The sequence below is a fragment of the Kocuria sp. genome (assembly GCF_030530945.1).
Lineage (GTDB): Bacteria > Actinomycetota > Actinomycetes > Actinomycetales > Micrococcaceae > Kocuria.
This window is the reverse complement of the sequence record NZ_JAUMTZ010000002.1, coordinates 80153-121661: the sequence shown is the minus strand read 5'-3', so window position 1 is coordinate 121661 and position 41509 is coordinate 80153. Positions and strand designations below refer to the sequence as shown.

General features: G+C 72.3%; 33 protein-coding genes and 3 tRNA genes. 18 read left to right on the top strand and 18 right to left on the bottom strand.

Features of this window, described 5'->3' with window-relative positions:
- Nucleotides 1–115: 115 nt before the first annotated feature.
- The 5 genes from Q4A22_RS02980 to aceE form a co-directional block, all read right to left on the bottom strand.
- The gene (locus Q4A22_RS02980) at nucleotides 116–361 is read right to left on the bottom strand and encodes an acyl carrier protein (protein ID WP_303177106.1); all 246 of its coding nucleotides are present in this window, start codon (nucleotides 359–361) and stop codon (nucleotides 116–118) included.
- 148 nt (nucleotides 362–509) lie between these two features.
- Nucleotides 510–1577 carry a beta-ketoacyl-ACP synthase III gene (locus tag Q4A22_RS02975; protein ID WP_303177104.1) on the bottom strand — a complete coding sequence of 356 codons (1068 nt, stop codon included), beginning with the start codon at nucleotides 1575–1577 and terminating at the stop codon, nucleotides 510–512.
- A gap of 59 nt (nucleotides 1578–1636) precedes the next feature.
- On the bottom strand, nucleotides 1637–2548 hold the full coding sequence (locus Q4A22_RS02970) for an ACP S-malonyltransferase (RefSeq protein WP_303177103.1): 912 nt from the start codon (nucleotides 2546–2548) through the stop codon (nucleotides 1637–1639).
- A 92-nt stretch (nucleotides 2549–2640) separates the two neighbouring features.
- Entirely contained in the window at nucleotides 2641–3876 is a 1236-nt protein-coding gene (locus Q4A22_RS02965; RefSeq protein WP_303177101.1) for a CdaR family transcriptional regulator, read from the bottom strand.
- 312 nt (nucleotides 3877–4188) lie between these two features.
- Nucleotides 4189–6927 (bottom strand): pyruvate dehydrogenase (acetyl-transferring), homodimeric type, encoded by a 2739-nt coding sequence (gene aceE / locus Q4A22_RS02960; RefSeq protein ID WP_303177099.1) that lies wholly within the window; start codon nucleotides 6925–6927, stop codon nucleotides 4189–4191.
- A gap of 350 nt (nucleotides 6928–7277) precedes the next feature.
- On the opposite strand from aceE, the gene Q4A22_RS02955 reads away from it, so the two are divergent.
- From Q4A22_RS02955 to Q4A22_RS02945, 3 genes are read left to right on the top strand one after another with little or no spacing between them, the layout of a single operon-like run.
- Nucleotides 7278–7694, top strand: a complete 417-nt coding sequence (locus Q4A22_RS02955; RefSeq protein ID WP_303177097.1) for a DUF3052 domain-containing protein — start codon at nucleotides 7278–7280, stop codon at nucleotides 7692–7694.
- Nucleotides 7695–7732: 38 nt separating this feature from the next.
- Nucleotides 7733–8194: a redoxin domain-containing protein gene (locus Q4A22_RS02950; RefSeq protein WP_303177096.1), complete on the top strand. Its 462-nt coding sequence runs from the start codon at nucleotides 7733–7735 to the stop codon at nucleotides 8192–8194.
- A 1-nt stretch (nucleotide 8195) separates the two neighbouring features.
- Nucleotides 8196–9107, top strand: a complete 912-nt coding sequence (locus Q4A22_RS02945; RefSeq protein ID WP_303177095.1) for a Sir2 family NAD-dependent protein deacetylase — start codon at nucleotides 8196–8198, stop codon at nucleotides 9105–9107.
- A gap of 258 nt (nucleotides 9108–9365) precedes the next feature.
- On the opposite strand, the gene ppgK is transcribed toward Q4A22_RS02945, so the two are convergent.
- Both ppgK and map read right to left on the bottom strand, forming a co-directional pair.
- Complete coding sequence (ppgK, locus tag Q4A22_RS02940) at nucleotides 9366–10199, bottom strand: polyphosphate--glucose phosphotransferase (RefSeq protein ID WP_303177094.1); 834 nt, start codon at nucleotides 10197–10199, stop codon at nucleotides 9366–9368.
- Between the two features lie 95 nt (nucleotides 10200–10294).
- Entirely contained in the window at nucleotides 10295–11191 is an 897-nt protein-coding gene (gene map / locus Q4A22_RS02935; protein WP_303177093.1) for a type I methionyl aminopeptidase, read from the bottom strand.
- 182 nt (nucleotides 11192–11373) lie between these two features.
- On the opposite strand from map, the gene Q4A22_RS02930 reads away from it, so the two are divergent.
- Nucleotides 11374–11550 (top strand): SPOR domain-containing protein, encoded by a 177-nt coding sequence (locus Q4A22_RS02930; RefSeq protein WP_303177091.1) that lies wholly within the window; start codon nucleotides 11374–11376, stop codon nucleotides 11548–11550.
- 27 nt (nucleotides 11551–11577) lie between these two features.
- Here Q4A22_RS02930 and panB read toward each other — a convergent pair whose 3' ends face one another.
- A complete protein-coding gene (gene panB, locus Q4A22_RS02925) occupies nucleotides 11578–12432 on the bottom strand; it encodes a 3-methyl-2-oxobutanoate hydroxymethyltransferase (protein ID WP_303177089.1) in 855 nt (284 codons plus the stop codon).
- Nucleotides 12433–12620: 188 nt separating this feature from the next.
- On the opposite strand from panB, the gene Q4A22_RS02920 reads away from it, so the two are divergent.
- Both Q4A22_RS02920 and Q4A22_RS02915 read left to right on the top strand, forming a co-directional pair.
- Complete coding sequence (locus Q4A22_RS02920) at nucleotides 12621–13964, top strand: glutamine synthetase family protein (protein ID WP_303177088.1); 1344 nt, start codon at nucleotides 12621–12623, stop codon at nucleotides 13962–13964.
- An 8-nt stretch (nucleotides 13965–13972) separates the two neighbouring features.
- A complete protein-coding gene (locus Q4A22_RS02915; RefSeq protein WP_303177087.1) occupies nucleotides 13973–17044 on the top strand; it encodes a bifunctional [glutamine synthetase] adenylyltransferase/[glutamine synthetase]-adenylyl-L-tyrosine phosphorylase in 3072 nt (1023 codons plus the stop codon).
- Nucleotides 17045–17071: 27 nt separating this feature from the next.
- Here Q4A22_RS02915 and Q4A22_RS02910 read toward each other — a convergent pair whose 3' ends face one another.
- On the bottom strand, nucleotides 17072–17293 hold the full coding sequence (locus Q4A22_RS02910) for a hypothetical protein (protein ID WP_303177085.1): 222 nt from the start codon (nucleotides 17291–17293) through the stop codon (nucleotides 17072–17074).
- Between the two features lie 192 nt (nucleotides 17294–17485).
- A tRNA-Arg gene (locus Q4A22_RS02905) sits at nucleotides 17486–17561 on the bottom strand.
- A 270-nt stretch (nucleotides 17562–17831) separates the two neighbouring features.
- Between Q4A22_RS02905 and Q4A22_RS02900 the strand changes: the two genes are divergently transcribed.
- Both Q4A22_RS02900 and ettA read left to right on the top strand, forming a co-directional pair.
- Nucleotides 17832–18527 (top strand): single-stranded DNA-binding protein, encoded by a 696-nt coding sequence (locus Q4A22_RS02900; RefSeq protein ID WP_303177083.1) that lies wholly within the window; start codon nucleotides 17832–17834, stop codon nucleotides 18525–18527.
- Nucleotides 18528–18685: 158 nt separating this feature from the next.
- Nucleotides 18686–20368: an energy-dependent translational throttle protein EttA gene (gene ettA / locus Q4A22_RS02895; RefSeq protein WP_303177082.1), complete on the top strand. Its 1683-nt coding sequence runs from the start codon at nucleotides 18686–18688 to the stop codon at nucleotides 20366–20368.
- Between the two features lie 87 nt (nucleotides 20369–20455).
- On the opposite strand, the gene Q4A22_RS02890 is transcribed toward ettA, so the two are convergent.
- The 4 genes from Q4A22_RS02890 to Q4A22_RS02875 are packed head-to-tail and all read right to left on the bottom strand — an operon-like array spanning nucleotide 20456 to nucleotide 28585.
- On the bottom strand, nucleotides 20456–23302 hold the full coding sequence (locus Q4A22_RS02890) for a GNAT family N-acetyltransferase (protein WP_303177080.1): 2847 nt from the start codon (nucleotides 23300–23302) through the stop codon (nucleotides 20456–20458).
- Entirely contained in the window at nucleotides 23299–25152 is a 1854-nt protein-coding gene (locus tag Q4A22_RS02885; RefSeq protein WP_303177078.1) for an IucA/IucC family siderophore biosynthesis protein, read from the bottom strand. The genes Q4A22_RS02890 and Q4A22_RS02885 overlap by 4 nt, the downstream gene beginning before the upstream one ends.
- Nucleotides 25149–27110 carry a GNAT family N-acetyltransferase gene (locus tag Q4A22_RS02880; protein ID WP_303177076.1) on the bottom strand — a complete coding sequence of 654 codons (1962 nt, stop codon included), beginning with the start codon at nucleotides 27108–27110 and terminating at the stop codon, nucleotides 25149–25151. The genes Q4A22_RS02885 and Q4A22_RS02880 overlap by 4 nt, the downstream gene beginning before the upstream one ends.
- On the bottom strand, nucleotides 27107–28585 hold the full coding sequence (locus Q4A22_RS02875) for a pyridoxal-dependent decarboxylase (RefSeq protein ID WP_303177074.1): 1479 nt from the start codon (nucleotides 28583–28585) through the stop codon (nucleotides 27107–27109). Before Q4A22_RS02875 ends, Q4A22_RS02880 begins: the two co-directional genes overlap by 4 nt.
- A 171-nt stretch (nucleotides 28586–28756) precedes the next feature.
- Here Q4A22_RS02875 and Q4A22_RS02870 point away from each other — a divergent pair, with 171 nt between their 5' ends.
- On the top strand, nucleotides 28757–29527 hold the full coding sequence (locus Q4A22_RS02870) for a siderophore-interacting protein (RefSeq protein WP_303177072.1): 771 nt from the start codon (nucleotides 28757–28759) through the stop codon (nucleotides 29525–29527).
- Complete coding sequence (locus tag Q4A22_RS02865) at nucleotides 29524–30783, top strand: MFS transporter (RefSeq protein ID WP_303177070.1); 1260 nt, start codon at nucleotides 29524–29526, stop codon at nucleotides 30781–30783. Before Q4A22_RS02870 ends, Q4A22_RS02865 begins: the two co-directional genes overlap by 4 nt.
- Before the next feature lie 94 nt (nucleotides 30784–30877).
- Here the strand turns inward: Q4A22_RS02865 and Q4A22_RS02860 are convergent, their stop codons facing one another.
- A complete protein-coding gene (locus tag Q4A22_RS02860; RefSeq protein WP_303177068.1) occupies nucleotides 30878–31768 on the bottom strand; it encodes an acyl-CoA thioesterase II in 891 nt (296 codons plus the stop codon).
- Nucleotides 31769–31811: 43 nt separating this feature from the next.
- Between Q4A22_RS02860 and Q4A22_RS02855 the strand changes: the two genes are divergently transcribed.
- Complete coding sequence (locus tag Q4A22_RS02855) at nucleotides 31812–32279, top strand: thioesterase family protein (RefSeq protein WP_303177066.1); 468 nt, start codon at nucleotides 31812–31814, stop codon at nucleotides 32277–32279.
- The gene (locus Q4A22_RS02850) at nucleotides 32276–32980 is read left to right on the top strand and encodes a hypothetical protein (RefSeq protein ID WP_303177063.1); all 705 of its coding nucleotides are present in this window, start codon (nucleotides 32276–32278) and stop codon (nucleotides 32978–32980) included. The genes Q4A22_RS02855 and Q4A22_RS02850 overlap by 4 nt, the downstream gene beginning before the upstream one ends.
- A gap of 107 nt (nucleotides 32981–33087) precedes the next feature.
- On the opposite strand, the gene Q4A22_RS02845 is transcribed toward Q4A22_RS02850, so the two are convergent.
- Nucleotides 33088–33477, bottom strand: coding sequence for a globin (locus Q4A22_RS02845; protein WP_368410543.1), 390 nt, complete (start codon nucleotides 33475–33477; stop codon nucleotides 33088–33090).
- Nucleotides 33478–33716: 239 nt separating this feature from the next.
- Nucleotides 33717–36305 carry an aminopeptidase N gene (gene pepN / locus Q4A22_RS02840; protein WP_303177061.1) on the bottom strand — a complete coding sequence of 863 codons (2589 nt, stop codon included), beginning with the start codon at nucleotides 36303–36305 and terminating at the stop codon, nucleotides 33717–33719.
- 244 nt (nucleotides 36306–36549) lie between these two features.
- On the opposite strand from pepN, the gene Q4A22_RS02835 reads away from it, so the two are divergent.
- Both Q4A22_RS02835 and Q4A22_RS02830 read left to right on the top strand, forming a co-directional pair.
- Nucleotides 36550–37062 carry a ribose-5-phosphate isomerase gene (locus Q4A22_RS02835; protein ID WP_303177060.1) on the top strand — a complete coding sequence of 171 codons (513 nt, stop codon included), beginning with the start codon at nucleotides 36550–36552 and terminating at the stop codon, nucleotides 37060–37062.
- Nucleotides 37063–37072: 10 nt separating this feature from the next.
- Nucleotides 37073–37993 (top strand): Fpg/Nei family DNA glycosylase, encoded by a 921-nt coding sequence (locus Q4A22_RS02830; protein ID WP_303177059.1) that lies wholly within the window; start codon nucleotides 37073–37075, stop codon nucleotides 37991–37993.
- Between the two features lie 167 nt (nucleotides 37994–38160).
- On the opposite strand, the gene Q4A22_RS02825 is transcribed toward Q4A22_RS02830, so the two are convergent.
- Nucleotides 38161–38231, bottom strand: a tRNA-Gly gene (locus tag Q4A22_RS02825).
- Between the two features lie 186 nt (nucleotides 38232–38417).
- Here Q4A22_RS02825 and Q4A22_RS02820 point away from each other — a divergent pair.
- The 4 genes from Q4A22_RS02820 to Q4A22_RS02805 all read left to right on the top strand — a co-directional run bounded on the left by Q4A22_RS02820 (nucleotide 38418) and on the right by Q4A22_RS02805 (nucleotide 41488).
- Nucleotides 38418–38490, top strand: a tRNA-Pro gene (locus tag Q4A22_RS02820).
- A 102-nt stretch (nucleotides 38491–38592) separates the two neighbouring features.
- Entirely contained in the window at nucleotides 38593–39936 is a 1344-nt protein-coding gene (gene tig / locus Q4A22_RS02815) for a trigger factor (protein WP_303177058.1), read from the top strand.
- Nucleotides 39937–40172: 236 nt separating this feature from the next.
- Nucleotides 40173–40775, top strand: coding sequence for an ATP-dependent Clp protease proteolytic subunit (locus Q4A22_RS02810; protein WP_303177389.1), 603 nt, complete (start codon nucleotides 40173–40175; stop codon nucleotides 40773–40775).
- Nucleotides 40776–40825: 50 nt separating this feature from the next.
- Complete coding sequence (locus Q4A22_RS02805) at nucleotides 40826–41488, top strand: ATP-dependent Clp protease proteolytic subunit (RefSeq protein ID WP_303177056.1); 663 nt, start codon at nucleotides 40826–40828, stop codon at nucleotides 41486–41488.
- Nucleotides 41489–41509: the final 21 nt, after the last annotated feature.

Sequence of the window (41509 nt, the reverse complement as noted above, 5' to 3'; positions counted from 1 at the left end):
CAGGGCGTGGGGGCCTAACGCGCCGGTGCGCCGCGGGCCGGGGCGGCGCGCCGGGCGGGTGTGGGGGGGGGGGCCCACCCCCCGGGGGTATGGGGCGCCACCGCGCGCCCGGGCATCAGGCCTGGGCGTTGTCGATGAAGTTGACGGCGTCCTCGACGGTCTTGAGGTTCTTGACCTCTTCGTCGGGAATGGTGACGTCGAACTTCTCCTCGGCGTTGACCACGATGGTCATCATGGAGATCGAGTCGATGTCCAGGTCCTCGGTGAAGGACTTCTCGAGCTGCACGGCTTCGGTCTCGAGGCCGGTCTCCTCGTTCACGATCTCGGCCAGGCCGGTCAGGATCTCGTCTTTGCTCGCCATGTCGGCTTCCTTTCGTTGAGGTCGCAGTGAGCGACCGTACTCGGTGACCACGGTCCCCGGAGGGTTGCCGTGCGGGGCGCCCAGCGGTGCGGACGGTCCCGTGGACAGGAGGTGTGCGGTCTAACCCTACGACACCACGGTGAGGGGATCAGGGCAGGAGCACCACTTGGGCGCCGTACACCAGCCCGGCCCCGAAGCCGATTTGCAGGGACGGCCTGCCGGACAGCTCCGGGTGCTCCGCGAGCAGCCGGTGCGTGGCCAGCGGGATGGAGGCCGCGGACGTGTTGCCCGCGTCCGCGATGTCCCGGGCGATGACCACGGACTCGGGCAGCTTGAGCACCTTGGCCATCTGGTCGATGATCCGCATGTTGGCCTGGTGGGGCACGAAGGCCGCCAGGTCCTCGGCCTGCAGGCCCGCGGCGTCGAGGGCTTCCTGCGCCACGCGGGCACCCTCCCAGGACGCCCAGCGGAAGACCGTGGGCCCGTCCTGGCGCAGGGTGGGCCACAGGGTGGCGTCGGGGCGCATCTCGCCGGTCTCGGGGTCAACGAGGTCCTTCGCGAAGGTGCGCTCCCCGCCGTTCTCCACCGTGCGGATGTCCGTGAGGGGGTGGGTCATCCGGATGGCGTCCCACTTGGAGCCGTCCGAGCCCCACACGGAGGGGCCGATCCCGGGGACGTCGGACGGGCCGATCACCACGGCCCCGGCGCCGTCGCCGAGCAGGAAGGAGATGGAGCGCTCGGAGTTGTCGATGACGTCCGAGAGCTTCTCCACGCCGATGACCAGCACGTTGGTGGAGTCGCCGGCGCGGACCAGGGAGTCCGCCTGGGCCACGCCGTAGCAGTACCCGGCGCACGCGGCGGAGATGTCGTACGCCGCCGCCGGGGTGGCACCCAGCCGGTCCGCGAGGCACGAGGCCAGCGAGGGGGTCAGGTACGGGAAGGACACCGTGGAGACGATGATGGTGCTCAGCTGCTCACCGGTGATCCCGGCGTCCGCCATGGCCTCCCGGGCGGCATGCTCCGCCATGTCCAGCGCGGAGACGTCCGCGGGGGCCCGGTGGCGGGTGTGGATGCCCGTGCGCTTGACGATCCACTCGTCAGAGGACTCAATCCACTGGCAGATGTCGTCGTTGGTCACGATCTCGGACGGGCGGTAGGCACCGATGCCCAGGATGCGCGTGTGGGCGTTGGGAATGTTCTGTTTGATGGTCGCCACGAGAGGCCGACTCCTTACCTGGTGCGGTTCACAGCGGGAGATGCGGGTGGGTCACCCTCTCAGCTCAGGGTACTCTGCAGCGTCTCGAGGTCCTCCGGGGTGTTGACGGCCATGGCGGGGACTCCCTTGAGACCGCGCTTCGCCAGGCCCACGAGGGTGCCGGCGGGCGGCAGCTCCACGATCTGCTGGACGTCCAGCTCCGCCAGGGTCTCCATGCAGGCGTCCCAGCGCACGGGGCGGCACACCTGCTCCACGAGGGACTCCAGGGCGGCGGCGCCGCTGGTCACGCGGGCACCGTCGCGGTTGCTGAGCAGCGGGTGCTCGGGGTCCCGCGGGGACAGCTGCGGGACGAGGTCCCGCAGGGGCTGCAGGGCCGGTGCCATGTGCTCGGTGTGGAACGCGCCGGCCACCTTCAGGCGCACCACCTTAGCGCGGGCGGGCGGGTTCTGCGCCAGGGAGTCGAGCTGCTCGACGGTGCCCGCGGCCACCACCTGGCCGCCGCCGTTCGCGTTCGCCGCGGTGGCGCCGGCGGCGGAGAGTGCGGCGGCGACGTCGTCGGGCTTGCCCCCCAGGACCGCGGCCATGCCCGTGGGGGTCGCCGCGGCGGCGCGGGCCATCTCCGTGGCGCGCACGCGCACGAACCGCATGGCGTCCTCCTCGCTCAGCACGCCCGAGAGGGCGGCGGCGGTGATCTCACCCACCGAGTGACCGGCGAGCACCACGTCCTCGCGCCCCTGGAGCTGGGGAGCCAGCAACCGACCCGCGACCAGTCCGGCGGCGACGATCAGCGGCTGGGCCACCGCGGTGTCCTTGATGGCCTCCTCGTCCGCCTCGGTGCCGTAGTGCACGAGGTCCAGCCCGGCGGCGTCGGAGAGCCGCGCGAGGTGCTCGGCGACACCCGGGACGGACAGCCACTCGGTGAGGAATCCTGGCTTCTGTGACCCCTGACCGGGGCAGACGACTGCAATCACCCGTTCATTCCACCAAGTGGGAGCGGGGTTGCGGAGCGGGCACCCGCACCAAGCTGGGAGCCGGGTTTTGTCGCCTTTCTACAAGGGGACGGTCACTCGTCCCGGTGCAGCCTGCCCGCGAGCACCGCGCAGTGCAGGACGAAGGCGTCCCGCGGCAGCAGCGGGTCCCAGCCGGTGATGTCGCTGACGCGCCGCAGCCGGTAGCGGACGGTGTTGGCGTGGACGTACAGCTCGCGGGCGGTGGCCTCGAGCGAGTGCCCCACGCTGAGGTAGGTGGACAGGGTGTCCACCAGGCCGGTGGAGGACGCCGCGAGCGGCTCCCACACGGCATCGACCATGGCCTGCAGCGCCAGGGGGTCGCCGCTGATGGCCCGTTCCGGCCAGAGGTCCTCGGAGTGGACGGGCCGCGGTGCCTGCGGCCAGGCCGCGGCGGCGCGCAGCCCGGCGTTGGCGCGGTCCGCGGAGTGCTTGGCCTCGAAGACCGTGGGGACCGGCGGGCCGTGGACCACGGGGCCCTCGCCGAACACGGCCGCCAGCCTGGTGAGGGAGCGCAGGTGGTCCTTGGGCCCGCCCAGGATCAACACGAGCCGGTCGGTCTGGATGGCCACGAGGCACTCTGCCGCGTGCCGGGCCACAGTGCGGCGGATCCGCTCCACGCCCGCCGGGCCCGTGGTCGACGGGGCACGCCCCACCATCACGGTGACGTCCCCCCGGTCCGTCCACCCCAGCGCGGAGACCCGTGAGCGCAGCGAGTCGGAACGGTCCCCGCGCAGGATGCTGTCCACCACGAGGGACTCCATGCGGGCGTCCCACGAGCCGCGGTTCTCTGCGGCCTTGGCGTAGACGTCCGCGGCGGCGAAGGCCACCTCCCGCGAGAAGCGCAGGACGGCCTCCCGCAGGGCCACCTCGTCGTGGTGCTGGGCCAGCTCGGGGACCTTCTCCTCCACCACGTCCACCACGATGCGCAGCACCTGCAGCGCGTTCTGCAGCGTGATGGACCGGGTGAGGTCCGTGGGCGCCTGCTTGAAGACCTCGGTGAGCACCCACAGCGGTTCGCGGGGGTTCTCGTACCAGCTGACGAAGGAGGCGATGCCCCGCTGCGCGAGCAGCCCCAGCTCGGAGCGCTCGTCCGCGCGCAGCTCGGCGAACCACGGCAGGGACGTGCTCAGCCGCTGCACCGCCACGGTGGAGACCTGCCCCAGGTTCGCCCGCAGGTTCTCCAGGGTCCGCGGGTGCGGGGTGCCCTGCTGCCGGCTGCGCAGGGACCGCGCGGCCCGGCGCGAGACGCGTGGCTTGCGGGCGGCGGAGCCGGAGGCGTCGGAAGGCATGAGACGAGGGTAGTCGATCCCCTCGCGCCCGGGCCTCGGACGGGGGCGTTGCGGGAGAGCGGGCCCGGGCGGACGACGTCGCCCGCGCGCCACCCGTGCCCAGCGCACCGCGGCGGACGGGAGCCTGCGGCGCGTGCTGCGGGCTGGCCCGGCGCGGCGGTGACTCTGGTACAGGGGGCCTGCCAGGTGGCCCGGGAAGGTCGCGCGTGCGCGGACAGCGCGGCGCCCCCGCCGCCGGAGAGTTCCGGGGACGGGGGCGCTGCGGGTGGGGACGCCGTCAGGTGACGGTGCCCCGGGGCGGGGTGCGGTGCCTCAGGCCTCGCCCCCGGCGTTGCCGGAGGTGCCGGCGGCGGGGTCCGCGAGGTCGTAGCGGGTCAGCGCCTCGGCGGGAGCCGACCAGTCGATCTCACCGCGCTTGGCGAGCATCTCCAGGGTGCGCACCACCATGGAGTGGGCGTCGATGGTGAAGAAGCGGCGGGCGCCGGCGCGGGTGTCCGCGAAGCCGAAGCCGTCCGCGCCCAGCGAGGCCCAGTCGTTCGGCACGTACTGGCGCACGGAGTCCGGCAGCTGCGCGGCGTAGTCGCTCGTGGCGACCACCGGGCCGGTGGCCCCGGCCAGGGCCTGGGTGATGTACGGGGTGCGGGCCCCGGACTCCGGGTCCATGAAGGCGTCCTGCTCGGCGGCCATCGCGTCCCGGCGCAGGTTGTTCCACGAGGTCACGGACCACACGTCCGCGGACACGCCCCACTCCTCGGCCAGGATCTTCTGCGCCTCGAGCGCCCAGGGGACGCCCACGCCGGAGGCCAGCAGCTGGGCCCGCGGGCCCTCGGTCTCGGCGGGCTTGAGCAGGTAGATGCCGTTGAGGATCCCGTCCACATCCACGTTCTCCGGCTCGGCCGGCTGGTGGATGGGCTCGTTGTACACCGTGAGGTAGTACATGACGTCGTGGTCCTCGTCCCCGGTGCCGTACATGTGCTCCAGGCCGCGCTTGACGATGTGCGCGATCTCGTAGCCGTAGGCCGGGTCGTAGTGGATCACCGCGGGGTTGGTCGCGGCCAGCAGCGGGGAGTGCCCGTCCGCGTGCTGCAACCCCTCACCGGTCAGGGTGGTGCGTCCGGCGGTGGCCCCGATCACGAAGCCGCGCGCCATCTGGTCCGCAGCGGCCCAGAACTCGTCGCCGGTGCGCTGGAAGCCGAACATCGAGTAGAAGATGTAGACCGGGATCATGGCCTCGCCGTGCGTGGCGTAGGAGGTCCCCGCCGCGGTGAACGCCGAGGTGGCACCGGCCTCGTTGATCCCCGGGTGCAGGATCACGCCCTGGGCGGACTCCTTGTAGGCGAGCATCAGCTCGCGGTCCACGGAGAGGTAGTTCTGCCCGTTGGGGTTGTAGATCTTCGAGGTGGGGAAGAACGCGTCCATGCCGAAGGTGCGGGCCTCGTCCGGGACGATGGGCACGATCCGGTGGCCGAAGTCCTTCTCGCGCATCAGGTCCTTGAGGATGCGCACGAAGGCCATGGTGGTGGCGGCCAGCTGCTTGCCGGAGCCCTTCTTGCCGGAGGCGAAGGCCTTGTCCGAGGGCAGGGTGATCTCCTGCTGCGCGTGGGGGCGGTCCGGCACGAACCCGCCGAGCTCCCTGCGCCGCTCGAGCATGTACTTGATCTCGGGGGAGTCCGCGCCCGGGTGGTAGTACGGGGCGTTGTAGAGGTCCGACTCCAGCTGCTCGTCGGAGATCGGGATGCGCAGGTGGTCCCGGAAGGCCTTCAGGTCCTCGAGGGTCAGCTTCTTCATCTGGTGCGTGGCGTTGCGGGCCTCGAAGTGCGGGCCCAGGCCGTAGCCCTTGATGCCCTGCGCCAGGATCACGGTGGGCTGGCCCTTGTGCTCCAGGGCGGCCTTGTACGCCGCGTAGACCTTGCGGTAGTCGTGGGCGCCGCGCTTGAGGTTCCAGATCTGCTCGTCCGTGTAGTCGGCCACGAGCTCCTTGGTGGCCGCCGAGCGCCCGAAGAAGTGGTCCCGCACGAACCCGCCGGACTCCGCCTTGAAGGTCTGGTAGTCGCCGTCCAGGGTCTCGTTCATGATTCGCACGAGCTCGCCGGTCTTGTCCGCCTCGAGCAGGGCGTCCCACTCGCGGCCCCACACGACCTTGATGACGTTCCAGCCCGCACCGCGGAAGAACGCCTCCAGCTCCTGGATGATCTTGCCGTTGCCGCGCACCGGCCCGTCCAGGCGCTGGAGGTTGCAGTTGACCACGAACGTGAGGTTGTCCAGCTTGTCGTTGGCCGCGAGCTGCAGCGCGCCGCGCGACTCCGGCTCGTCCATCTCGCCGTCGCCCAGGAACGCCCACACGTGCTGCTCGGAGGTGTCCTTGATGCCGCGGTTGTGCAGGTAGCGGTTGAACTGCGCCTGGTAGATCGCGTTCATGGGCCCGATGCCCATGGAGACCGTGGGGAACTGCCAGAAGTCGGGCAGGCAGCGGGGGTGCGGGTAGGAGGGCAGACCGTTCGGGGCCTTGGTCTTCTCCTGGCGGAACCCGTCCAGCTGCTCCTCGGTGAGGCGGCCCTCGAGGTAGGCGCGCGCGTAGTTGCCGGGGGAGGAGTGGCCCTGGAAGAACACCTGGTCGCCACCACCCGGGTGCTCGGGACCCCGGAAGAAGTGGTTCAGACCCACCTCGTAGAGAGTGGCCACGCCCGCGTAGGAGGAGATGTGCCCGCCCACGCCCACGCCCGGACGCTGCGCACGGTGGACCATCACCGCGGCGTTCCAGCGCAGGAAGGCGCGGTACCGGCGCTCGATCTCCTCGTCGCCGGGGAACTCGGGCTCCTGGTCCACGGGGATGGTGTTCACGTAGTCCGAGGTGGTGACCATGGGCACGCCCACGGAGTGGGTGCCGGCGTGCTGCAGCAGGGCGCGCATCACGTACTGCGCGCGCGCGGTGCCCTGCGCCTGGATCAGCGCGTCGAAGGACTCGATCCACTCCTGGGTCTCGTCCGCATCCGCGTCCTGCAGGTTGTTGGTCAGCCCACTGAGGATGTGGTGATTGCTGTCAGAAGACACGTGAACCTCTCTGTCGTCAGCTCCGTGTCGCGGGATCCCCGGTGCCGGAGCGGTGTGCCTGGTGGCGGGGCCCGGGCTGGAAAGAACCGCCCCCGTCATCCCCTCATCGTGTCACAGGCTACGGGGTGGGGGATCGCGACGACAGGTGTTCTGCGCATCACACCCGCCGCGGCCCCGTCACACGCGCCCACTTCCTTCCCGTGGCATCCGGTGCGGCTTGAACGAGCGGCTAATCCAGTGTTGTCTTTATTACGCACCGTCGACGGTCCCGTCACGGTGAGTATGGGCTCCGGGCACCTGCCGGTGGCATCCCGGGACCCACGCGACACGGCTTGAGAAGGAGAGACACGGTGAGCGAGGCCAAGGCGCCCGAAGAGAGCATTGCGGAGCAGCTGAACCTGAAGGACGGCGACTACGTCCAGGAGTTCGGCTACGACGACGACGTCGATGCGGACCTGCGGGCCCGGATCGAGGACGCCATCGGCTCCGAGCTCTTCGACGAGGACGCGCAGGAGGTCGTCGACGCCGTGGTGCTGTGGTGGCGCGACGGCGACGGTGACCTCGTGGACGAGCTCGTGGACGTCCAGACCACCCTCGACGACGGCGGCGTGGTGTGGCTGCTGACCCCCAAGGCCGGGCGCGACGACCACGTGTCCCCCGCGGACGTCCAGGACGCTGCCTCCACCGCCGGGCTGCACGTCACGAGCGCCGCCCGCGTCTCCTCCGACTGGTCCGTCTCCCGGCTCGCCCCCAAGCGCAACTTCTAGCACCGAGCCGCGCCGTGGATGCGGCGGGAAAGGTCCCCATGACCGACATCGGATCAGCAGCGCCGGAGTTCACCCTGCCCAACCGGGACGGTGAGCCCCGGAGCCTGTCGCAGTACCGCGGTGCGCCCGTGGTGCTGGTGTTCTTCCCCTTCGCGTTCTCTCCGGTGTGCACCGGGGAGCTGTGCCACCTGCAGGACCACGCGGACACCGTCGAGGACGCCGGGGCCACGGTGCTGTGCGTGTCCACGGACAGCCACTACGCACTGGACGCCTTCGCACGCGAGGAGTCCTACGACTTCGAGCTGCTCTCCGACCACTGGCCCCACGGCGGCGTGGCCCGCTCGTACGGGGTCTTCGACGAGGAGCTCGGCTGCGCGCGCCGCGTCACCGTCGTCGTCGACGCCGCCGGGACCGTCCGCGACGTCAGCTCCACCGACATGGCCGAGCCCCGGGAGTGGGAGCGCCTCCACGGGATCCTCACGGACCTGACCCGGGACTGAGATGCCCACGAGGGTGATCCGCGCCGGCTACGGCGCCCCGGTGGATCCGAGCCACTTCCCCGACCCCCATGCCCTGGACGCCCGCGCCGGGCTCTCCCTGGTCCACGAGCTGCTCGTGGGACGCCGTACCGCGGTGCTCACGGGCGCGGGGGTCAGCACCGGCTCCGGCATCCCCGACTACCGCGGGCCGGATGCCAAGCCCCGCAACCCCATGACGTACCAGGAGTTCATGCGCAGCGTGGACAACAGACGCCACTACTGGGCGCGCAACCAGTACGGGTGGCGGTTCGTGGCCGAGGCCCGGCCCTCCGCCGCGCACGAGGCCCTCGCCCGCCTGGAGACCGCCGGTGCGGTGGACGGGGTGGTCACGCAGAACATCGACCTGCTGCACCAGAAGGCCGGCTCCCTGGCCGTTGTGGATCTGCACGGAACCTATGCGTGGGTGGTGTGCACCGCGTGCGGCTCCCGCTTCCCGCGCGAGGAGGTCTCGCGGTACCTGGACGAGCTGAACCCCGGGTTCTACGACGGGCTGACCCACGCCGCCCAGGTGGAGTACGCACCCGACGCGGACGCCACCGTGGAGGAGACCGGAGGCTTCCGGGTGTGGGACTGCCCCGTGTGCCAGGGGGTGCTCAAACCGGACGTGGTGTTCTTCGGGGAGAGCGCCCGTCCCCGCAACGTGGCCCTGGCCCGCCGGATGGTGGAGCGAGCGGGCGCCCTCCTGGTGGTGGGCAGCTCCCTGACGGTGAACTCCGGCCGCCGGTTCGTGCGCCAGGCCGCCCGCCAGGACATCCCGGTGGTCATCGTCAACCACGGTGTCACGGCGGGGGACGCCTTCGCGGCGCTGAAGGTGGACGCCCCGGTGGGGGAGTTCCTCACCTCGCTGGAGGCGCTGCTCGTCCCCGGAAGCTGATGCTTGCCCCGGACGTGCGGAGCACCTAGACTCGACCTGCAAGGCCCTGAGGGTCTGCGGAGGGGAAGCCGCGGACCGCATCGGGGCCTTGTTTCATGTCCGGGTGCTGCTCCGCCCTGCCCCGTGCGGATGTGTCCGCAGGGGAGCGGGACACGCCCGGGATGCTTCCTGAGTGACGAACGGCCCCTCCCCGCGCGGGAAGGGGCCGTTCGTCACTCCGGCGCCCGGGCCGCAGCCCGCCCGGGCGGGAGAAGACTGTCAGCCCACGGGGTCGATGACCGACTTGGCCGCCTGTGCCTCGTTGCACTGCTGCGCCCACAGGGCCGCGCCCACGATGCCCGCGTTGTTGCGCAGCGCCGCGATCTCCACGGGGGTGTTCAGCTCCAGGTACGGCAGGAACTTCTCCGAGTTCTTGGACACGCCGCCGCCGATCACGAACAGGGACGGCGAGAAGAGGAACTCCACGTGGGAGAAGTAGCGCTGCAGCCGCTTGGTGGCCCACTTCTTCCACGGCAGCTGCTCGCGCTCGCGGGCCGCGGCCGAGGCCCGCGTCTCTGCGTCGTGGCCGTCGATCTCCAGGTGGCCGAGCTCCGCATTGGGTACGAGCTGACCGTTGAGGATCATGGCGGAGCCGATGCCGGTGCCCAGAGTGATCACCATGACCAGTCCCTCCTGGCCCTTGCCCGCGCCGTAGTGCGCCTCGGCCAGCCCGGCGCCGTCGGCGTCGTTGAGGGCCTCGACCTCGCGGCCGAGGGTCTCGGTCATCAGGGCGTCCACGTCCGTGTTGATCCAGGACTTGTCCACGTTCGCGGCGGAGAGCGCCACGCCGTTCTTGATGATGGCGGGGAACACGATCCCCACGTGGCTCTCCGGGGCGGGAGCCTCCGGGCGGGACTGCAGCTCGTCCACGATCTGACGGACCACGTCCGCCACGGCCTGGGGCGTGGCGGGCTGCGGGGTGGGGATGCGGAACCGCTCACCCACGAGCTGGCCGGTGGAGAGATCGACGATCCCACCCTTGGTGCCGGTACCACCAATGTCGATTCCAATGCCGTACTGCGAGACGACACCCTGCGGAGTACCTGAGCTCATGAACAGTCCCTTCGGTCCACGGTCTGTAGCTGTGACGGGGCCGCGCGGTGCACTGCCGACCCCCTGGTCCCGAGTTTACGGGAGCGCGCCTCCGATCAGGGGAGGGTGAGGATCTCCACGCCGTCGTCGGTCACGACCATGGTGTGCTCGTACTGCGCGGTGCGCAGCCGGTCGTGGGTGGTGATGGTCCACTCGTCCTCCCACTGGTCCCACGCGATGGACCCGAGGGTCAGCATGGGCTCGATGGTGAAGATCATGCCCGGGACCATCTCGGTGGCGTAGGACGGGGCGGCGTCGTAGTGCGGGACGATCAGCCCGGTGTGGAACTCGCGGCCCACGCCGTGGCCGGTGAAGTCCCGCACCACGCCGTAGCCGAAGCGCTTGGCGTACTTCTCGATCACGCGCCCGATCACGTTGATCTCCCGCCCGGGACGCACGGCCTTGATCGCCCGGTTGGTGGCCTCCAGGGTGCGCTCCACGAGCAGGCGGGAGTCCTCGTCCACGTCCCCCACGAGGAACATGGCGTTGGTGTCCCCGTGCATGCCGTTCTTGTAGGCGGTGACGTCCAGGTTGATGATGTCCCCGTCCTCCAGGACGGTGGAGTCCGGGATGCCGTGGCAGATCACCTCGTTCAGCGAGGTGCAGATGGACTTGGGGAAGCCGCGGTACTCCAGGCAGGAGGGGTAGGCCCCGTGGTCGCACATGTACTCGTGCGCGATCCGGTCCAGCTCGTCGGTGGTGACACCCGGCTTCGCCTCGGCGCCCGCGGCCTGCAGGGCGCGCGCCGCGATCTGTCCGGCCTCCCGCACCAGCTCGACCTCCTCCGGGGTGTACACGTTGGAGGCGCTGCCCTCGTCCGGCTCCAGACGCCCCACGTACTCCGGGCGCTCGATGCCGCGGGGCACGGGGCGCAGCGGCGTGAGCGCGCCGGCGCGCAGGGCGCCGACGGGGGCGGTGGATCCGGGAGCGGGTGCGAGGTTGTGGCTGGTCACGATGGGTCGATGCCTCCTGCGGCGGTCACGCGTGGGTGTGCGCGGCCGCCGAAGCGCACCGCGCACCGGGTGCACCAACTACCCTAAGCCTTGGGTCCCGGGCCTGTTCCGCCCGGGGTGTTCGTGCCCCGCCCGTGGGCGGGTGGGCAGACGGCGCACCGCGCCGGAGAGAGAGGAAACGCATGGCCGAGTACTGGTACAACCTCTACACCAAGCAGGTCGAGGAGGGCCCCAAGGACGACTACCGCCAGCTCATGGGTCCCTACGCCACGCGCGAGGACGCCGCCCGTGCCCTGGAGCACGCGGCGGAGAACACCAAGCGCTGGGACGACGAGGACGCCGCCTTCAAGGGCGAGTGACGCGCCGGGGCGCGGGCGGCGTCGTGCTCACCCGCGGTACGTGTGCTCCTCGGCCGGGAATGCGCCCGAGCGGACGTCGGCCACGTACTCGGACACGGCGTCGCCCGCCATCTCCGCGAGCTGCGCGTACTGCCGGACGAAGCGGGGCATGGTGCCCGTGCGCAGCCCCAGCATGTCCTGCCACACGAGCACCTGGCCCGTGGTCGCACCACCCGCGCCGATGCCCACGGTGGGCACGTCCAGCGCATCCTCCACGGTGGCCGCGGCTTCCACGGTCACCATCTCGAGCAGCACCCCGAAGCACCCGGCCTCCTGCATGGCGCGGGCGTCGGCCAGCACCTGCTGGGCGGCGGCCCCGCGCCCCTGGACCCGGAAGCCGCCCAGGGCGTGCTCGGACTGCGGTGTGAAGCCCACGTGGCCCATCACGGGGATCCCCGCGCGCACCACCGCGGCCACGTGCTCGGCGAGCGCGGCGCCCGCCTCGATCTTCACGGCGTGCGCCCCGGACTCCTTCATGACGCGCACCGCGCTGCGCACTGCCTGCGCGGGCGACTCCTCGTAGGAGCCGAACGGCAGGTCCACCAGCACCATGGCACGCCGGGTTCCGCGCACCACGCCCGCCGCGAGGGTGATCATGTGCTCGAGCGTCACGGGCAGGGTGGAGTCGTGGCCGAGCACGGTGCTGCCCAGGGAGTCGCCCACGAGCAGGACGTCCACCCCGGCGCGGTCGAAGATCCCGGCGGTGAGCACGTCGTAGCTCGTGAGCATGGAGAACTTCTCCCCGGTGTCCTTGGCGCGCTGCAGGTGCACGGTGCGCACGCGCTTGACGTCGGCCAGGGAGGGCGCCGCGGGGGCTCCGGGGGTGGGCTGGGAATCGTTCATCGTCCCAGCGTAGCGGCCCCCGACGACGCCGCCCGGGCCGCCGCCGCGCCCACCGCACCGCAGGGGGTCGCCGGGTGAGCGTGTCCGACGGGGCGGATACAGTGGGGCCGTGGCTCCGCCGGGTGCAGGCACCCGGACAGGGCCCGTGACCCGCTGTGCAGCACCCCCGAGGAATCCGAGGTGGACCCGTGGACCGTCAACAGGAGTTCGTGCTCCGAACCATCGAGGACCGGGACGTGCGCTTCGTGCGGCTCTGGTTCACGGACGTGGTGGGCACGCTGAAGTCGGTGGCGCTCGCGCCCGCCGAGGTGGAGGCGGCGTTCGAGGAGGGGCTCGGCTTCGACGGCTCCTCCATCGAGGGGCTCTCGCGCGTGTTCGAGTCCGACATGCTCCTGCAGCCGGACCCCTCCACCTTCCAGCTGCTGCCGTGGCGCGGGGAGGAGGAGCCCACGTCCCGCATGTTCTGCGACCTCAAGACCCCGGACGGCGAGCCCTCCGCGGCGGATCCCCGGGGTGTGCTGAAGCGGGTGCTGGCCAAGGCCTCGGACATGGGGTTCACGTGCTACACCGCCCCCGAGATCGAGTTCTACCTGCTGCGCTCTCCGGAGCTGGACCCGGGCACCGGGGAACCCGTGCCCGTGGACTACGAGGGCTACTTCGACCACGTCCCGGGCGGGGTGGTCCAGGACTTCCGGCGCCGCGCGGTCAGCATGCTCGAGGCCGTGGGGATCTCCGTGGAGTTCTCCCACCACGAGGCCGGGCCGGGCCAGAACGAGATCGACCTGCGCTACGCGGACGCCCTGCAGACCGCGGACAACATCATGACGTTCCGCACGGTGATCCGCGAGGTGGCCCTGTCCCAGGGGATCTACGCCACGTTCATGCCCAAGCCGTTCTCCCGCCACCCCGGGTCCGGGATGCACACCCACTTCTCGCTCTTCGAGGGGGACACCAACGCGTTCTACGAGGCCGGGGCCGAGTTCCGGCTCTCGGACACCGGACGGCACTTCATCGCGGGGCTACTGCGCCACGCCCCCGAGTTCACGTCCGTGACCAACCAGTTCGTGAACTCCTACAAGCGGCTGTGGGCCGGGGACGAGGCGCCGTCCTACATGTCCTGGGGGCACAACAACCGCTCCGCGCTGGTGCGCGTGCCGCTCTACAAGCCGGACAAGGTGCAGTCCTCGCGCATCGAGTACCGCGGCATCGACTCCGCCACCAACCCGTACCTGTCCTACGCCGCGCTGATCGGGGCGGGGCTGAAGGGCATCGAGAACGAGTACGAGCTGCCCCCGGTGGAGACGGAGGACGTCTTCTCCATGAGCAGCGCCGAGCGGCGGGCGGTGGGCCACAAGCCGCTGCCCTCGAGCCTGCATGACGCCGTGGGCCTCACGGAGGACTCCGAGTTCATGGCCGAGCTGCTGGGGGAGCAGGTCTTCGAGTACTTCCTGGCCAACAAGCGCCGCGACTGGGACCAGTACCGCCAGGAGGTCTCCCCGTACGAGCTGCGCACCAACCTGGGCATCCTGTAGTGCCGCCCGTGAGTGGGACGGGGGGCACCGCGAAGGAGCGCGCCGAGAAGATCTCCGCGAAGCAGCTGATCTCCACCGGTTTCGCGGACGTGACCAACGCCCGCCGCTGGCTGGGGTTCCGCGAGCTCGACGACGTGGACACGTCCGCCCTGCTCACGGGACTGGGCCACGCGGCGTCGCCGGACGTGGCCCTGCAGCTGCTGGTGCGGCTGAGCGAGCAGCACCCGGAGCTCGCGCGCCGCGTCAACGGGAACCCCGCGGACTCGGAGACCATGTTCCGGCTGCTGGGCGCCTCCGAGGCGCTCGGGGAGTTCCTCCTGCGCGCGCCGGAGAACCTCGACCTGCTGGACGTCCGACCCGAGGACCACCCCGGAGCGGACCAGCCCGAGGCGCTGCGCCGGGCCCTGCTGGAGTCCGTGGGCGCTGACCCGGACGCGGACACCCCGGTGGCCACCGTCCGCGGGGCGGACGCGCACCGGGCCTTGCGCACCGCCTACCGCCGCGGACTGACCCGCGTGGCGGTGCGGGACGTGGGCGCCCTGGACCCGGTGGAGTACATGCCCGCCGTGGGGCGCCAGCTCGCGGACCTCGCCGGGGCCGCTCTGGAGGCCGGGCTCGCGGTGGCTCGGGCCCAGGCGCACGAGCGCTGGGACGCCGCCCTGGTGGAGCAGGTGCGCCTGGCGGTGATCGGCATGGGCAAGTGCGGGGCCCGCGAGCTGAACTACATCTCGGACGTGGACGTGGTCTACGTCATGGAGACCCGGGCGGCGGGCGCGGGCGAGGTCCCGGACGAGAGCACGGCCACGGAGATCGCCACCGAGCTGGCCCACCAGCTCGCCCAGGCGGTGATGGCACCCGGTCCCGAGCCCGCGCTGTGGGAGGTGGACGCGAACCTGCGCCCGGAGGGCAAGGACGGCCCGCTGGTGCGCACCCTGGACTCGCACGTGCGCTACTACAAACGCTGGGCCAAGTCCTGGGAGTTCCAGGCGCTGCTGAAGGCCCGGTGCATCGCGGGGGACCGCGAGCTGGGGGAGCGCTACGAGGACGCCGTGGCTCCGTTCATCTGGTCCTCCGCCGAGCGCGAGGGCTTCGTGGAGTCGGTGCAGGCCATGCGCCGCCGGGTCACGGAGAACATCCCGGCCGAGGACCGCGACCGGCAGATCAAGCTCGGACCGGGCGGGCTGCGGGACGTGGAGTTCACGGTGCAGCTGCTGCAGCTCGTGCACGGGCGCGGCGATGAGACCGTGCGCACCCGCGCCACCACCGACTCCCTCACGGCGCTGTCCTCCGGCGGGTACATCGGGCGCAAGGATGCCGAGGAGTTCGGGCGCAACTACCGCTGGCTGCGGCTCCTGGAGCACCGGATCCAGCTGTTCCGCCTGCGCCGCACCCACCTGATGCCCCGTGACGAGCGGGAGCTGGCGGTGGTGGCCCGCTCCGTGGACGGCGCCGCGGAGTCCTCCCACCCCACCGCCCAGCGGCTCGTGGACGAGTGGACCGCGGTCAAGCGCAGCGTGCGCTCGATGCACGAGCGGATCTTCTACCGCCCCATGCTCGCCGCCCTGGCCAACGCCCCCGCGGACACCACCCTCACCACCGACTCCGCCCGGGACCGGCTGGCGGCGCTCGGCTACCAGGACACCAGGGCTGCGATGCGCCACATCGAGGCGCTGTCCCGCGGGGTGAGCCGCCGTGCCGAGATCCTGCGCACCCTGCTGCCCGTGCTGCTGGACTGGCTGGCCGAGGGAGTGGACCCGGACGCCGGGCTGCTCAACCTGCGCCGGGTGTGCGAGTCCCTGGGCACCACGCCGTGGTTCCTGCGCATGCTGCGGGACTCGAACGCCGCGGCGGAACGGCTGTGCCACATCCTCTCCAGCTCTCGCTACGTCTCCGACCTGCTGGAGGTCTCTCCGGAGGCCACCGCCTGGCTCGGGGACGACTCCCAGCTGGCCACCCGCTCCCTGGAGGAGCTCGGCACCGAGATGCGCTCGCAGCTCACCCGCCACCGGGACTCGCGGGAGGCCATCCGAGCCGTCCGCCAGATCCGTCGGCGGGAGCAGCTGCGGATCGCGCTCGCGGACACGAGCGGCGTCGCAGACGTGGAGACCACCGTGGCGGGTCTCTCCGACGTGGACCAGGCCACCGTCATGGCCGCGCTGCACCTGGCCCGCCGCGACTGGGAGGCCGAGCACGACGGGCCGGTGCCGGCGCGTGTGCTCGTGGTCGCCATGGGGCGCCAGGGCGGACGGGAGATCGGCTTCGGCTCCGACGCGGACGTGATGTACGCCTACGAACCGGTAGAGGGCGCCGAGGCGGACGAGGCGCGCACCGCGGCCGAGGACGTGCTGACGCGCATGGTGAAGCTGCTCAAGCAGCCCTGCACGCCGCCGGTGGTGGCCGAACGGGTCCTGGAGATCGACAACGACCTGCGCCCGGAGGGCCGCTCCGGCGCCCGGGTGCGCTCGGTGGCCTCCTACGCCGAGTACTACGAGCGGTGGGGTGAGACCTGGGAGGCCCAGGCGCTCACCCGGGCGCGCTACATGGCCGGTTCCGAGGAGGTCGCCCAGGCGTTCTTCCGCGTGGTGGACCGCTACCGCTACCCGGCGGAGTTCACGGAGCGTCAGCTCGTGGACGTCCGGCGGATGAAGGCCCGCGTGGAGAGTGAGCGCATGCCGCGCGGCGCGGACCCCCTGCGTCAGGTGAAGCTGGGCCGCGGCGGACTCTCGGACGTGGAGTGGCTGGTGCAGCTGCTGCAGCTGCGCCACGCCCACGATGTGCCCGAGCTGCGCACCACCTCCACCCTGGCCGCGCTGCACGCCGCCGTGGCCGCAGAGCTCGTGGGTCCCGAGGACGCCTCCGTGCTGGAGCGCGCCTGGAAGCTCGCCACGGACATCCGCAACGGCAACGTGCTGCGCTCGGGCCGCGCCTCGGACTCCGTGCCCTCCCGGCGCGCGGACCTCGAGGCCGTGGCACGGTGGATCGGCTACGAGCCCGGATCCGCCACCCAGCTGGAGGAGGACTACCTGCGGATCACCCGGCAGTCCCGCGCGGTGTTCGAGCGCCTGTTCTACGGGCGGTGAGCGGGCCGGGCAGCGCGCCCCGCGGGACTAGGAGTGCTCGGAGGCCGAGGGCAGGGGCGAGGCACTCGTGCTGGGGGACACCGTGGCATCGCGCGGCGTGTCCTCCGGCGTGGGCGTGGTGCTGAGCGTGCTGATGCTCATGACCACGAAGAACAGCACGATGACGAGCGCGACCACGCTCGCCACGATCAGCGCGGTGCGGCGGCTCATGTAGCCCTTCCGGGGGTTCGGCTCGTTCCGGTTGCTCATGCTTCTCCTCCTGGTGTCGGGATCGGTTGGCTGGTGGGACCTCGTGTCTGCAGTCTCACACAGATCGGCCGTTTCGAAGCGTACTGAGCACCGCCTGCCGTGACGCCACGGGCGCCTGCGACCGGCGTGCGCCCCGGCGCCCGGTTCCATTGCAGTGCGCCGGGTGCCGGCCCGCGCTGACCGGGTGTCCTGTGGTGCCCCAGGAGGGAGTCGAACCCCCGACCAAGAGATTAGAAGGCTCCTGCTCTATCCACTGAGCTACTGGGGCGGGCAACGAGGACCCACTGTAGCAACGCCGCCGTGCCACCGCCCGGCGGCCCTGTCCCGCGCGTCTCCCGTGCGGTGCGCCCTCCCCAGGCACGCGCACGACGCCGCCCCGCACCTCGGCCTCCCCGGATCCGCTTCCTGCCGCGCGGCCGGGGCCCGTGCAGAGCACAGTGGGAGCACCCCGCACCGGGGCCCATCCCTCGCCCGTTGCGACCGGCTGCGGATTCGCAGACCGTGACCCTCCCGGGCGAGCAGACACCAGGAGCACCTCATGAGCGAGCACATCACCCTCCGCGGATTCGTGGGCAAGGATCCGGAGTCCCGGCTGTTCGAGGACGGCACGATGGTCGCCCGGTTCCGGCTGGCCACCACCACCCGCCGGTTCGACGCCGCCACCAACTCGTGGCACGACACGTCCACCAACTGGTACACCGTGCGGTGCTTCCGGGCGCTTGCCATGCACGTCATGGCGAGCGTGCGCTGCGGGCACCCCGTGGTGGTCACCGGCAAGCTGGGCATCAACGAGTGGCAGTCGGAGACCGGGCCCCGCACGGTCGTGCAGGTGGACGCCACCGCGGTGGGTCACGACCTCAGCTTCGGCACCGCCAACTTCTCCCGCTCCGGCGGCCGCTCCCAGCGCGCGGAGGCCGGCGACGGCGCCCGGGACGCGAGTTCGGACGGCGAGCGGGGCGCGGGGGAGGGGAACGGCGTCGAGCGCGGAGCCTCCGAGCAGCGATACCGCAGCTCCCAGGCGCTCGGGCTGGAGGAGGAGAGCTTCGTGGACCTGGAGTCCGGGGCGGTGCTCGCGGTGGCCGGGGACGACGACACCTTCCGGAACCTCACCGGCACCGGCCAGGACACGGGTCCCGGTGCCGAGCGCGCCCAGGACGCCGCTGAGCATACCGCCGAGGAGGACGACGCCGTCCGGCTTGACGAGGACCGCGCGCCGGTCGCGGCCGCGCGCTGAGCGCCGACGGCCCGCAGGCTGTGGGCTCCGGGCGAGGACGCCCCGGCCCGGGGTGTCCTCGCCGCCGCGGCGGCGTCCCCTGGTGTGGTCTCACCCCGGCTGGTCTCACGGTTCTGGTGTGGCCCCCGGCCCGGCGGCGGGGCGGTAGCCTGGAGGGCATGGCGGAATTTATCTACACCATGAACAAGGCCCGCAAGAAGGTGGGCGACAAGGTCATCCTGGACGACGTCACCATGTCGTTCTTCCCGGGCGCCAAGATCGGCGTCGTGGGACCCAACGGCGCGGGAAAGTCGACCATCCTCAAGATCATGGCGGGGCTGGACCAGCCCTCCAACGGCGAGGCGCGCCTGAGCCCGGGCTACTCGGTGGGGATCCTGCTGCAGGAGCCGCCGCTGAACGAGGAGAAGACCGTCCTCGGCAACGTGGAGGAGGGCGTGGGCGAGATCAAGGCCAAGCTCGACCGCTTCAACGAGATCTCCGCGGAGATGGCCGAGCCGGACGCGGACTTCGATGCCCTCATGGAGGAGATGGGCAAGCTGCAGGAGGAGATCGACGCGGCGAACGCGTGGGACCTCGACTCCCAGCTGGAGCAGGCCATGGACGCACTGCGCTGCCCCCCGCCGGACGCCGATGTGAAGGTGCTCTCCGGTGGTGAGCGCCGCCGCGTGGCGCTGTGCAAGCTGCTGCTGGAGAAGCCGGACCTGCTGCTGCTGGACGAGCCCACCAACCACCTGGACGCCGAGTCCGTGCTGTGGCTCGAGCAGCACCTCGCGAGCTACCCGGGCGCCGTGCTGGCCGTGACCCACGACCGGTACTTCCTGGACCACGTGGCGGAGTGGATCTGCGAGGTGGACCGTGGGCGGCTGTACCCCTACGAGGGCAACTACTCCACGTACCTGGACACCAAGGCCAAGCGCATGGAGGTCCAGGGCAAGAAGGACGCCAAGCAGGCCAAGCGGTTGAAGGACGAGCTCGAGTGGGTGCGCTCCAACGCCAAGGGCCGCCAGACCAAGTCCAAGTCGCGTCTGGCGCGCTACGAGGAGATGGCCGCGGAGGCGGAGAAGACCAGGAAGCTGGACTTCGAGGAGATCCAGATCCCGCCGGGACCGCGCCTGGGCAACCAGGTGATCGAGGCCAACGACCTGAAGAAGGGCTTCGGGGACCGCTCCCTGATCGACGGCCTCTCGTTCTCGCTGCCGCGCAACGGCATCGTGGGCGTGATCGGTCCCAACGGCGTGGGCAAGTCCACGCTGTTCAAGACCATCGTGGGCCTGGAGGAGCTGGACGGCGGCGAGCTCAGGGTGGGCGACTCCGTCCAGATCTCCTACGTGGACCAGAACCGCGAGAACCTGGACCCGGAGAAGACCCTCTGGGAGGTCGTCTCGGACGGGCTGGACTACATCAACGTGGGCAAGGTGGAGATGCCCTCCCGCGCGTACGTGTCCGCGTTCGGCTTCAAGGGCCCGGACCAGCAGAAGAAGGCCGGGGTGCTCTCCGGTGGTGAGCGCAACCGCCTGAACCTGGCGCTGACCCTGAAGCAGGGCGGCAACCTGCTGCTGCTGGACGAGCCCACCAACGACCTCGACGTGGAGACCCTCGGCTCCCTGGAGAACGCGCTGCTGGACTTCCCGGGCTGCGCCGTGGTGGTCTCCCACGACCGGTGGTTCCTGGACCGCGTGGCCACCCACATCCTCGCGTGGGAGGGCACCGAGGAGCACCCGGACAACTGGTACTGGTTCGAGGGCAACTTCGAGTCGTACGAGGAGAACAAGGTCGAGCGTCTCGGTGCGGACGCCGCGCGCCCGCACCGCCTGGCGCACCGCCGCCTCACCCGCGACTGAGTGGCCTCCCTCTCCGGGCAGGAGCGCACGACGCCCCCGGTCACCGACACGAGTCGGGGACCGGGGGCGTCGTCGTAGCTGGTGGGGTCAGGAACCCCGGGCGGGCGGCAAGGTCAGGAAGGCCAGCCGCCCCGTCTTGCCCGGCAGCTCGATGGCGGGGCCCAGCTCGAACCCCGTGGCGGCCGCCCGCTCCAGTGCCCGGTCGTTGGAGACGTCCGGCTCGGCCACGATCCGCCAGGTGGTGCCGTGGCGGGCCACCTGCTCCAGGACCGCGCGGCCCAGGGCACCGGTGAGCCCACGCCGGGGACGCCCCGTCGGCGCGAGCAGCACGTGGATCCCGAGGTCCCCGGGTTCCACGCGGTAGGCGGCACCCACCGGGTCCGCGTGCGGCTCGTAGGTCTGGAACAGGCCGGTGGGCTCCCCATTCACCTCCACGATCCACGCGTGGTGCGTGGGGGAGGCAGCAAGGTACTCGTAGACCTCCCGCACCTGCTCCGACCCGAGCCCTCCCATGCCCCAGAACCGTGCGCGCGGGGCGCTGACCCACTCGTGGAGCAGAGCGGCGTCCGGCCGCGGATCCACCGGGCGCAGCGCGGCCCTCGTGGCGGGTTCGGAGCCGCCCTCGGGCAGCTGCAGCGCCCCCAGGTCGAGTGTCCGCCCCAGCGGACCCACGGCACCGGCGGGAACCCACGGCAGCGCCTGGTCGGTCTCGCCCCGTGCCCACCGGTGCACCGGGGCCTCCGTGCTCTCGCCGCGGGCCACGGGGTCCGGGGTGATCCACCACGACGCCGCCGGGTCCGCCAGGTCCCACAGCACCCTGGCCGCGGGCACCCGCAGGCACGCGGGACCCACGCCCGGCAGGGTCCCCGCCGCGAGCAGGCAGTCGGTGTCCCCACCTACGGGCACGGGGTCCGCGGGGGTCATGGCGGGGTCGCTGCGCCACGGGGTGAACGCGTGCAGCACACCCCACGCGGGCAGGGTGGGCTCACCCGAGGGGGAGGTGGCGGGGGCACAGTCCGGTGCAGCGGCGTCGTCCGACCAGTCGGCACGGTGCCGCCGTGGCCGGGGCGAGACCGGGGCGGCGGGTTCGTCGCGACCGGTGCTGGGCGGGAGCGCGAGGCGGTGCTCCTCGGCCACCCGGTCGAGGGCGGCCAGCGCGCACCCGGTCACGTCCACGCCCAGTGCCGGCCCGCAGCGGATCACGTTCTCGACCGCGAGACCCACGCGTCCCACGCCGTGCAGGAAGGGGTCCCACACGGTGGGCATGCCCGTGGGAGCGTCCAGTGCGCGGAGCGCGGTGTGCGCCACGAGCTCGCGCACGAGGGCCTCGCGCCACACCGCGAACCAGGAGGCACCCGTGGAGTCCGCCGCCATGCTCCCGTCCCAGGCGAGCAGGTGCTCCCGCGCCCGCGCGGCCGCGGGGGAGACGGCCGGGGGTGCTGCGTCTGCCGCAGCCGTGCGCCCTGGGTTCCGCGCCGTGTCGGGTGCGTCCGGGGTGCCGGCCCCGGAGGACTCCCGCTCGCAGGACGCCTCGCCCAGCAGCCGCCGCAGCAGCGGGGGCCAGTGGGGTGCGGCGGTGTCCAGCTGGGCGGCCAGCAGGTCCTCGTGGCGCACGACGCCGTGGGCGGCCACGGCCTCCTCCAGCAGCTGCGCCGCGCGCCGTGCCCGGTGCGGGGACGCGCACGCCAGGCGGGAGGCCGAGGCGGCCGGGGCTGTGGGGCGCTGGTTGGCGCGCACGGTGATCGCGTCCAGGGCCCGCGGGGGCTCGGGGGTGCCCAGGAACGCTCCGGCCACGGCGTTGCGGCACGCGCCGTGGGCGTCCGCGGCGAGCAGGTCGTCGCACGGCACCGCCCATCCGGAGAACGCGGCCACCACGTCGTCCGCGGTGCGCGCCTCGAGGCTCTCCCGGCACGCGGCGAACGCCCGGGCGGGATCGGCCACGGGGGCCGGGCTCACCACGGTGACGCGCGCGGTGGAGCCGTGGGCGGCGGCGTCGAGCAGCGCCTCGTGCTCGGGGACGCCCGGGAGCACGAAGCCCGCCGCGCAGCGCCACACCGAGCAGGTGCGCTCCACGCCGTCGCGTGCCCGGAGCACGGCCCGGTGGCGTTCCAGCGCCTCGCCGGTGCGGGTGAGCACCCAGGTGCCGTGCCGGTTCTCGACCGGGACCTCCGTGACCCGCTCGGTCACCGTCATGGCCGCCGTGATGGCCCAGGCCGCGGACTCGGTGCGCCCGAAGTGCGGCACCCCGGGCAGGCCCACGAGGGCGAGACCGCGCACGCGCAGCCGCGGGGTGGACAGGCACACCGGCTGGTAGGGCCCGGACTCCTCCACGAGCCGGTGCGGGTCCGCCGCGAGCAGCGGGGAGCCCGTGACGGACAGCTCCCCGGGCACGAGCCAGGCGTTGGAGCCCGCGGCCGCTGGGGACTCGGCGTCCAGGACCGGGAGCCACGCCTCGCCCAGGAGGGCACGCACGCGCCGTCGCCACAGCTGCTCCGGCAGGCTGCCCGTGAGCAGGTGCGCGTCCAGGTGGACGGCCAGCGGGGTCCAGGGGTCCCAGGGGCGCACGGGCTCGTGCGCCACACCGGCCTCGCGCGCCTCTGGGGTCCCCTCCCACACCTCGGCCAGGGCGGCGCTGATCCCGCGGGCGTAGGCGGCGAGGAACTCCCGGTCCTCGGACGACGCCGCCTGCCACCACCGCCGCGCCGTGCCCACCACGTCCGCGGCCAGGCTCAGCTGGTCCCCGTCGAACGCCTCCGGCCCCACGAGCTCCGCGGATCGGGCCTCGGCCCGACGGCGCAGCACCTCCGCGTACCACGCGCGGTCCAGGCCGGTGACGTACCCGTGGCCGTGAGCGAGCGCCGAGAGGTTCTCCGCCTGCACGTGCGGGACGCCCGCTGGGTCGCGGAACAGCCGCCATCCGGGCCCGGTGGTCACAGCGCGCCGTCCCTGGGTGCGGGGCGGAACGAGGCCAGGGGGTTCTCCAGGCGGCCGGCGTAGACCAGGGAGGAGGACTGGTCCGCGAGGTCCACCATCTTCTGGGGGTTGCGCAGCTGCAGCCGGTTCAGGCAGGAGTGGGCGAAGGTCCCCCGGAAGAGGTCCAGCTCACGCCAGTGCTGCGGGAAGCGCTGCCGGTGCTCGTCCAGCGCGCGGGCCGCGAGGCGCCAGAACTCCCGCTCGTCCAGCACGCCCGTGGTGTGCAGCAGCACGGCGAGGTGGCGCAGCACGCCGTCCAGGACGTCCGTGTGGATGGACAGCTCACGCTCCTCCGGTTCCGTGACGGCGCGGATGCGCTCCATGCCCCGGGGCAGGGGACGGTCGCTGAGAACGGCGACCTCCTCACCGATGTCCTTCCAGAACGCACCCACGGGCAGACCGTCCCGCAGCCGCAGGATCACGTTCTCGCTGTGGGGCATGAGGGCGGTGTCCTGGGACAGCAGCAGGTGCGCCACGGGCACCAGGTAGACGTTCAGCAGCGCGGTGACCCACTCGGTGGCCGAGACCCCGGAGCGCTCGATCCACGCGCCGACCAGCGGGCACCCGGAGCGATCGGTGTGCAGCACACCGGCCAGGCTCGCCGCGTGCTCCCCCGGCTCCAGCAGGGCCAGCGGGGACTCGCGCCACAGGGCCGCGAGCTGCTTGGTGTGGTCGGAGGCCACCCCGCTGCGGTGGTGGGCGTCCCCGGTGTAGCCCACCGCGGCGTGCTCGCGCAGCACGCGGATGCCCCGTTCACCCAGCAGCTCGTCCGACCGGACGATCCCGTGCAGCCAGTCGCTGATCGCGGGCATCGTGGCCATGTAGTGGGGGGAGAGCCCGCGCAGGAACCCCATGCTGTGCACGCCCATCGCGGTCTTGGCGTAGTCCCGGCGCGGGTCGCTCACGTCCAGGAACGTGCGCAGGGACTGCTGGGCGCGCCACTCGTGCTCCCCCTGACCCACCAGCACCAGGTCCCGGCGCAGCACGTCCGGGAGCATTCCGGGCAGGATGCGGTGCTCCCACTGCCACGGGTGCACCGGGACCACGGTGTACTCGTCCGGGTCCTCCGCGGCGGCCCGCACCGCGTCACGGAACAGCTCGCGCTCGCCGTCCGTGAGGTGACGGTCCATGTGCTCGCGGTCCGTGAGGTGCTCCCCGAGGGACACCGTGCACAGGGACCGCCGCACGGCCAGCCACGTGAGCCGGGTGGGTGCCGCGGCCTCCGGCGCCCACGCCTCCTGCTCGGCGGCGCCCATGCCCACGCGCCCGGAGCTCGCCACGAAGCCGGGGTGTCCGCGGTCCAGGAAGCGCTCGACCTCCGGCAGCTGCGCGTGGGCGAGCTCGGCCGCGCTCGGGGCCGGGGCCGCACGGCGCTGCGCCATGGAGAACATGGTTGCGGAGAGGTCCTCCAGGTACAGGGGCAGCACCGCGTCGTCGAGCCCCAGGGCCTCCTTCAGGTCCAGGACGGCCTGCTGCGCGTCCGGCTCGGAGCCGGTCCCGTCCGGGGCGATCCGGCGCACGGACGCCGGGTCCACTTCCCAGTGCTCGAGGGGGTGGCGCGTGGCCTCGAAGTACCAGCACGGCGTTCCCGCCGCGTCCGCGACGGTCCAGCCCTCGCCCGAGGGCTCGGGGTGGAGCATGCGCTCGTGGCTGAACTCGGAGAACATCTTGGCGAGCACGTCCCGCTGCAGGGCGCGCGAGTCCTCGGGGTCCAGTGCCGGGGCCGCGGTGGGGCGCGGTGCGGACGACGGCGCGGTCCCCGCCGCCGTGGCTCGCGCCCGGTTCTCGTGGTGGGTGCTCTGGGCGGTCATCGGGTCACCTCCGTGGTGGTCGTTGCGGCCGAGCGGGTTCCGGCGCCCTCCTCGGCGGGGCGTTCGACGACGCTCACGCACGCCGTCTTCTCCGGCAGGGTGCACTCGCCGACCTCGCGGAACCCGGCCCAGCGGTTGATGGCGCGGATCCGCTCGTTGCGCACGTCCGGCTCCACGAGCACACGCTGCACGGCGGGGTCGGACCACAGGAACCGCAGGGCCGCGGCCATCACGGCCCTGGTGGTGCCGGGCACGGGGGAGTCGGCCGGTGCCACGAAGAGGTGGAGCCCGGCGTCGCCGTCGCGCACGGGCCACACCGCGGCCAGCGGGCTGCGCGCGGGGTCGTAGGTCTCCAGCAGGGCCAGCGGGGTGCCGTTCTCACTCACGATCCAGGCGTCCTCACCGTCCGTGCCGGCCATGCGGCGGTACTCCGCGAGCACCTCCTCGGGGGCCGCGCCCACCAGCTCCCAGGCGTGGGCGCGCGGGGCGCTCAGCCAGCCGTGCAGCAGCGCGAGGTCCCCCTCGGGATCCACCGGGCGCAGCGTGAAGGTGCGCCCCTGCGCGCTGACCCGCACCGCGCCGTCGTGCACGGCGCCGGGATCCAGCCGCGGGACCGTGCTGGCCTGCGGGATGCGCCCGAAGCTCTGGAACGTGGTGTGCGCCTCGGTCGCATACGGGGCGCGGCGCGTGACGTGGGCCAGCACGTGGGCGTTGCGCAGCGCGCCCATGCCGAGGTCCGGGGCGGTGAGCGCGTGGGTGTGCTCGCCGTGGTTGAGCACGTGCACGGTGCCGTCCGCGCTCGCCCGGTGCAGCCGGTCGGGACTGAGCCGCCCGGCGCCGTCCAGGTGGAGCTGCTCCGCGACGGGCTCGAGCCAGTCCAGGGAGGCGGGCCGGTACCCGGTGGCCGCCACCACGGCGTCCGTGACGGTCTCGCGCACCGTGTGGTTCTCGGTGTTGCGCCAGCGCAGCACGGTGCGTCCGCGCTCGGTCCAGGCGTCCGTGAGCTCTGTGGCGGGCACGATCCGCACGGGGGCGGCGTCCTGGTGGCGGCGGACGTAGAGGGCCTCGTGGATGGCGTCCACGGTGTCGTCCGAGATCCCGCGGTGCAGCTGCGGCTGGGAGGCGTTGAGCCGGTCCCGCTCCGCCTCGGGCAGCGCGCGGAAGTGGTCCAGGTAGTCCGGGGAGGTCAGCTCCAGGCTGAGCTTGGAGTACTCCATGGGGTAGAACCGCGGGGAGCGGGTGATCCAGTCCACGGCGGGTGCGTCCGGCGCCGAGATCAGGTCCAGGAACACCTCGGCGGCGGACTGGCCGGAGCCGATCACCGTGACGTGCTCCCGGCCCAGCAGCTCCTCCCGGCGGGCGAGGTACTCGCTGGCGTGCAGGGTCCGCGCGGAGACTCCCGCGAGCGCCCCCGGGACGCTGGGCACGGTGCCGGTGCCCACCACGAGGTGGCGCGTCCACCAGGTGTGCTCGGCTCCGCCGGACCGGGAGGTGACGCACCACGGACCCTCACCCGCGGGACGGGCGACCCCGAGCACGCGGTGGTCCCAGTGCAGGCCCCGGACACGCTCGGCGGCCCACCGGCAGTAGGCGTTGTAGTCGCGGCGCAGGGGGTAGAAGGACTCGCGCACGTAGAACGGGTACAGCTCCCCGGTCTCCTTCAGCCACTGCAGGAAGGAGAACCGTGAGGTGGGGTCGGCCATGGTCACGAGGTCCGCCAGGAACGGGACCTGCAGGGTCGCGTCCTCGAAGAGCAGGCCGGGGTGCCAGTCGAAGCCGCTCGCGGCGTCCAGGAACGCGGCGCGCACGTCCGCCAGGGGATCCGCGAGGCACGCCAGCCCCAGGCCGAAGGGGCCCACGCCCACGCACAGCAGGTCCAGGGGGGCGTCGGGGGCGCCGCGGTCCACCGCGGCGGCGGGGTTCTCGGGGCGGGCAGTGGCGGCGTCGAGGTGGTTCATGCGCAGGCCTTTCCGGTGCTCTCGCGGGCGGTCACTGACATGGCGGTCCGGTGGACCAGGTCCAGGACGTCCCGGACGTCCTGCAGGGTGGTCGTGGGGTTGAGGAGGGTCAGCTTCAGGCACGGACGCCCGGCCACCACGGTCTCGGCCACGGTGGCGCGCCCGGTGTCCCACACGGCGCGGCGGACCGCCCGCACCCACGGGTCAGGGTCCGCGGGGCCGTCCTCGTGGGCGGGTGGCAGCCACCGGAACAGCACGGTGCTCAGCGACGGCTCGCACACGAGCTCGAAGCGGGGGTCCGCACGGAGGTCCGCCGCCACGCGGGCGGCGAGGTCGATGACGGCGTCGAGCAGCTCCCCGATCCCGTCGGGTCCCACCGTGCGCAGCGTGACCCACAGCTTCAGGGCGTCGAAGCGCCGGGTGGTCTGCAACGAGCGGTCCACCTGGTTGGGCTCGGGAGTGTCCGCCGGGTTCAGGTACGCGGCGTGGTGCGTGCAGTGGCGCAGGGTGCGTCCGTCCCGCACCACCACGGCCGAGCAGCTCACGGGCTGGAACCACGTCTTGTGGTAGTCCACGGTCACGGAGTCCGCCCGCTCGATCCCGGCCAGCCGGTCCCGGTGCGCCGGGGAGACCAGCAGCCCGCCCCCGTAGGCCGCGTCCACGTGCAGCCAGATCCCGTGCTCCTCGCACAGCTCGGCCAGGCGCGGCAGCGGGTCCACTGCCCCGCGGTCCGTGGTTCCAGCGGTGGCCACCACGGCCATGGGGGTCAGCCCCTGCGCCGCGAGGTCCGCGACCGCGCGCTCCAGCGCGGGCACGGAGACCGAGCCGTCCGCCTCGACCGGCACCGGGATCACACTGTCGTCGTCCAGGCCCAGGATCCGCGCGGCCGTGACCACGGAGAAGTGGCCCTCCGCTCCGGCCAGGATGCGCAACGACGCCGCCCGCACCGGTCGCGGGGCCGCCCCCGGCTCCCGGCCGCTCGCCTCCAGGCACTCGTCCCGGGCGAGCATCAGCGCCTGCAGGTTGGAGGTGGTCCCGCCCGGGGTGAACATGCCGTCCGCCCCCGCCGGGAAGCCGATGCGTCCCGCCGTCCAGGACAGCAGCGCCCGCTCGATCGCGGTGGCCGCCTTGGACTGGTCCCAGGTGTCCATGGACACGTTCACGGTGGCGGCGAGGGTCTCGGCGGCGACCGCCGGGACCGCCACCGGACAGTTCAGGTGCGCCAGGGTCTTCGGGTGGTGGAACCACACGGCGTGGCGCAGCCACGTCCTGTCCAGCTCGTCCACGGTGGACTCGAAGTCCCCCAGGGGCGCATCCAGGTCGATGTCCGACACCGCGCTCGCCATCTCCTCGTGGGTGGCCGGCACATGGGGTTGCCGCGCGGTGGCCACGCGGGCGGCGCCTGCGGCCGTGGCCGCGGTGACGTCCCGCATGAGATCCGCGACGGTGTCCTGGTGGAGCAGGGGTGAACTCATCAGCGATGGCCTCTTTCCGTCGGGTGCACTCGATGACGCAATAGGAAACACGGCCGTTGCCTATTCGACGACAGGTTAGGCTAACCTAAGCCTCTGGGATTGTGTAGTCGCGCCGGGCGCCCGCCGCGCGAGCCGGGTCCCCACCGCGACACCCGCCGACCGAGGAGAACCATGCCCCACTGGGAAAGACTCGCCGTGCGCGCCCTGGGCGCCTCGGAGACCACGCTCACCGTGGTGGACCGGGAGCCCCTGAGCCCCACCTACACCCGCATCACGGTGCGGGACGAGGGGTTCCTCGCGGAGCACACCCCGTTCCCCACCCTGTGGCTGCGGCTGTGGTTCACGTCCGAGGGCAAGGACCACCAGCGCGCGTTCACGGTGATCGACCCCCGCCCGGAAGCGGGCCTGTTCGACATGGAGTTCGCGCTGCACGAGGGTGCGGCCTCCGAGTGGGCCCGCACGTGCGCGCCCGGGGACACCATCCGCGCGTCCCTGCTGGGCAGCACCCCGCCGTGGCAGCCCAGGAAGAACCCTCGCCGCGGGTCTTCGGACACCAGCGCAGTGGGCCTGGAGGCGGAGTTCCCCGGCCGCACCGTGATCGTGGGGGACCCCGCGAGCCTGCCGGCCGTGAACGCGATGCTCGCCCACCTGGACGCCCGGGACGTGGACGTCTGGTTCGAGTACCGCGAGCCCGGGGACGAGACCCTGCCCCTGGCCGCCGCCGAGCACCACCGCGTGCACCGCGTCCACCGCGCGGACAGCGGCCGCGAGGTGGCCGACGCCGTCCTGGAGCACTGGGGCAGCGAGCCCCCCACGGCCGGGGACCGGTTCTGGATCGCCGTGGAGGCGCAGCAGAACCGCCGGCTGAGCACCGCTCTGCGGACCGAGCACGGGGTCCCTCGCACCCACATCGACGCCACGGCCTACTGGAGGACCGCATGAGCACCGCAACCGTCACGCCCCCGACTCCGGGCACAACCCGCACCCCCCGCGCCTTCTGGGGGCTGCTGTGGGCGCTGTACACCACGCAGTTCATCGGCGCCTCGTTCCTCTCCACCGGGCTCACGGGGATCCTGCGCGACGGCGGCACGGACCTGGGGACCCTGGGCCTGCTGCAGCTGCTGGCGCTGGTGTGGCCCCTGAAGTTCCTCTGGGCGCCGCTGCTGGACCGCTGGTCCCCAGCGCGCTCCCGCGGGCACTACCGCTCGTGGCTGCTCGTGCTGCAACCGCTCATGGTGCTGTCCCTGCTGGCCATGGCGCTGCTCTCCGACCCCCAGGACGGACTCGGGGCGGTGATCGGGCTCGCGGCCGCGTTCGTGCTGTTCTCCGCGACCCAGGACATCGCCGCGGACGCCCTGTCCGTGCGCGGGCTCACCGCGGAGCAGCACGACCTCGGCGCCGGCATCCAGGTGGGGGCCAGCTACATCGGCACCGTGGTCGGCGGCGGCCTGGCCCTTCTGGTCTACGACGCGTGGGGCTGGCGCGCCGCCGTGGTGGTCCTGGCCCTGTGCACCGCGGTGGCCATGGTTCCCGTGCTGCGCCACGGCGAGGCCGAGCGCGTGGTCCCCGAGGCCGGGGTGGGTCGGCTCTCCGCCATGTTCGGCGTGCTCGGCGTGCCCGGGGCCCGCATGTGGGCGCTCGTGGCCGTTCCGCTGGTGGCCCTGGGCTCCGCGGCAGTGTGGTCGCTCGTGACCCCCGCCCTCGTGGACGCGGGGTGGTCCCTGGGCTTCATCGGCACCGTCACCTCGGTGATCGCCGCCGCGCCCGCCCTCGCGGCGGCCCTGTGGGGCGGGCGGCTGTGCCGCCTGCGCGGCCGTGGCGTCACCCTTCTCGTGGGTGCCGGTGTGCAGCTGTTCGGCGGGCTGTGCTTCGTGCCCGTGGTGTGGGCCGGGGACGCCGCGTCCGACGGCGTCCAGGTGGCCCTGGGCGTGGTGGGCGCGTGCTGCGTGCTCGCGGGCTACACCGTGATGAACACGGGCATCTACGCCGTGAACCTGGACATCTCCCGCCCCGGCCACGCCGGCGCGGACTTCACGCTGCTGAGCTCCATCTCCATGCTCGGCGGGACCATCGGCGCGTGGGCCGGACTCACCCTGGCGGCCTTCGCGGGCTACGGCGTCTCGCTCGTGGCGGGACTCGTGATCGCCCTGCTGGGCGTGCTCGCGTGCCGCTCCCACCCGCTGCTGGGGCGCCGCTGAGCACCCCGCGGGGCGGGCGGCGTCGTCGCTCCGTGGACGGCCGAGGGCCGCGGACGCGTGCGTCCGCGGCCCTCTCCCGTGCCCGGGGGACGCCTCAGTGGAACTCGGGCAGGCGCAGCATGCCCTCCTGCACGGTGGTGGCGATCAGCCGCCCGTCGCGAGTGAACATCTTCCCGATCGACAGCCCGCGCGCGGAGGAGGCACTCGGGGAGGTCTGGGTGTAGAGGATCCACTCGTCCGCGCGGGCGAAGCGGTGCCACCACATGGCGTGGTCCAGGGACGCCACGTTCATGCCCCGCTCGCTCCAGGAGCGTCCGTGGCGACGCAGGATGGGCTCCATCATCGTGTAGTCGGAGACGTACGCCAGTGCGGCGCGGTGCAGGTTCGGATCGTCCGGCAGGGGCGCCAGCGCCTTGACCCACACGGCGTTGTAGGAGTCCTGGGGACCCTGCCACGGCAGGAACAGGGGCTCGGTGATGTACCGCATGTCGAAGGGGCGCTCGAAGGCCTGGGCGCGGGCCTCGGGGATGTCCAGCGCACCGAACGTCTCGCGCAGCGAGGGCAGCGACTCGGGGTCCGGGACGTTGCCCGGCATCTCGTCCTGGTGGTCCAGCCCGGCCGCGGGCTCCTGGAAGGAGGCGATCATGGACAGGATGGCCTGGCCCCGCTGGTACGCGTGGACGCGGCGCGCGGAGAAGGAGCGGCCGTCCCGCACGCGCTCCACGCCGAACGTGATGGGCAGCTCGATGTCCCCACCGCGCAGGAAGTAGCCGTGCAGGGAGTGGATGCTGCGTTCCGGGTCCACCGTGCGCATGGCCGCCACCACCGCCTGCGCGAGCACCTGTCCGCCGTAGACGCGCGCGCGGGGTGTGGTGATGGTGCGGCCCACGAAGATGTCCTCCGTGGTGCGCGCCCCGCCCCCGTCCGCCAGGTCCAGCATGCGGATGAGGGCTTCCACGGGGTCTTGGGTCGGGTCCAGAGTCATGGAGCCACTCTAGACCGCACCCCGGATGTGGTGTGATGGAGCCATGACTTCCCTCGACGTCCCCGTCCAGATGCGCTTCTTCGACCAGGACCAGTACGGCCACATCAACAACGTGACCATGCTGCGCTACTTCGAGGACGCGCGAGTCCGTCTCACCGCGTCCCCCATCGGCAAGGACCCCGACCACGGCATTCCGGAGGACACCACGTTCCGCGAGTCCGTGGGGAAGCTGCGCACGGTCGTGGCCCACCAGAGCGTGGACTACAAGGAGCAGCTGTTCTTCCGGATGGAGCCCGTGACCGTGCGGACGTGGATCTCCCGGATCGGCCGGTCCTCGTTCACCATCTCCTACAGCCTGCAGGAGGAGGACGGCTCGCACGTCTACGCCGAGGGGGAGACGGTGATCGTGGTCATGGACCCGGACTCCGGCAAGAGCGTGGAGCTCTCCGAGGACCACCGTGCGCTGCTGGCCACCCTGGAGGACGACGTCAAGTACCCCCACGCCCGATGACTCCCGAACCGGGGACCCGCTCCGACGGGTTCGCGCTGCTGGACCGCCAGGACGCCGCGGACCTGGCCACCTACGTGAGCCGCGCCCGCTCCGTGGACCCCCAGGCCGCGGTCCGGCTGCAGGGAGCCGGCCGGGTGCTCGCGGTGTGGGTCTCGGTGGTCCACCCCGCGGGTCTGCTGGACACCGCTCCGGTGGTCCTGGGACTGCGCACCATGGGTCTCGCGGAGCCCTCCGCACTGGACGTGACCGTGGCGGCCTCGGCGGTCACGGACCGGCTCGCGCGCGTGGCGGGGGAGCCCGCCGCGGACGACGCCGTGTGGCTGGGTGCTCCGCCCCAGCAGGTCTCCGCGTCCTGGGCCGGGATCGTCGCACCGCGCACCGGATGGAGCCCAGTGGGAACGGTCCCGGCGGCGCTGGTGCGCGACGTCGCCCGCATGGGTGTCCAGGCCGTCTCGGACGCCGTGCCCGTGGACTCGGGGGCGGCGCTCGTGCAGCGGGTGCGCTCCCGGGTGTGGGGCGCGGCCTCCGGGTGGGGCCCCGCCGAGGGCCCCGCGGTTCCCGACGGCGCCGCGTTCGCCCTGGACGTCCTGGGCTTCGTTCCCGCGCAGGTCACAGAGGTCCGGGTGGCCGCCGAGCGGACCGGGCAGTGGGTGCGGCTGAGCACTCCCGCGGGCCACGTGCTGGTGAAGCCCCAGCACTGAGAGCATTCGCCACCGCCCCACGGCAGCGGCCCGGGACCCCCTCGGACACGATCGAGGGGTCCCGGGCCGCTGCCGCGCGTGCGCCCGGTCGGGGCTGCCGCCGGGTCTCAGCCCGGGCGGTTCACCATGGCGTGGGCGGCGCGGTCGAAGTAGTCCCACATGATGCCGTCGTGCAGCGGGGACAGCTCCAGGGTGTCCATGGCCGCGCGCATGTGCCGCAACCAGGTCTCGCGCGCCCAGGAGTCCACCGGGAACGGGGCGTGGCGCATGCGCAGCCGGGGGTGGCCACGGCGCTGCGAGTAGGTGGTGGGTCCGCCCCAGTACTGCTCCAGGAACATCCGCAGCCGCTCCTCGGCCGGGCCCAGGTCCTCCTCGGGGTACAGCGCCTTGAAGTCCGGGTCCTCGGCCACCCGCGCGTAGAACTCGCTCGTGAGCTTGGCGAACGTCTCGTGCCCGCCCACCTGCGCGTAGAACGAGTCCGACGACGACGCCTCCACCGCCTCCCGCGCGTCACCCACCTGCTGCGGCGGCTGGGTCACGGACGGGCCCGCGGAGCGCGAGCGCACGGCACCGAGGGTGAACGTCCGCCGCCCGGCGGGCGGGGCGGCCTCGGGGGAGAGCCGCCCGGGCGAGGCGGTCTCGCCCGGACCCGCGGTGGGTCCGGGCTCCCGACCCCCGCTGCCGGCGGGCCGTGCGGAACCGGTGGCGTCCCCGGGAGCGGTCGCGGCAGCGTCGTTCACCGGCCGGCCCCCGGGGCGTCGTCGGACGGGTGCAGGGCGGCGGCGTCGACCTGCTGGGCTCGGACGGCCCGGCGTGCGGCGTCCTGGCGCTCCAGCACGATCCGGCGCAGCCCGCTGAGCTCCGGGTCCAGCTGGTCCAGGAAGCGCTGGGCGGCGTCCACCGTGTCCTGGGTGGCGTGACGGGGGAACAGGCCCACCGCCACCTGCTGGGCGAGCTCGTGCGTGCGCTCGCGCCACACCCCGGTGACCTCCGCGAAGTACCGGGAGGCGTAGGGGGCCACCAGGGCGTCGTCGTGGACGCGGAAGAACCCGGCGATCGCCGCCTGCTGCTGGGAGTTGGGCAGCGCACCCTGCTCCACCACCACACGCCAGGTCTCGGCCTTGGCCTCGGATGTGGGGACCGCGGCGCGCGCGGTCGCGGCGGCGATGGCACCGGTCTCGGTGTTGTCCTCGCGCAGGGCGGCCTCGACGTCCTCGGGGCCCCGGCGGCCGGCGGCCACGAGCGCGGTGAGCACGGACCAGCGGGTGTCCGTGTCCATCTCCACGCCCTCGGGGACGCCCTCGCCCGCGGCGAAGCCCGCCACCCGGTCCAGCTGGGCCGGCGTGCACGCGCGCCGCAGGAACGCCCGGAAGAACTGCCACTGGTGGTCCGAGCCGGGCTCGGCGGCGGCCGTGAGGTCCCACAGCGCGTCCGCGGCCTCGGCGCGGAGCCGGTCGGCGTGCTCCGGGGCCAGGTAGCGGTCCAGAGCCACGTCCAGCTGGCGCAGCTGCACCTGCACGGTGGTGGAGTCCGTCTCGTGGCCCACGTTGGTGAGCACCAGGCGGACGTAGTCGCTCGCGGGACTCACGCCGTCGTGCACCGAGTCCCACGCGGCGGCCCACACGAGGGAGCGGGGGAGGGAGTCGTCGAAGTCGCCCAGGTGGGTCATGGCGGTGTCCAGGGAGCACTCGTCCAGGCGGATCTTGGCGTAGGCGAGGTCGTCGTCGTTGACCAGCACCAGGTCCGGGCGCTCCCGGCCCACCAGCTGGGGCACCTCGGTGAGCTCGCCGTCCACGTCCAGCTCCACCTGGAAGGTGCGCGTGAGCCGGCCCGTGGCCTCGCTGTGGTCGTAGAAGCCCACGGCCACCCGGTGCGGGCGCAGGGTGGGGTAGCCCTCCTGGGGCAGCTGCTCGATCGCGAAGGACGTGATCACGCCGTCGTCGTCCGCGCTCACGCGGGGCACCAGGGTGTTGACCCCGGCGGTCTCGAGCCAGCGCGCGGACCAGTCGGCGAGGTCGCGACCGCTCGCGGCCTCCAGCTCGCCCATCAGGTCCGGCAGCTCGGTGTTGGACCAGGCGTGCTTGCCGAAGTACCGGTTCAGCCCGGCCATGAACTGCTCCTGGCCCACCCACGCCACAAGCTGCTTGAGCACGGAGGCACCCTTGGCGTAGGTGATGCCGTCGAAGTTCACCAGAACGGCCTCGAGGTCCGGGATCTCGGCCTTGATGGGGTGCGTGGTGGGCAGCTGGTCCTGGGCGTAGCCCCAGGACTTCTCCCCGGCGGCGAACGTGGTCCAGGCGTTCGTGTACTTCGTGCTCTGCGCGCACGCCAGCGTGGACATGTACTCCGCGAAGGACTCGTTGAGCCACAGGTCGTTCCACCAGCGCATGGTCACCAGGTCCCCGAACCACATGTGCGCGAGCTCGTGGAGCACTGTGATGGCCCGGCGCTCCACCAGGGCCTGCGCGGGCTTGGACCGGAAGATGTAGGACTCCACGAACGTCACGGCGCCCGCGTTCTCCATGGCACCGGCGTTGAACTGCGGCACGAAGAGCTGGTCGTACTTCTCGAACGGGTACGGCACACCGAACTGGGACTCGTAGAACGCGAAGCCCTGCTTGGTGATCTCGAACATCTCCGAGGCGTCCATGTACTCGAACAGCGAGCGGCGGGCGAACAGCCCCAGCTCCACGGTGCGCCCGTCGGAGGAGACCACGCTGTCCGTGGTCTTCAGGTACGGACCGGCGATCAGCGCGGTGATGTAGCAGGAGACCACCGGGGTGGGGGAGAAGTCCCAGCGGGCCACGCCCTCGCGCACGGGCACCGGAGCGGGGCTGGGCTGGTTGGAGACCACCTCCCACCCGGCGGGGGCCGTGACGGAGAAATGGAATGTGGCCTTCAGGTCCGGCTGCTCGAACACCGGGAACATGCGCCGGGTGTCCGCCACCTCGAACTGCGAGTACAGGTACACCTGTCCGTCCGCGGGGTCCACGAAGCGGTGCAGGCCCTCGCCGGTGTTCATGTAGTGCATGGTGGACTCGACCACCAGCTCGTTGTGCTCCGCGAGCTCCGGCAGCAGGATGCGCTCGCCGTCGCTGACCTCCGCGGGGTCCAGGGAGGTGCCGTTGAGGGTCACGGACTCCACGGAGGCGGTGATCGCGTCGATGAACGAGTCCGCCCCGGTCCGCGCGGTGAAGACCACCGTGGTGTGCGCCGTGAAGGTCTCGGGTCCGCCGGTCAGGTCCAGTGCCACGCGGTAGGACTCCACCGAGATGTCCCGCGCGCGCTCCGCGGCCTCCGCTCGGGTCAGGTTGGTTCCGGGCACGACGGCGTTCCTCTCCTCGACGACTCTTCGATGCGCACGCGGCGCATCCAGCCATTATGGCAGTCGTCGCAAGCCCTGCTCCGGGTGAGCGGTGCCCGGGCGGCCGGTCACGCCCCGCCACCCGGCCTGCGGCGACGCCCCCGGGACCGGGAGCGGCCCCGGGGCGCGGCGCTACAGTGGTGGGGACCCACCCACCGCGCGGCCCGCGCAGGCGCGCCGCGACCCACCCAGGAGCTGCGAACCCATGCGCGTCCACATCGCCACCGACCACGCGGGCCTCGAGATGTCCCACCACCTCATGCAGCGGCTCACCGAGCACGGCTACGAGCTGATCGACCACGGACCGGTGGCGTACGACCCCGCGGACGACTACCCCGCGTTCTGCATCAGCGCCGCCCTGGGAGTGCGCGAGGACCGCCAGAACGGCCTGGACTCCCTGGGCATCGTGCTGGGCGGGTCGGGCAACGGCGAGCAGATGGCGGCGAACGCGGTGCAGGGCATCCGCGCCGCGCTGGTGTGGAACACGGACACGGCCAAGCTGGCCCGCGAGCACAACGACGCCCAGGTCATGGCGCTCGGCGGGCGCCAGCACGAGTTCGAGGAGGCCCTGGAGCTCGCCCTGGCGTTCCTCGCCGAGCCGTTCTCCGACGACGAGCGCCACGTGCGCCGGATCGCCCAGCTGTCCGAGTACGAGCGCACCGGGGACATCGCCGGCAAGCTCTCCGCGGTCACCGTCCGCCCCTTCACCGGGAACTGAGGGCCCCGCGGTGCCCGAGGGCCACTCCGTCCACCGCCTCGCGCGCCGGCTGGGAGAGCTGTTCCAGGGTCAGCAGCTTCGGGTGAGCAGTCCCCAGGGGCGCTTCGCAGCCGGTGCCGAGGTGCTGGACGGGCGCGTCCTCACGGGATCGCGCGCCCACGGCAAGCAGCTGTACCTGGAGCTCACCTCCCCGGCGGACCCGGCGGATGTCATGGTGCTGCGCTCGCACCTGGGCATCTACGGCGCATGGACCTTCGCCGGGGACGAGGCGTTCGCGGCGGCGTCGTCCATCGGGGCCCCGCGCCGGGCCGGGGAGCGTGAGACGGGCTCCGCGGCCGCGGAGGTGCACCACGACGACGCCGGACGGGTCGTCCCCGAGGCACCGGTGGGCGCCGTGCGGGTCCGGCTCGCGGGCGAGCACGGCTGGGCCGATCTGCGCGGGCCCACGCTGTGCGCCGCCGAGACCCCCGAGGAGGCACGGGCCGCCGAGGCCAAGCTGGGCCCCGACCCGCTGGACCCGCACGCGGACCCGGAACCGTTCGTGGCGGCGGCCAGCCGGTCCGGGCGCCCCGTCGGCGTGCTGCTCATGGAGCAGAACGTGGTGGCCGGGATCGGGAACATCTTCCGCGCCGAGTCCCTGTTCCGCCGCGGGGTGGACCCCATGACGCCCGGACGCGCCCTGGGTCGGGAACAGCTGCTGGGGCTGTGGGAGGAGAACGTGGCGCTCATGGCAGTGGGCGTGCGTGTGGGCCGGATCATCACCACGGATCCCGAGGACCGCCCGGGCGTCCCCGAGGCCGAGGCGTGGCCCGAGCACGCGAACTACGTATACCACCGCCACGGGCAGCCGTGCCTGCGCTGCGGGGCAACCGTCCTGAAGAAGGACCTCAACGGGCGCGGCCTGTACTGGTGCCCCGTCTGCCAGGCGTGAGCCACTGGGGGTGAGGTGCCGGGCCTGACGTGCGGGGCGCGGGGCGCCGGGTGTGACGCGCCGGGCGGGGTGAGCGGGCGGCGTCGTCCGGGGTCGCAGCGGCGCGGTGCGGTCGGGGGAACGCACGAGCCCCGCCGCAGTGCTGCGACGGGGCTCGTGGCGACCTGAGGGGGCGACGGGAATCGAACCCGCGTAGCCAGTTTGGAAGACTGGGGCTCTACCATTGAGCTACGCCCCCGGGGACGGGGAAGACAGTACACGAGCCCCGCACCGGGTGCCACCCACCGGCGTGGCAGCGCCGCTTTTCCGGGCGCGGGCGTGCAACGCGATAGAGTGGTGTGTCATCGGCTCGCCCGCGGGCGTTCCGACTGCCCTGCTCCGCCCCGGCGGAGCGGTGCGGCGTGCGGTGACGAGCACGCGAGCACGGGGTGTAGCGCAGTGGCTAGCGCGCCTGCTTTGGGAGCAGGAGATCGCAGGTTCGAGTCCTGTCACCCCGACGTCTGAGCGTGGCGGCGCACCGCGCCGCCGCGCTCGAGGACCCACCGGACCGACCCCGGTCCGTTGCGGCAAGCACCCATCGACCCAGGAGTACAGCGGAAGTGAAGAGCGCCGTCGAGAAACTCAACCCCACCGAGGCGAAGGTCACCATGGACATCGCCTACGCGGACCTGAAGCCGTTCGTGCAGCGCACGTACCAGGAGCTGGCCAACCAGATCCAGATCCCCGGCTTCCGCAAGGGCAAGGTGCCCACCAAGCTGATCGACCAGCGCGTGGGCTTCGACTTCGTGATCGAGAACGCGCTGAACGAGGGCCTCAACGACTTCTACCAGCAGGCGCTGGCGGAGCACGAGCTGTCCCCGCTGTCCCAGCCGCAGGTGGAGGTCCTCGCCAAGCCGGAGGAGAACCAGCGCGAGGCCGACACCAAGGTGGAGATCTCCGTGGCCGTGCGTCCCGAGATCGAGCTGCCGGACTACACCGGTCTCGAGATCGAGGTGGAGGCCCGCGAGGCCACCGCCGAGGACGAGCAGAAGGCCCTGGACGAGCTGCGCGCCCGCTTCGGCACGCTCAAGACCGTGGACCGCCCCGCGGCCGAGGGTGATCACGTGACCCTGGACCTGCAGGCCCTGGTGGACGGCGATGAGGTCGACGCCGCCAACGACCTCTCCTACGAGGTGGGCTCCGGGACCATGCTCGAGGGCATCGACGAGGCCGTGACCGGCCTCTCCGCCGGCGAGGACGCCACGTTCGAGACCACCCTGGCCGGCGGCGAGCACTCCGGTGCCGCCGCGACCGTGAAGGTCAAGGTCACGGCCGTCAAGGAGCGCGAGCTGCCCGAGGCCGACGACGAGTTCGCCCAGCTGGCCTCCGAGTTCGACACCATCGCCGAGCTCAAGGAGGACCTGAAGAAGCAGGCCGCCGAGTCCGCCGTGGTGGAGCAGGGCATCGAGGCCCGCGACAAGGTCCTGGACAAGCTCGTGGAGCTCGTCGAGATCCCCGTGCCCGAGCAGGTCATCGCGGACCAGATCGCCCAGCACTTCGACTCCGAGCAGGCCCAGGCCTCCGCCGAGCCCGGCCACGACACCGAGGAGCACCGCGCCGAGGTCCGCAAGAACGCCGAGACCGCGTTCCGCAACGAGGTCATCCTGGACGCCGTGGCCGAGGCCGAAGAGGTCGGCGTGGAGCAGTCCGAGCTGATCGACTACATCATCTCCATGTCCCAGCAGTACGGCATGGACCCCAACCAGTTCGCGCAGATGCTCGACGGCTCCGGCCAGGCGGGCATGATGGTGGGCGAGGTCCGCCGCCGCAAGGCGCTGGCCAAGGTCCTGGAGCAGGCCACCGTGAAGGACACCAACGGCCAGACCGTGGACCTGTCCTCCTTCGTGGGCACCTCCGACGACGACGCCCAGTCCGAGGACGCCGAGGCATCCGAGGGCAAGTAGCAGCACGCCGCCGCGCACCCGCGCGGTGAGCAGACACGCCGCGCGCGTGCGGCCATGCGCCGCCAGCGAACAGCGGCCCCGTGCGGGGGCGCCCGGACGGGGCGGCGCACTACGCTTGCGAGTCAGGAAATGTTCGCCGGTCGCGGCCCGCGCCGCCGCGACCCTTCCACACGAAAGAGGCATTCATGACCTCCACTCCCCGTCAGCCGTACGGTGCCGCACCGGCCACTCCGCGCATGGAGGACACCGCCCCGGGTGGTCAGGACGACTACGTCTACAACCGCCTGCTCAAGGAGCGCATCATCTGGCTGGGCTCCGAGGTGCGTGACACCAACGCCAACCTCATCTGCTCCCAGATGCTGCTGCTCTCCGCGGAGGACCCGGAGGCGGACATCTACCTCTACATCAACTCCCCGGGCGGCTCCGTCACGGCAGGCATGGCCATCTACGACACCATGCAGCTGATCCCCAACGACGTGGTGACGGTGGCCACCGGCCTGGCCGCGTCCATGGGCCAGTTCCTGCTGTCCTCCGGCACCAAGGGCAAGCGCTACGCCACGCCCAACGCCCGGATCCTCATGCACCAGCCCTCCGGCGGGATGGGCGGCACCGCCTCCGACATCCGCGTGCAGGCGGAGCTGATCCTGTCCATGAAGCAGCGCCTCGCGGAGCTCACCGCGGAGCAGACCGGCCAGGACCTCGAGACCATCCTGCGCGACAACGACCGCGACAACTGGTTCGACGCCCAGCGGGCCCTGGAGTACGGCTTCTTCGACCACATCGCCCAGTCCGCCGGCAGCGTCACCGGCGGCGGCGGGACCATGAAGGACGCGCAGTAGTCCTCACCCACCCCGCCACGAACCATCCCCAGACTTCTCAGGACGGACCAATGAACCTGCCTCACTCCACCGCCTCGCAGCTGCCCACCAGCCGCTACGTGATCCCCGACTTCGAGGAGCGCACCCCGTACGGCTACCGGCGGCAGAACCCGTACACCAAGCTGTTCGAGGACCGCATCATCTTCCTGGGCGTCCAGGTGGACGACACCTCCGCGGACGACATCATGGCCCAGCTGCTGGTCCTGGAGTCCCAGGACCCGGACCGGGACATCACCATGTACATCAACTCCCCGGGCGGCTCGTTCACGGCCATGACGGCCATCTACGACACCATGCAGTACATCCGCCCGGAGATCCAGACCGTGTGCCTGGGCCAGGCCGCGTCCGCCGCCTCCGTGCTGCTGGCCGGTGGCACGCCGGGCAAGCGCCTGGCGCTGCCGAACGCCCGCGTGCTGATCCACCAACCCGCCATGGAGGGCCAGGGCGGCGGCCAGGCCTCGGACATCGAGATCCAGGCCAACGAGATCATGCGCATGCGCACGTGGCTCGAGGAGACCATGGCGCTGCACACGGACAAGCCGGCCGAGCAGATCAACCGCGACATCGAGCGGGACAAGATCCTCACGGCCGCGGAGGCCAAGGACTACGGCATCATCGACCAGGTCCTGGACTCCCGCAAGATCAACAAGCCCGCCACGGTCACCAAGGCCTGAGCGGAGCACCACACGTGACGG

Coding starts and splice junctions, on each gene's coding strand:
- Q4A22_RS02980 (WP_303177106.1), bottom strand. CDS start 361: ATGGCGAGCAAAGACGAGATCCTGACCGGCCTGGCCGAGATCGTGAAC.
- Q4A22_RS02965 (WP_303177101.1), bottom strand. CDS start 3,876: ATGCCTTCCGACGCCTCCGGCTCCGCCGCCCGCAAGCCACGCGTCTCG.
- Q4A22_RS02950 (WP_303177096.1), top strand. CDS start 7,733: ATGACCGACATCGGATCAGCAGCGCCGGAGTTCACCCTGCCCAACCGG.
- Q4A22_RS02945 (WP_303177095.1), top strand. CDS start 8,196: ATGCCCACGAGGGTGATCCGCGCCGGCTACGGCGCCCCGGTGGATCCG.
- ppgK (WP_303177094.1), bottom strand. CDS start 10,199: ATGAGCTCAGGTACTCCGCAGGGTGTCGTCTCGCAGTACGGCATTGGA.
- Q4A22_RS02930 (WP_303177091.1), top strand. CDS start 11,374: ATGGCCGAGTACTGGTACAACCTCTACACCAAGCAGGTCGAGGAGGGC.
- panB (WP_303177089.1), bottom strand. CDS start 12,432: ATGAACGATTCCCAGCCCACCCCCGGAGCCCCCGCGGCGCCCTCCCTG.
- Q4A22_RS02910 (WP_303177085.1), bottom strand. CDS start 17,293: ATGAGCAACCGGAACGAGCCGAACCCCCGGAAGGGCTACATGAGCCGC.
- Q4A22_RS02900 (WP_303177083.1), top strand. CDS start 17,832: ATGAGCGAGCACATCACCCTCCGCGGATTCGTGGGCAAGGATCCGGAG.
- ettA (WP_303177082.1), top strand. CDS start 18,686: ATGGCGGAATTTATCTACACCATGAACAAGGCCCGCAAGAAGGTGGGC.
- Q4A22_RS02885 (WP_303177078.1), bottom strand. CDS start 25,152: ATGACCGCCCAGAGCACCCACCACGAGAACCGGGCGCGAGCCACGGCG.
- Q4A22_RS02880 (WP_303177076.1), bottom strand. CDS start 27,110: ATGAACCACCTCGACGCCGCCACTGCCCGCCCCGAGAACCCCGCCGCC.
- Q4A22_RS02875 (WP_303177074.1), bottom strand. CDS start 28,585: ATGAGTTCACCCCTGCTCCACCAGGACACCGTCGCGGATCTCATGCGG.
- Q4A22_RS02870 (WP_303177072.1), top strand. CDS start 28,757: ATGCCCCACTGGGAAAGACTCGCCGTGCGCGCCCTGGGCGCCTCGGAG.
- Q4A22_RS02865 (WP_303177070.1), top strand. CDS start 29,524: ATGAGCACCGCAACCGTCACGCCCCCGACTCCGGGCACAACCCGCACC.
- Q4A22_RS02860 (WP_303177068.1), bottom strand. CDS start 31,768: ATGACTCTGGACCCGACCCAAGACCCCGTGGAAGCCCTCATCCGCATG.
- Q4A22_RS02855 (WP_303177066.1), top strand. CDS start 31,812: ATGACTTCCCTCGACGTCCCCGTCCAGATGCGCTTCTTCGACCAGGAC.
- Q4A22_RS02850 (WP_303177063.1), top strand. CDS start 32,276: ATGACTCCCGAACCGGGGACCCGCTCCGACGGGTTCGCGCTGCTGGAC.
- Q4A22_RS02835 (WP_303177060.1), top strand. CDS start 36,550: ATGCGCGTCCACATCGCCACCGACCACGCGGGCCTCGAGATGTCCCAC.
- Q4A22_RS02810 (WP_303177389.1), top strand. CDS start 40,173: ATGGAGGACACCGCCCCGGGTGGTCAGGACGACTACGTCTACAACCGC.
- Q4A22_RS02805 (WP_303177056.1), top strand. CDS start 40,826: ATGAACCTGCCTCACTCCACCGCCTCGCAGCTGCCCACCAGCCGCTAC.